51 protein-coding genes and 1 tRNA gene (2 of these 52 only partly in view) are annotated in these 56,688 nt (G+C 67.0%); 26 read left to right on the top strand and 26 right to left on the bottom strand.

Features of this window, described 5'->3' with window-relative positions:
• On the bottom strand, positions 1-909 hold the 5' portion of the coding sequence (locus DFO47_RS03205; RefSeq protein ID WP_018761866.1) for a helix-turn-helix transcriptional regulator. The gene continues 357 nt to the left of window position 1, outside the view; only the first 909 of its 1,266 coding nucleotides appear in the window; its start codon is at positions 907-909; its stop codon lies off the left edge, out of view.
• A 131-nt stretch (positions 910-1,040) separates the two neighbouring features.
• On the opposite strand from DFO47_RS03205, the gene DFO47_RS03200 reads away from it, so the two are divergent.
• Positions 1,041-1,259, top strand: a complete 219-nt coding sequence (locus tag DFO47_RS03200) for a hypothetical protein (protein ID WP_018761865.1) — start codon at positions 1,041-1,043, stop codon at positions 1,257-1,259.
• Positions 1,260-1,420: 161 nt separating this feature from the next.
• Here the strand turns inward: DFO47_RS03200 and DFO47_RS03195 are convergent.
• The 5 genes from DFO47_RS03195 to DFO47_RS03175 form a co-directional block, all read right to left on the bottom strand.
• Positions 1,421-1,497 (bottom strand) — tRNA-Pro (locus DFO47_RS03195).
• 84 nt (positions 1,498-1,581) lie between these two features.
• Entirely contained in the window at positions 1,582-3,408 is a 1,827-nt protein-coding gene (locus DFO47_RS03190; protein ID WP_133830635.1) for an ABC transporter ATP-binding protein, read from the bottom strand.
• Entirely contained in the window at positions 3,405-5,213 is a 1,809-nt protein-coding gene (locus DFO47_RS03185; protein WP_133830634.1) for an ABC transporter ATP-binding protein, read from the bottom strand. The genes DFO47_RS03190 and DFO47_RS03185 overlap by 4 nt, the downstream gene beginning before the upstream one ends.
• Positions 5,214-5,345: 132 nt before the next feature.
• Positions 5,346-6,290 (bottom strand): metallophosphoesterase, encoded by a 945-nt coding sequence (locus DFO47_RS03180; RefSeq protein WP_133830633.1) that lies wholly within the window; start codon positions 6,288-6,290, stop codon positions 5,346-5,348.
• Positions 6,291-6,296: 6 nt separating this feature from the next.
• On the bottom strand, positions 6,297-8,606 hold the full coding sequence (locus tag DFO47_RS03175; RefSeq protein ID WP_133830632.1) for a transglycosylase domain-containing protein: 2,310 nt from the start codon (positions 8,604-8,606) through the stop codon (positions 6,297-6,299).
• 37 nt (positions 8,607-8,643) lie between these two features.
• On the opposite strand from DFO47_RS03175, the gene DFO47_RS03170 reads away from it, so the two are divergent.
• The 3 genes from DFO47_RS03170 to DFO47_RS03160 are packed head-to-tail and all read left to right on the top strand — an operon-like array spanning position 8,644 to position 10,261.
• Positions 8,644-8,799, top strand: a complete 156-nt coding sequence (locus tag DFO47_RS03170) for a DUF4177 domain-containing protein (protein WP_009359196.1) — start codon at positions 8,644-8,646, stop codon at positions 8,797-8,799.
• A 1-nt stretch (position 8,800) separates the two neighbouring features.
• On the top strand, positions 8,801-9,334 hold the full coding sequence (locus DFO47_RS03165) for a RidA family protein (protein WP_133830631.1): 534 nt from the start codon (positions 8,801-8,803) through the stop codon (positions 9,332-9,334).
• A gap of 15 nt (positions 9,335-9,349) precedes the next feature.
• Positions 9,350-10,261, top strand: coding sequence for an NUDIX hydrolase (locus DFO47_RS03160; RefSeq protein WP_133830630.1), 912 nt, complete (start codon positions 9,350-9,352; stop codon positions 10,259-10,261).
• Positions 10,262-10,356: 95 nt separating this feature from the next.
• Here the strand turns inward: DFO47_RS03160 and DFO47_RS03155 are convergent, their stop codons facing one another.
• Positions 10,357-11,034 carry a Crp/Fnr family transcriptional regulator gene (locus DFO47_RS03155; protein ID WP_013602309.1) on the bottom strand — a complete coding sequence of 226 codons (678 nt, stop codon included), beginning with the start codon at positions 11,032-11,034 and terminating at the stop codon, positions 10,357-10,359.
• A gap of 196 nt (positions 11,035-11,230) precedes the next feature.
• Between DFO47_RS03155 and DFO47_RS03150 the strand changes: the two genes are divergently transcribed.
• Positions 11,231-12,415, top strand: coding sequence for a MarP family serine protease (locus DFO47_RS03150; RefSeq protein WP_133830629.1), 1,185 nt, complete (start codon positions 11,231-11,233; stop codon positions 12,413-12,415).
• A 40-nt stretch (positions 12,416-12,455) separates the two neighbouring features.
• Here the strand turns inward: DFO47_RS03150 and aroQ are convergent, their stop codons facing one another.
• From aroQ to DFO47_RS03125, 5 genes are all read right to left on the bottom strand, one after another.
• Positions 12,456-12,920: a type II 3-dehydroquinate dehydratase gene (gene aroQ, locus DFO47_RS03145; RefSeq protein ID WP_018761856.1), complete on the bottom strand. Its 465-nt coding sequence runs from the start codon at positions 12,918-12,920 to the stop codon at positions 12,456-12,458.
• Positions 12,921-13,002: 82 nt separating this feature from the next.
• Positions 13,003-15,192: an alpha-galactosidase gene (locus DFO47_RS03140; protein WP_133830628.1), complete on the bottom strand. Its 2,190-nt coding sequence runs from the start codon at positions 15,190-15,192 to the stop codon at positions 13,003-13,005.
• Positions 15,193-15,343: 151 nt separating this feature from the next.
• Positions 15,344-16,684, bottom strand: coding sequence for a sugar ABC transporter substrate-binding protein (locus DFO47_RS03135; protein WP_133830627.1), 1,341 nt, complete (start codon positions 16,682-16,684; stop codon positions 15,344-15,346).
• An 82-nt stretch (positions 16,685-16,766) separates the two neighbouring features.
• A complete protein-coding gene (locus tag DFO47_RS03130) occupies positions 16,767-17,690 on the bottom strand; it encodes a carbohydrate ABC transporter permease (RefSeq protein WP_133830626.1) in 924 nt (307 codons plus the stop codon).
• 10 nt (positions 17,691-17,700) lie between these two features.
• Entirely contained in the window at positions 17,701-18,633 is a 933-nt protein-coding gene (locus DFO47_RS03125; RefSeq protein ID WP_133830680.1) for a sugar ABC transporter permease, read from the bottom strand.
• A gap of 182 nt (positions 18,634-18,815) precedes the next feature.
• Between DFO47_RS03125 and DFO47_RS03120 the strand changes: the two genes are divergently transcribed.
• Complete coding sequence (locus tag DFO47_RS03120; protein WP_133830679.1) at positions 18,816-20,018, top strand: Gfo/Idh/MocA family oxidoreductase; 1,203 nt, start codon at positions 18,816-18,818, stop codon at positions 20,016-20,018.
• 14 nt (positions 20,019-20,032) lie between these two features.
• Positions 20,033-21,052: a LacI family DNA-binding transcriptional regulator gene (locus tag DFO47_RS03115; RefSeq protein ID WP_109045373.1), complete on the top strand. Its 1,020-nt coding sequence runs from the start codon at positions 20,033-20,035 to the stop codon at positions 21,050-21,052.
• A gap of 3 nt (positions 21,053-21,055) precedes the next feature.
• Here the strand turns inward: DFO47_RS03115 and DFO47_RS03110 are convergent, their stop codons facing one another.
• The 5 genes from DFO47_RS03110 to acs form a co-directional block, all read right to left on the bottom strand.
• Positions 21,056-21,847, bottom strand: coding sequence for a DeoR/GlpR family DNA-binding transcription regulator (locus tag DFO47_RS03110; protein ID WP_018761849.1), 792 nt, complete (start codon positions 21,845-21,847; stop codon positions 21,056-21,058).
• 55 nt (positions 21,848-21,902) lie between these two features.
• Positions 21,903-22,817: a carbohydrate ABC transporter permease gene (locus tag DFO47_RS03105; protein WP_133830625.1), complete on the bottom strand. Its 915-nt coding sequence runs from the start codon at positions 22,815-22,817 to the stop codon at positions 21,903-21,905.
• Positions 22,814-23,788: a sugar ABC transporter permease gene (locus tag DFO47_RS03100; protein ID WP_133830624.1), complete on the bottom strand. Its 975-nt coding sequence runs from the start codon at positions 23,786-23,788 to the stop codon at positions 22,814-22,816. The genes DFO47_RS03105 and DFO47_RS03100 overlap by 4 nt, the downstream gene beginning before the upstream one ends.
• Positions 23,789-23,877: 89 nt before the next feature.
• Positions 23,878-25,188: an ABC transporter substrate-binding protein gene (locus DFO47_RS03095; protein ID WP_133830623.1), complete on the bottom strand. Its 1,311-nt coding sequence runs from the start codon at positions 25,186-25,188 to the stop codon at positions 23,878-23,880.
• Between the two features lie 205 nt (positions 25,189-25,393).
• A complete protein-coding gene (gene acs, locus DFO47_RS03090) occupies positions 25,394-27,415 on the bottom strand; it encodes an acetate--CoA ligase (protein ID WP_018761845.1) in 2,022 nt (673 codons plus the stop codon).
• 394 nt (positions 27,416-27,809) lie between these two features.
• Between acs and DFO47_RS03085 the strand changes: the two genes are divergently transcribed.
• From DFO47_RS03085 to DFO47_RS03075, 3 genes are all read left to right on the top strand, one after another.
• A complete protein-coding gene (locus DFO47_RS03085) occupies positions 27,810-29,186 on the top strand; it encodes a hypothetical protein (protein ID WP_133830622.1) in 1,377 nt (458 codons plus the stop codon).
• A gap of 83 nt (positions 29,187-29,269) precedes the next feature.
• Positions 29,270-30,064: an endonuclease III gene (gene nth, locus DFO47_RS03080; protein WP_133830678.1), complete on the top strand. Its 795-nt coding sequence runs from the start codon at positions 29,270-29,272 to the stop codon at positions 30,062-30,064.
• Positions 30,061-30,738, top strand: coding sequence for a CoA pyrophosphatase (locus DFO47_RS03075; protein WP_109045161.1), 678 nt, complete (start codon positions 30,061-30,063; stop codon positions 30,736-30,738). The genes nth and DFO47_RS03075 overlap by 4 nt, the downstream gene beginning before the upstream one ends.
• A gap of 3 nt (positions 30,739-30,741) precedes the next feature.
• Here DFO47_RS03075 and DFO47_RS03070 read toward each other — a convergent pair whose 3' ends face one another.
• Together DFO47_RS03070 and DFO47_RS03065 are read right to left on the bottom strand one after the other, a co-directional pair.
• The gene (locus DFO47_RS03070; protein ID WP_133830621.1) at positions 30,742-30,930 is read right to left on the bottom strand and encodes a YegP family protein; all 189 of its coding nucleotides are present in this window, start codon (positions 30,928-30,930) and stop codon (positions 30,742-30,744) included.
• Positions 30,931-31,083: 153 nt separating this feature from the next.
• A complete protein-coding gene (locus tag DFO47_RS03065; RefSeq protein ID WP_133830620.1) occupies positions 31,084-32,817 on the bottom strand; it encodes a bifunctional 3'-5' exonuclease/DNA polymerase in 1,734 nt (577 codons plus the stop codon).
• Between the two features lie 260 nt (positions 32,818-33,077).
• On the opposite strand from DFO47_RS03065, the gene ssd reads away from it, so the two are divergent.
• The 7 genes from ssd to DFO47_RS03030 all read left to right on the top strand — a co-directional run bounded on the left by ssd (position 33,078) and on the right by DFO47_RS03030 (position 38,351).
• Complete coding sequence (gene ssd / locus DFO47_RS03060; RefSeq protein WP_109045163.1) at positions 33,078-34,118, top strand: septum site-determining protein Ssd; 1,041 nt, start codon at positions 33,078-33,080, stop codon at positions 34,116-34,118.
• The gene (locus tag DFO47_RS03055) at positions 34,115-35,419 is read left to right on the top strand and encodes a TadA family conjugal transfer-associated ATPase (protein ID WP_243835313.1); all 1,305 of its coding nucleotides are present in this window, start codon (positions 34,115-34,117) and stop codon (positions 35,417-35,419) included. Before ssd ends, DFO47_RS03055 begins: the two co-directional genes overlap by 4 nt.
• On the top strand, positions 35,416-36,213 hold the full coding sequence (locus tag DFO47_RS03050) for a hypothetical protein (RefSeq protein WP_133830619.1): 798 nt from the start codon (positions 35,416-35,418) through the stop codon (positions 36,211-36,213). The genes DFO47_RS03055 and DFO47_RS03050 overlap by 4 nt, the downstream gene beginning before the upstream one ends.
• Positions 36,210-36,818, top strand: coding sequence for a type II secretion system F family protein (locus DFO47_RS03045; protein ID WP_109045165.1), 609 nt, complete (start codon positions 36,210-36,212; stop codon positions 36,816-36,818). The genes DFO47_RS03050 and DFO47_RS03045 overlap by 4 nt, the downstream gene beginning before the upstream one ends.
• A 161-nt stretch (positions 36,819-36,979) precedes the next feature.
• The gene (locus DFO47_RS03040; protein ID WP_018761836.1) at positions 36,980-37,360 is read left to right on the top strand and encodes a DUF4244 domain-containing protein; all 381 of its coding nucleotides are present in this window, start codon (positions 36,980-36,982) and stop codon (positions 37,358-37,360) included.
• 134 nt (positions 37,361-37,494) lie between these two features.
• A complete protein-coding gene (locus tag DFO47_RS03035; protein ID WP_133830618.1) occupies positions 37,495-37,893 on the top strand; it encodes a TadE family type IV pilus minor pilin in 399 nt (132 codons plus the stop codon).
• A 74-nt stretch (positions 37,894-37,967) separates the two neighbouring features.
• Positions 37,968-38,351: an Rv3654c family TadE-like protein gene (locus DFO47_RS03030; protein ID WP_133830676.1), complete on the top strand. Its 384-nt coding sequence runs from the start codon at positions 37,968-37,970 to the stop codon at positions 38,349-38,351.
• Between the two features lie 124 nt (positions 38,352-38,475).
• Here DFO47_RS03030 and DFO47_RS03025 read toward each other — a convergent pair whose 3' ends face one another.
• Together DFO47_RS03025 and DFO47_RS03020 are read right to left on the bottom strand one after the other, a co-directional pair.
• The gene (locus tag DFO47_RS03025) at positions 38,476-40,851 is read right to left on the bottom strand and encodes a DEAD/DEAH box helicase (RefSeq protein ID WP_133830617.1); all 2,376 of its coding nucleotides are present in this window, start codon (positions 40,849-40,851) and stop codon (positions 38,476-38,478) included.
• A 73-nt stretch (positions 40,852-40,924) separates the two neighbouring features.
• Positions 40,925-41,617 carry a GNAT family N-acetyltransferase gene (locus tag DFO47_RS03020; RefSeq protein ID WP_133830616.1) on the bottom strand — a complete coding sequence of 231 codons (693 nt, stop codon included), beginning with the start codon at positions 41,615-41,617 and terminating at the stop codon, positions 40,925-40,927.
• 126 nt (positions 41,618-41,743) lie between these two features.
• Here DFO47_RS03020 and DFO47_RS03015 point away from each other — a divergent pair, with 126 nt between their 5' ends.
• On the top strand, positions 41,744-42,640 hold the full coding sequence (locus DFO47_RS03015; RefSeq protein ID WP_133830615.1) for a rhodanese-related sulfurtransferase: 897 nt from the start codon (positions 41,744-41,746) through the stop codon (positions 42,638-42,640).
• A gap of 9 nt (positions 42,641-42,649) precedes the next feature.
• Here the strand turns inward: DFO47_RS03015 and DFO47_RS03010 are convergent, their stop codons facing one another.
• Together DFO47_RS03010 and DFO47_RS03005 are read right to left on the bottom strand one after the other, a co-directional pair.
• Positions 42,650-43,213: a hypothetical protein gene (locus tag DFO47_RS03010; RefSeq protein ID WP_026264600.1), complete on the bottom strand. Its 564-nt coding sequence runs from the start codon at positions 43,211-43,213 to the stop codon at positions 42,650-42,652.
• Between the two features lie 51 nt (positions 43,214-43,264).
• Positions 43,265-43,735, bottom strand: coding sequence for a hypothetical protein (locus tag DFO47_RS03005; RefSeq protein ID WP_018761829.1), 471 nt, complete (start codon positions 43,733-43,735; stop codon positions 43,265-43,267).
• Positions 43,736-43,778: 43 nt separating this feature from the next.
• Here DFO47_RS03005 and DFO47_RS03000 point away from each other — a divergent pair, with 43 nt between their 5' ends.
• From DFO47_RS03000 to proC, 5 genes are all read left to right on the top strand, one after another.
• A complete protein-coding gene (locus DFO47_RS03000) occupies positions 43,779-45,416 on the top strand; it encodes a class I SAM-dependent methyltransferase (protein WP_133830614.1) in 1,638 nt (545 codons plus the stop codon).
• 123 nt (positions 45,417-45,539) lie between these two features.
• Complete coding sequence (gene topA, locus DFO47_RS02995; protein WP_018761827.1) at positions 45,540-48,266, top strand: type I DNA topoisomerase; 2,727 nt, start codon at positions 45,540-45,542, stop codon at positions 48,264-48,266.
• Between the two features lie 52 nt (positions 48,267-48,318).
• Positions 48,319-48,738 (top strand): SseB family protein, encoded by a 420-nt coding sequence (locus tag DFO47_RS02990; RefSeq protein WP_018761826.1) that lies wholly within the window; start codon positions 48,319-48,321, stop codon positions 48,736-48,738.
• A 7-nt stretch (positions 48,739-48,745) separates the two neighbouring features.
• Positions 48,746-49,735 carry a Ppx/GppA phosphatase family protein gene (locus DFO47_RS02985; protein WP_109045173.1) on the top strand — a complete coding sequence of 330 codons (990 nt, stop codon included), beginning with the start codon at positions 48,746-48,748 and terminating at the stop codon, positions 49,733-49,735.
• Between the two features lie 245 nt (positions 49,736-49,980).
• Positions 49,981-50,814 carry a pyrroline-5-carboxylate reductase gene (gene proC / locus DFO47_RS02980; RefSeq protein WP_133830613.1) on the top strand — a complete coding sequence of 278 codons (834 nt, stop codon included), beginning with the start codon at positions 49,981-49,983 and terminating at the stop codon, positions 50,812-50,814.
• 54 nt (positions 50,815-50,868) lie between these two features.
• On the opposite strand, the gene DFO47_RS02975 is transcribed toward proC, so the two are convergent.
• Both DFO47_RS02975 and DFO47_RS02970 read right to left on the bottom strand, forming a co-directional pair.
• Positions 50,869-51,507 carry a TrkA family potassium uptake protein gene (locus DFO47_RS02975; protein ID WP_018761823.1) on the bottom strand — a complete coding sequence of 213 codons (639 nt, stop codon included), beginning with the start codon at positions 51,505-51,507 and terminating at the stop codon, positions 50,869-50,871.
• A gap of 40 nt (positions 51,508-51,547) precedes the next feature.
• Positions 51,548-52,981 (bottom strand): potassium transporter TrkG, encoded by a 1,434-nt coding sequence (locus DFO47_RS02970; protein ID WP_133830612.1) that lies wholly within the window; start codon positions 52,979-52,981, stop codon positions 51,548-51,550.
• Between the two features lie 105 nt (positions 52,982-53,086).
• Here DFO47_RS02970 and DFO47_RS02965 point away from each other — a divergent pair, with 105 nt between their 5' ends.
• Both DFO47_RS02965 and DFO47_RS02960 read left to right on the top strand, forming a co-directional pair.
• Positions 53,087-54,298, top strand: coding sequence for an acetoin utilization protein AcuC (locus DFO47_RS02965; RefSeq protein WP_133830611.1), 1,212 nt, complete (start codon positions 53,087-53,089; stop codon positions 54,296-54,298).
• A gap of 80 nt (positions 54,299-54,378) precedes the next feature.
• Entirely contained in the window at positions 54,379-55,002 is a 624-nt protein-coding gene (locus tag DFO47_RS02960) for a metalloregulator ArsR/SmtB family transcription factor (RefSeq protein WP_133830610.1), read from the top strand.
• Between the two features lie 66 nt (positions 55,003-55,068).
• Here DFO47_RS02960 and DFO47_RS02955 read toward each other — a convergent pair whose 3' ends face one another.
• Positions 55,069-56,409, bottom strand: coding sequence for an alpha-hydroxy acid oxidase (locus DFO47_RS02955; protein WP_279586687.1), 1,341 nt, complete (start codon positions 56,407-56,409; stop codon positions 55,069-55,071).
• A 68-nt stretch (positions 56,410-56,477) separates the two neighbouring features.
• On the opposite strand from DFO47_RS02955, the gene DFO47_RS02950 reads away from it, so the two are divergent.
• Positions 56,478-56,688, top strand: the 5' portion of a protein-coding gene (locus tag DFO47_RS02950; protein WP_133830609.1) for an FCD domain-containing protein. 494 nt of this gene lie beyond the right edge of the window; only the first 211 of its 705 coding nucleotides appear in the window; it begins with the start codon at positions 56,478-56,480; the stop codon falls past the right edge of the window.

The raw sequence follows: 56,688 nt of genomic DNA, 5'->3' as shown, positions 1-56,688 counted from the left end.
ACGTTCGATCGCAGACAGCGTTTCCGGCTCAACGATGCCGGAGGAGAGGCGGACCGCCGCGGACGCCTTGTTGAACCGGGCCCACAGCCCGATGTCATTGGCGGGGGAGAGCAGGCGCGCCGCACGCTCGTGGTGCTTCACGCCCTCGGCGTAGTCGTGCCGCATGAAGGCGACGTTACCCACCACCCAGGCCACCTCGCCGGCGAGCTGGCTCATGGACAGTTCGTCCACGTGCTCGATCATGGCCTGGCAATACCCCCAGGCTTCATCGAGCCGCCCGCTCTCGGCCAGTGCCCCGATGAGGGCGTGGTGGGCATTGATGATGAGGGTTGATCCCTTGGGGAGCTGCTTGCACAGGTCCACGGCCTGGATTCCCTGGTCCACGGCTAGGCTCAGCTGGCCTTGGCCCTGGTAGATGCCGGCCAGCATCTGGTGTGCCCGGACGGCAAGTCCTGCCGATTCCCTGGCCATGGGATGTTCCAGCAGGTGCTCCATGATCTTTTGGGCTTCGCGCCAGTTGCCCTGCTTGATCAGGCACTCGGCCTGCATGTACGTCATGTTCCACCACGCACTGGTGTTCCGCCCCTCCAGGGCGATCTTTGCGGCCGTGGCCGCGTGGCTTGCCGCCAAGGGATAGTCGCGCAGGTCCCACGCCTGCCGGGCGTAGAGGCCGGCGAGTACATACTCGGCGTCGCTGACGGAAATGGGCTGGCTCCATGCCTCCAGGGCTTTCGGTGCCAGCTCCAGCCGGCGCGCCAGTTCCTCGATGACTTCCGCCGTCGGTTCGCGGCGGCCCGTTTCAAGCAGCGAGATGTAGCTGGGTGAGTACAGGTCCTTGCCCAGTTCGGCCTGCGTCAGTCCACGCTCAAGGCGCTCCGCGCGGAGCTTTTCTCCGAACCCGTTGCCCACGCGTATCCTCCTCTTTTGGACAAGTGGGGCTGACGGATGCTTGACAGCCCCTGTGGAAAATATTTTACAATGTGTGTCAACAAGGACAGTGCTGGCTTTGTAACGAATCCGACTCGTATTGAGGAACTTATATGTTGAAGAAGATCGCAACCGCGGCCGTCCTGGCCGGGGCCCTGGCTTTTTCCGCGGCAGCTCCGGCTGTCCTGGCCTCAGGCTCCGTCGCCGATAATTCGAGTACGTCTGTAGCAGTAGGCAACTGGCCTGACCCCGCCTCCGCAAAGGTGAAGAAGGATAAGGCCACCAGCACTACCTACACCACGTACGTGGGCAACTGGCCTGATCCCGCATAAACAGCTTCCTCACCCAGGAGGCGAGGATGGCCCCGGAGCAACAGCTCCGGGGCCATTCCTTTTAACCGGGTGGGGGCGTTACGGCGGCGGGAGTGTCCGGCGGGGCGTCACCAAATAGAGACGAAAAAAGAGGGCCTCCGGTGGAGACCCTCTTTCCGTTATGGTCGGGATGACAGGATTTGAACCTGCGACCTCTTCGTCCCGAACGAAGCGCGCTACCAAGCTGCGCTACATCCCGATCCGCTGCAAAAGCAACTTTACAAGGATAGCCGATGGCGGGGCCCGATGCGAAATCCGGCCGCCGGTGGGCCTGGGCGGCGGCCTAGACCAAGGAATCCTTCCAAGCCCCGTGCAGGTCCGCGAAGCGGCCGCCGCCGCCGATCAGATCCTCCGGGGTGCCGTCCTCCACGATCCGGCCGTCGTGCACCACCAGTACCCTGTCAGCTGTCTCGACGGTGGACAGCCGGTGCGCGATGATCAGTGCCGTCCTGCGCGCCGCCTCCGTCCCGGCGAGCAGGCGGGCCAGCCCGGCCTGCACAAGCCTTTCAGAGGGGATGTCCAGGGAGGAGGTGGCCTCATCCAGGATCAGTACTGCCGGCCGCGCCAGGAAGGCCCTGGCGAAGCTGATCAACTGCCGCTGCCCGGAGGAGACCCTGCCGCCGCGCTTGTTGACGTCGGTGTCGTAGCCCTCGGGGAGTTCCAGGATGAAGTCGTGCGCCCCAACGGCCTTGGCAGCTTCCTCAATCTCGGCACGTGTCGCTTCCGGCCGGCCCAGTGCGATGTTGTCCGCCACCGAACCGCTGAACAGGAAGGCTTCCTGGGTGACCATGACGATGTTCCGGCGGAGGTCGGTGGTGGCAAGGTCGCGGAGGTCCACGCCGTCCAGGGTCAGGTGTCCCGAGCTGACGTCGTAGAACCGGGCGATGAGTTTGGCCAGGGTGGACTTGCCGGCGCCGGTCTGTCCCACCAGGGCGACCGTTTGCCCGGCCGGGATATGCAGGTTCAGGCGGGGCACCACCACCGGTCCGTCGCCGTAGCGGAACTCGACGTCCTTGAAGTCGATGCGCCCGGTGGCGTCGGGAAGCGGGACAGGGTTCTTCGGCGGCCGGACCGTGGGTACTTCCTCGAGGAGCCCGGACACCTTTTCGAGGGCTGCCTGCGCGCTCTGGAACGAGTTGTAGAACATGGCCATCTGGTCCACGGGCTGGAAGAACCGCTTGGTGCAGAGGATGAGGGCCAGGAGGACGCCGACGGCCAGGTCGCCGCCCAGCACCCGGAAGCCGCCGAACAGCAGCACCACCGCCACGCAGACGTTGCCGATCAGCACAAGCCCGGGCTGGAAGATGCCGTTGAGGTTGATGGACCGGACCGTGACCAGGCGGTAGTCCTCGGCGAGGTTGCCGTAGGTTTCGGAGTTTTCCTTTTCCTTGCGGAAGGCCTTGACCGCGCGGATTCCGGTCATGGTTTCGACGAAGTGCACGATCAGCCGGGCGGAAACCACCCGTGATTCCCGGAAGGCGATTTGGGAATGCTTCTGGTACCAGCGGGCCAGGAAGAACATGGGCACCCCGGCGGCCAGCACCAGCAGGCCGCTGCGCCAGTCCAGGGCGAAGATCGTGGCGGCGGTGAACGCCATGAAGAGCATCCCGGAAGCCAGCGAGCTGACGCCGGAATCGAGGAGTTCGCGTAACGCCTCCAGGTCCGACGTCTGGCGGGCAATGATCCGGCCGGACGTGTACCGTTCATGGAATTCCAGGCTGAGCCGCTGGGTGTGCCGGAAGACCCGGACGCGCAGGTCCAGCAGCATTGCCTGGCTGAGCCGTGCCGTGGAGGTGACGTACAGGGCGGTGAGGCCCGCCGTCGCGATGGCCGCCAGCAGGTAGGCGACGCCGGTGAACACCAGCGGGAGGTTGTCACCTGACCGGAGGGCCGGGAGGGCGTGGTCGATGCCGAAAGCGATCAGTGCCGGGCCGGCCACCCGGGCTGCCTGGGAAAGGACCACCATGGCGATGGTCAGCCAGAAGCGCACCCGCACCGGCCGGATCAGGGACCCGAGCAGGGCGATCGACCGGCGCCGGACCGCCTTGCTGTCGCTCTTGCTGAGGTGGGCGTTGTCCTCGTTGGCGGTGCCGAATGTTGCCGTGCTCATCGGGTCACTTCCTCTGCCTGGTCCTCAAGGGCGGACAGTTCGGAGTCAAGGTCGCGCGGTTCACGCTCCAGGCTGGCGATGACGTACCGGTAATGCTGGTTGCCGGCCAGCAGTTCCGTGTGAGTGCCCACGGCGGTGATACGGCCGTCTTCCAGCAGCGCCACCCGGTCGGCCAGCGCCACGGTGGACGGCCGGTGCGCCACGATCAGGGTGGTGGTGTCCTTGAGCACCTCGCGGAGGCGGGCCTCCACGAGTTCCTCGGTGTGGACGTCCAGGGCCGAGAGGGGATCATCCAGGACCAGGACACGTGGACGGGCGGCGATGGCACGTGCCAGGGCAATGCGCTGGCGCTGGCCGCCGGACAGGCTAAGCCCTTCCTCGCCGATCAGCGTGTCCACGCCCTGCGGCAGGGAATAGGAGAAATGCGCCTGCGCCACGTCCAAGGCCTCCTCCAGGATCTCCTCGGAACGCACCGGCGCGCCAAGGAGGACGTTGTCCCGGACGGAACTGGAGAACAGCGTGGTGTCCTCGAAGGCCACTCCGACAATCCTGCGCAGTTCCTCGACGTCGAAGTCACGGATGTCCACTCCATCGATGCTGATGGTGCCGGCCGTGACGTCGTAGAGGCGGGGGACCAGCTGGATGAGCGCGCTCTTGCCGCTGCCGGTGATGCCCACCAAAGCCATGGTTTCGCCGGGCCGCACCTCGAGGTTGATGTCCTTGAGGATCGGCCGGTCCGGGGCGTCCTCGAAGGCGAACGTTGCGTTGTCGAAGCGCAGTGCGCCCGCGAGTTCGTCCGGGCGGCGCGGCTCGGCGGGGCTGGTGATGGTGTTCTGCGTATCCATCACCTCGTAGTGGCGGTCGACGGCGGTCTTCGCCGTGAGTGCCATGGCCAGCAGCATGCCGGAAAATTCCACCGGCGAGGCGATGACGGCGGCCGTTGCGAAGAACGCCACCAGGGAGCCGATGCTCAGCTGGCCGCCGGCACACAGCATGACGCCCACCACCAGGCCGGTTCCGAGCGCGAGTTCGGGGAGCAGGGTGACCACCATGGTGAAGGTGGCCTGGTGGCGGGCCTTCTCGATTTCGGTCTGGCGCAGTTCCTCGGCTTGTTCGTTGAAGTTCTCGAGGGCTTCCCGGCTGCGGCCAAACGCCTTGAGCACGCGGATGCCGTGGACTGATTCCTCCACCGTGGTGGCGAGGTCGCCGGCCTGGTCCTGGCTGCGCCGGGCCACCTTGCTGAACCGGGTGCGGAACCGGAAGCTGTTGATGGTGATGGGTACGGCAGCGGCGAGGAAGATCAGCGCCAGCTGCCAGCTCATGGCGAACATGGCCACGATCCCGATAATCACCGTGAGGGTGGTGACCACCAGCATGATGGCGCCGAAGGCCATCCACCGGCGCAGGAAATTCAGGTCTGTCATGGCCCTGGACAGCAGCTGGCCGGAACCCCAGCGGTCGTGGAAGGAGACGGTCAGTTCCTGCAGGTGGTCGTAGAGCGAGACCCGCATCCTGGTTTCCACCGTCGTGGCAGGGTTGATGACGAACTGCCGGCGGAGCGCCACCAGGCCGGCTTCGGCGACGCCCAGTACCAGGATGACACCTGCGGAAATCCACACCCCGTCCGCACTGGCCCCCGGCTGCAGCGCCGTGTTGACCAGGACACGCAGCACCTGGGGGATGGTCAGGGCAACGATACTTGCCGCCAGCGCACAGAGAAGCCCCAGCAAAAGCCGGGGAATGATGGGCCGGACGTGCGGATAAAGACGGCTGATTGATCTGAAAAATGGAGTCTGCTTGGCCATGCCCGCTTCTCAAGCTCTAAAACGAATGTAGTTTCCTCTAGCAACTACCCTATGCCATGGGGTGAGACGATTCACAGGGGTTGCCGCCGGGGCGCCCGGCTTGCCCAGTTATTGCAGTCCGTAATGGGAGGGTCAGCCGCGGGAGGTTAGCGTCAGCAGGACTGCCTCAGGCTTGCAGGCGATCCTTACCGGGGCGAAGCGTGAGGTGCCGATGCCACCGGAGACGTTGACCGGCGTCGTACGCCCGTTGCTGGTCCAGTCGTTGAGGCCCTTTGCGCGCCACGTGGGGAGGTCGCAGTTGGCGACGACGGCACCATACCCGGGGATGCAGAGCTGGCCGCCATGCGTATGGCCGGCGAGCAGGAGGTCGGCGCCGCTTTGCGTGAAGTGGTCCAGTACCCGCTGGTACGGGGCATGGATGACCGCCACCTTGAGATGGTCGTTGGCGTCCTGGTTGACCGTGCCGCGCGGCCAGCCGGCGTAGCGCTCGCGGTTCAGGTGCGGGTCATCCACGCCGGAGAAGTCGAAGCGCATGCCGTTCAGGATCAGCGACTGGTGGCGGTTGGTCAGGTCCACCCAGCCACCCATGCCGAACCCGGAACGAAGGCGGGGCCAATCCAGGGGGGTGGGCTTCGGCGCGGCCTTGGAGGGTCCCAACAGGTAGGACGCGGGGTTCTTGAATGTGGGGGCGAAGTAGTCGTTGGAGCCCGGTACGAAGACGCCGGGAAACTGCAGCAAGGGCCGAAGCGCGGCCAGGAGGGGATCCACTGCCTTGACATGGCTGAGGTTGTCGCCCGTATTCACCACCAGGTCGGGCTGCAGGTCCGCCAAGGAGGCGAGCCACTGGGCCTTCTTCTGTTGGCCGGGCACGAAGTGGATGTCGCTCAGGTGCAGGATACGGAACGGGTTGCGTCCGGGCGGGAGGATGGCCAGGGTTTCCTCGCGAAGGACGAACTGGTTCTTCTCCCACAAGCCGTAGCCGAAGGCCGCCATCCCGGCCGCAGTTCCGGCCCCTGCGGCAACGGCAAAGCCGCGCCCGATTGAACGGGCGCGGCTTGCCAGGCTGTCGATGCTCATGCGCGCTTAGCCGTTGCCCTTGCCATTGTTGCCGTTCCCGTTGTTGCTCGGCGCCGGGGCCGGGGCCTGGGTGGCGGGCGCCTGGGTTGCAGGTGCTTGAGTGGCCTGCTGGCCGTTCTGGGCAGGAGCCGAATTGGGCGTGGTCCCGTTGATCATGTTGCTCGGCGGCGCCGGGAACGGGTTGGTCCCGTAGCCCGGAGCGATCTTGGTCATGAAGTTCGAGAACATGGGGCCGGCGATCATGTAACCGTCGATGCCCTGGTAGAACTTTCCGTTGACGGTGATGTTCTGGCCCGAACGGCCCTGGTCACCCAACGGGTCGCCGAACCAGGCGGCAGTGGCCAGGCCGGTGGTGTGTCCAACTACCCAAGTGGAACCCTGGAGGTTGGACGTACCGGTCTTCGCACCGATCGGGAAGCTGGTCTTGGTGGAAAGGCGCGGCTGGATCAGCGAGCCCGAACCCCTGTTCATGACTTCCTGAAGCGCGTAGTTCACGCCGCGGGCAACCTCCGGCTTGATGGCGTCGCGGCAGCTGCTGGACTGTGCCGGGAGCTGCTTGCCGGTGGCATCGGTCACCGAGGTGATGGCAATGGGCTCGCAGTACTTGCCGTCGTTCGCAAACGTCGCGAAGGCGCTGGCCATGGTGAGCGGCGACGTCTGGGTGGAGCCCAGCAGGTTGCCCAGTGTTGACATGTCGATCTTGGGGTGCGGATCGGTGCCATCAGCCGAGGGCAAGCCGCTGTGCAGACCCGTTGCATCCACGATTTTTTGGATGCCGCAGAAGTCCAGCTGCGCCGCGGACGCGAATGTCACGGTGTTAATGGAGTTGTAAAGGCCCTCAAGGACGCTCAGCGGCCGGTACCACTGCGGCTCGGCGTTTTGCAGGTCGTCCGCGGCGCCCAAGGACTTCTGCGCCGTGTTGTAGGCACCCGTGACCTTGCCGCAGGTGTTCTTCCAGGGGAAATTCAGCGGGTAGACGCGCTGGGCTGCGTTGACCACTGTGTTCATGGTCTTGCCCTCGTTGAGCCACTCCGCGAAGGTGAACGGTTTCATGGTGGAACCTGGTTGGAACCCGCCGACGCCGTTGAGGTCGTTCCCGTCCTTGTCCAGCTTGTCCACGTTGAAGTTCAACTGTGAATTGAAGCCGCCCGCGCCGGCCAGGAACGAGGTGTTTTGGGCCATGGAGATGATCTTGCCGGTGCCGGGCTGCACCGAGACCATGGACGCACCCCATTTATCCGGGTTGGCGCCGGCTGCGGCGTCGGCCTGCTCCTGGGCGGTGGCCTGGGCTTTGGGGTCCAGGGTGGTGGTGATGGTCAGGCCGCCGCCGTAGATGAGCCGCTGACGGTCCTTGACCTCGGCACCGTAGGCCGGGTTGTTCTCCAGCAGGTGCAGGACGTAGTCGCAGAAGTACGGAGCGGTGGCCGCGTAGGCACAACCCTGCTTGGGCTGGGTGACCTTCGGTTCAACAGGGGTGGCCACCGCAGCCTGGTATTCGTCCGCGGTGATCTTGCCCTGGTCCTTCATCAGGCCCAGCACCAGGTCCCGGCGCTGCTTGGACTTCTCCGGATTGGTGATGGGGTCGAACATGGACGGGCTGTTCACCAGGCCCGCCAGGAGTGCCGCCTGCGGGAGGGTCAGGTCCTTGGCGGTGGTGCTGAAGAAGTACCGGGAGGCGGCCTCGATGCCGTATGCGTCCCGGTTGAAGAACACGATGTTCAGGTAGCCCTCAAGGATCTGGTCCTTGGTGAACTCCTTCTCCAGGGCGATGGAGAGCTTCATTTCCCGGAGCTTGTCGCCAACGCCCTTGTTGACGCCGTTGAGCTTGATCTGGTCTTCTTCGCCGGCAGCGGCGAGGTTCGCATTGAGCACGTTGTTGACGTACTGCTGCGTGATGGTGGACGCACCCTGCTTGTTGCCGCGGGCGGTGGCGACCAGCGCGCGAAGGATGCCGGTGGTGTCCACGCCGCCATGCTCGTAGAAGCGGCTGTCCTCCACGGCAATGATGGCGTTCTTCATGTTCGGCGAAATTTGGTCCAGCGGAACCTTGGTGCGGTTCTCCGTATAGACGCTGGCGATCTCGCTGCCGTCGGCGGCCAGGATGCGGGTGGTCTGGCTGGGCGGGTCAACCTTCAGTTCCGCAGGGAGGGAGTCGAAGAAGTTGATGGAACCGCTTGCCGCGCTGCCCGAGACGGCAGCGGCGGGAACCAGAAGGCCCGCCACCAGGACACCGCAAATCGCGCTCACACCGAGGAAAAGAAGGATCTTACCCAGTGTGGTGGCAGTGTCGAATAAGGGGTTGTTGCGAGTCGCCATGTTTTCCACTTTACCGGCAAGGGCTACGCTTTCTCTCATGACCAAATGGGAGTACGCGACGATTCCGCTCATTATTCACGCCACCAAGCAGATCCTGGACCAGTGGGGGGAGGACGGCTGGGAGCTTGTCCAAGTGGTTCCCGGACCCGACGGCAACGGGCTTGTCGCCTACCTCAAGAGGGAGAAGCAGTAGCATGAGCACCCCCGCAGAAGCCGGTTCCGGCGCCGCAACGGCGCCGGCATCCGCCGTCGAGCAGCGCCTCGCGGAACTTGGCATCACGCTCCCGGAAGTCGCCGCTCCCGTGGCGTCCTACGTCCCCGCCATCGTCTCCGGCAACCACGTGTACACCTCCGGCCAGCTGCCGTTCATTAACGGCAAGCTCGAAGCTACCGGCAAGGTGTCCGCCGGTACTGAAGGGTTCGCCGACGAGCCCACGGTGTCCCCCGAAGACGCCCAGAAGTTTGCCGCCGTGTGTGCCGTGAACGCCCTGGCCGCGGTCAAGAGCGTCATCGGCGACCTGGACCGCATCACGCGCATCGTCAAGGTGGTCGGATTTGTCTCCTCCGACCCGTCGTTCACGGGCCAGCCCGCCGTTATCAACGGCGCCTCTGAGCTGCTGGGCCGTGTCCTTGGCGACGCCGGGCAGCACGCACGTTCCGCCGTCGGCGTTGCCGTTCTTCCGCTCGACTCTCCCGTTGAAGTCGAACTGATCGCCGAATTCAGCTAGGACCGGTCACTTCCCTTGCCTCACCTCGCACGACGCCTTTTTGCACTTCCCCAGGACCTTGAAGGGGCGGCTCAAAGCTGGCTCGAACACGGCGAACGGACTCCCCGGGCCGCGCGCTACGCCTCTTCCGTGGTCCTCCTGCGTGATTCCCCCACCGGCCTGGAGACCTGGCTGGGTTACCGGCCCGGCTCCTCGCCGCTGGGCGTCTTCGCCTTCCCCGGCGGTTCCCTGGACCCGGCCGACGACGACGCCATGGGCTGGCTTGGCCCCTCGCCGCAGCATTGGGCCGAGCAGATGGGAACGGCCGACGTCGGGCTGGCGCGGCGCCACGTGGTGGGCGCCATCCGGGAACTCTTCGAAGAGACGGGCATCCTGCTGGCCGGTCCGGACATGTCCAACACCGTGGAAGCCACATCCTCGTCCGAGTGGATGCGTGCCCGCATCGCGGTCGCGGACCAGGAAAAGACGCTGGCCCAGGTCCTGGGCAAGCGTGGCCTCTCGCTGCGTACGGACCTGCTCAAATCCCTGGTCAACTGGCGCAGCCCGGATTTTGCGCACCGCCGATTCGATACCCGCTACTTTGCCGCCACCGTCCCGTTGGGCCAGGAACCCTCGCTGCTTGAGGGCAAGGGCGTCTGGGGCAGGTGGGTCAACGCGGCCCAGGTGGTGCAGGAAAGGAATACCACCGCACTCGGCGACGAGGCCGGCCAGGAGAACACCGTGGGCCGGCCCTTGGGCGAGCTGCTGGTCCCCGGCTCGGAGATCATGATCGAAAAGATGGCGGCCGCCAACGGCTGCATCGCCTACCTGAGCTACAAGCGCAAACCCCACGTGTACCAGCCGGTCCTGGTGGAGGAAGACGGCAAGCTGATGCTTGAGGTCGAGGCCGCCAAGACCGTGGCAGGGGACCACCAGCGCGAACGCTGACGCCAGGCGGTTGAGCCTGTCGAAGCCTGGGACTCGGCCGGTATTGTTTCCGGGCACGAAAAGGCCGCCCCTCGGGGCGGCCTTTTCCGTAGGTCCTAGCGGGAGCGCTGGCGGAGGCGCTGCATGTCCAGGATGACCACGGCGCGGGCCTCGAGGCGGAGCCAGCCGCGCTGGACGAACTCGGCGAGGGCCTTGTTGACGGTTTCGCGGGACGCGCCCACCAGCTGGGCCAGTTCCTCCTGGGTCAGCTCGTGTGCCACCAGGACGCCGTCGGTTGCCGGCCGGCCGAAGCGGTCTGCCAGGTCCAGCAGGGCCTTGGCCACGCGGCCCGGGACGTCCGAGAAGACGAGGTCGGACAGGGAGTCGTTGGTGCGGCGGAGGCGGCGGGCCAGGGCCTGCAGCAGCTGGGCGGAAACCTCGGGGCGGGTCCGGAGCAGCGTGTTCAGGCTCTCGTTCTTGAGCCCGGCCAGCCGGGTTTCCGATACCGCGGTGGCGGTGGCGGTGCGGGGGCTCGGGTCGAAGAGGGCCATCTCGCCGAAGAGTTCGCCCGGGCCGAGGATGGCGAGGAGGGATTCCCGGCCGTCCGGGGACGTGCGGCCGAGTTTCACCTTGCCGGAGACGATGAAGTAGAGCTGGTCACCCTGGTCTCCCTCGCGGAACACGGATGCGCCGCGGGAAAGGTCCACCTCGGTGAGCTCGTCCGTCAGCAGACGGAATGCGTCGTCGTCGAGCGTGGCGAAAAGGGGTGCTCGGCGCAGTACCTCGATGTCCATGAAATCTCCTGAGTAAAAGTATCGGCTGTGGCGCTTGAGCCATTGTTTCAGAATTTTCAAGGTTCTGTGACGAACTTGGCAGCCGAAACGCCCGTGAACAACCGGATCCGGGTCAATGGGAGGGCGTTGAAGCCCACAGAAGTTTGTCAGTGTCCGCCACTAGAATGGGGGTTCAACTGTTTAATAAGGAGCCTTTGTGGTCGGCTTGACTGTCCTGGACCTCGTCCTGATCCTGGCGCTGCTGTCATACCTGGTTTACGGCCTCCGCAATGGTTTCCTGGTCACGGTCGGCGGCCTGGCCGGTTTCGCGGCCGGCGCCGTCGCGGCGTTCTTCGCCGTCCCCCTGGTCAGCACCTTCGTTCCGGACTCCGGATGGAGGCTGACCGCCATCATTGCTGCCGCCGTCGTCCTCATGGCCCTGGGCCACGGGCTGGGCACCATGGTGGGCCGGCAAGTCCGCGGCGCCATGCGGATCCGGCCGCTGCGTGCCGTGGACCGGTTGGTGGGCGGGGCCCTGAACCTGGTGGTGTCCGCGCTGGTGATGTCCATGCTGGCCTTCAGCGTCAGCTCCCTGGGCGTGCCGGTCGTGTCGCAGCAATTGGCTGAATCCAAGGTGATCCGGTTCATCGACGGGCTCACGCCCACCCCGGTCAAGGCGACCATGGCGGAGCTGCGGTCCACGGTGATCGGCAACGGGATCCCCACGTTGTTCGAAGGGCTGGACCAGGGCCAGCCGGTCCAGGTGCCCAGCGCGAGCACCAACACTCCGGCTTTGAACCAGGCCGCCCAGTCGGTCCTGAGGATCGCCGGCACGGCGTATGAATGCGGCCAGAACCAGACCGGCACCGGGTTCGTGGTGTCCCAGGGCCGCGTGGTCACCAACGCACACGTTGTGGCGGGCGTGTCGCAGCCCGTCGTGGAGATGCCCGACGGCGGCGCGATGCCGGGGCGCGTGGTCTACTTCGACACCAAGCGGGACCTGGCCGTCCTGGCGGTTGACAACCTGCCGTCCCAGCCGCTGCCGCTGAGCCGCGACCTGCCCGGCGGCAGCCAGGCCGCCTTCGCCGGGTACCCCCACGGCGGCCCGTTCCAGTCCAAGCCGGCCACGGTGCAGGACATCGCCACCGTGCTGGTGCCGGACATTTACGGAAACAACCCGTCACCGGAAGACATCTACCGCCTGGCGGGGGACGTGCAGCCGGGGAACTCGGGCGGCCCGCTGCTGACCACCGACGGCCAGGTGGCCGGGGTGATCTTTGCCAAGGCAACTTCGGACGCGGAAGTGGGATTCGCCATCACCATGAGCGACCTGAACCCGGTAGCCCAGGAGGCGCCCACCCTGTCCGCGCCCGTCTCCTCCGGGCAGTGCATCCAGAAGTAGGGCTGCCGGAAGCCAGGCCGCTCAGAACCAGGGCTGCCGGCTACAGGACCTCGGCCAGGTAGTCGATGGCGAGTTTGTAGCCGAATACGCCGGCGCCCACGATCACCGCGGCGCATACCGGGGACAGGTACGAGTGGTGCCGGAACTCCTCCCGCTGGTGCACGTTGGTGATGTGCACCTCGACGGCGGGCAGCTGCACGGCAGCCAGGGCGTCACGGAGCGCCACGGACGTGTGCGTGAAGGCGCCGGCATTGAGGACAATTCCTGCGGCGGCGCCCCGGGCCGCGTGGATGGCATCCAGCAGGACACCCTCATGGTTGGACTGCACGCACTCCACCGCGAAGCCGTGCTTGGCGGCGGCGGAGGCTGCCAGCTGCTCCACGTCCGCGAGGGTTGAGGTGCCGTACTTCTCCGGCTCCCGGGTGCCCAGCAGGTTCAGGTTGGGGCCGTTGATAACGAGGATGGTGCCGCGGCCGGCTTCGACGGTGGAGGAGGCTTCAGTCATGCCTGCAAATCTATCGGTTGGTGCTGCCCGCCGCGCATTCTTACGTTGGTGAGGGCGGCGGGCAGCGGGCCCATAGCAGCTGCTAGAGGGCCGTGACCTTGAACAGCAACGCGTGCTCCGGGTTCAACATGGGCATGGGCAGCCCCACTTCGGCGAGGAACCGTCCGTTGGCAACCGCGCCGCCTGCAAGCCAGGCCGGGGGCTGGACCTGGGTGAAGGTGTGGGCGTAGTCGGCGTCCACCGGTGTGGGGAAGACGGCCTCCACCCGGTAGCTGCGCTCCCCGTCCAAACCGGGAACGCCCATCCTGCCGGGGGTCTCGGACGCCGAGGTGCGCATGCCCACGACGGCGAACAGCGCCGCCGTCGCGCCTTCAACGGGTGCGGGAGCCACCACGCCGTACAACTGGAACGCGTCATCGGCGAGGTCTGCGTGGACCGGCAGCCCGCTGTGGATCAGGTCCCGGTGTTCCTTGTACAGCCCCACCAGGCGCCGCAACTCTTCCCGCTCCTTGCCCTGGACACCCCGGACATCCCATTCCATCCCAAAGTGGCCGAACAAGGCAGTAATGGCCCGGAACGAGAGATCGTGGGTCCGGGCGGTGGTGTGCGAGGTGGTGGGCCCGATGTGGCTGCCCACCAGCTCGGGCGGGACCACCAGGCCGGTCCAGCGCTGGATGGTCTGCCGCTCCAGCGCGTCATTGCAGTCCGAGGCCCAGATACGGTCGGTCCGCCCCAGGATGCCCAGGTCCACGCGGGCGCCACCGGACGAGCAACTCTCGATTTCGACGCCGGGGTGGGCCTTGCGGAGTTCATCGAACAGCCGGTACGCAGCAAGGGTCTGCTCGTGGACGGAGGGCCGGCCCGCATGGCCGTGTTCCACGAGGTCGCGGTTCTGGTCCCATTTCAGGTAGCTGATGTTGTTGCCGGACAGGAGCGCGGAGATCCGGTCGAACACGTAGTGCCAGGCCTCCGGGTTCACCAGGTCGATGACGTGCTGGTTGCGCCACTCCAGGGGCAGCCGACCGCCGTCCTTGTGCGCCGCGGCGGAAGGACCCACGATCCAGTCCGGATGTGCACGGGCAACGTCCGAATCCAAGTTGACCATCTCCGGCTCCACCCACAGGCCGAACTCCATGCCACGGGAGGTGACGGCGTCGATCAGCGGGGCCAGGCCGTCCGGCCACACCGTCTCGTCGACGTACCAGTCGCCCAGCCCGGCGTGGTCGTCGCGGCGCCCGCGGAACCAGCCGTCGTCGAGCACGAAGCGCTCCACGCCAAGGTCCGCCGCGGAATCAGCCAGCTCGACCAGCGTGTCCAGGTTGTGGTCGAAATACACTGCCTCCCAGGTGTTCAGCACCACCGGGCGCGGCTTTCCGGCCGGCAGCCCTGTGGAGGCGGCCGGCAGCACATGGTGCGGCCGGGAACGGAACCAGCCGTAGAACGCCTCGCTGATGCCGTCCAGGCCGTGGGCGGAGTAGGCGGCGAACAGGGCCGGCGTGGTGTACCCGGCACCCGGTTCGAGGATGACCTCGGCCGGCCCCAGCAGCTCCGAGCCGCCGATCACGGTCCGGCCATCGCCGATGGTGTCCGCGAACTGTTCGTGGTTGCCGCTCCAGGCCAGATGGGTCGCCCACACCTTGCCGTGCCGGTTGCCGAAGCCCTCGGTGCCTGCGGCGAAGATCAGTGACGAGTCGTGCCCGGTGCGGCCGTGCCGGCCGGTCCGGACCCAGGTGCCCTGCTGGATGCGCTGCCGTTGCGGGTGGCGTTCCCGGCACCAGCGGCCGGTGAGGTCCAGGAGTTCGACGGCGTCGGGGGCCACCGGGAGGACGGTTGCCAGCTCGTCCACCTGGAACGGGGTGGTGCCGTCATTGGTGACGGTATGGCGCAGTTCCAGCAGGCCGCCGTCGTGCAGCGTGAGGGAGGTGGAGACGCTGATGCCGGCGTCGGCGTCGGCCTGGCCGATCGTGGCGGTGCGGCCCTCGGCATTGGCGGACGTGACGCGGAGGCGGGTGGAAAAGTCGAAGCCGGAGCCGTCGCCGGTGATGCGGTGCCCGCGCAGGGCGGGGCGGCCGCGCCACGAGGAGGACGCCTGGGGGAGCAGGGCGGACGGTACGCGCGCGTCGACCGAAGAGGGACCGATGGGTCCGGCCAGGAAGCCCAGGTCCGGCAGCTCCGCGCCCAGGTCCGCGCCCCAATGGATGACCTCGGCCTCCCCGCTGTCGAAGCTGATCAGCAGGCTGGTGCCGGCGGAACGGAGGTACAGGGGATCCATAGGAGGTCTCTTTCAGTGTTCAGCGTTGCGTCTTAAGTTACGCACAGGAGGGAAATCCGGAAAGGGGTGGCCGGGCGCCGCCGCCGCGAGGAGGAGGACGGCGGCGCCCGGGCCGGTGGCTGCGACCACATACGCAGCCACGTTGGAGGGGTTACTTGAACAGGGCGTTGACCTGGTCGTTGGCCTGGGTGAGGGAGCTGGCCTTGGCCTTGCCGGATACCACGGCGTCCATGGCCGGCTTCATGATGCCGTCAACCTTGGCGGCGTTGTCCGCGATCGGGTAGAGGAACGTGGTGCCGTCCTTGACCTGCTGGCTGAACGGGGTCACGTCAACGCCCTTGGCCTTGAACGCTTCCACTGCCTTGTCGGCGGAGGTCTTGATGGCGGGGAAGACAACGGCCTTGGCAGCCACCACGTCCTGGCAGGCTGCGGAGCCCAGGTATTCCACCCACTTGATGGCGGCCTCCGGCTTCTTGGTGCCGGCGTAGATGGAGTCCGCCAGGCCGTTGTACATGCTGGCGCGCTTGCCGTCGACACCCTTGGGCGTCGGGGCGATGCCCACCTTGACGTCCTTGTAGCCGGTGTACTGGCCGATCATCCACGAACCGTTGGCATTGATGACGGACTTGCCGGCGGCAAAGGTGTCCGCCATGCTGGCGCCCACCGTGGTTTCAAGTTTCGGCATGTAGCCCTTGTCCACCAGCCCGGCGAACCAGTCGATGCTTTCCTGGAACTTGGGGTCGTCGTAGTTGAAGTGCTTGCCCCACGGGTTCTTGTCCGTGTGCGTCCAGCCGGTGGTTCCGGTCAGGTAGCTCCACTCGGTCTGGCCCTGGCCCGAGCCGGAGCCGTTGAGCCCGAGCCCGTAGACGGCCACGTTGTTCTTGTCGAAGCCGGCTTCGTCGCCGCGCTTGCCGTTCTTGTCCACGGTCAGGTGGGCGATCGTCTTTTCGTACGTGCCGCCGTCCTGGGGGTTCCAGCTCAGGTTGGCCATCTGTTCGGGGGTGACGCCGGCGTCGGCCGCGAGCTTGGTGTTGTAGAACAGGGCGATGGTGTCCCAGTCCTTGGGCAGACCGTACCGCTTGCCGTCCTGGCCAACCCAGAGGTCCGCGAGCCCGGAGTTGTAGATGCCGGTATCGATGTTGTCCTTCTTGACGGCGTCATCAAGGGCGAGCAGTTGCTTGTTCTTGATGAATTCCGGGTACTTGCCCAGGTGGTCGGTGAAGACGTCCGGGGCGGTGCCCGCCACGAAGCCGTTGGTGAGGGTGCCCCAGTAGTCGTCCCAGCCGCGCTGGGTGACCTTGACGGTGATGTCCGGGTTGGCCTTATGGAAGTCGTCGGCGCACTGCTTGTACGCCGGGAGCTGGTTGGCATCCCACAGCCAGTAGTTGATTTCGCCCTTGCCGGCCTCGGCGGATCCGCCGCCTCCGCAGGCTGACAGCGCCAGGACAGCGGCCGCTGCTGCGGCGAGGGAGGTGAGTGCTTTCTTTTTCATGGGTGTTCCTTTCACAGTGCTTCCGGGCAGGCCGCCATGGCCCGGCGCCGGGATGGGACGGGTGGGTTACGCGGAAAGGCGGTTACTTGATGCCGGAGAAGCCGATGGAGTTGACGATTTTCTTGCCGAACGCGGCGAACAGGATCAGGACCGGAAGGGCGGAGACCAGGGTGGCTGCCATCAGCCCGGACCAGTCGGGCGCGCCCTGCGGCGACTGGGATTTGAAGACGCCCAGGCCCACCGTGAGGACGCGGACGGATTCGTCCTGGCCCACCAGCAGCGGCCAGAAGTACTCGTTCCACTGGCCGATGAAGGTGAGCAGGGCAAGCGTGGCGATGGGGGCTGCGGCGTTGGGCAGGATGATCTGGAAGAAGATCCGAAGGTGCTTGGCGCCGTCGAGCATGGCCGCTTCCTCCACCTCGCGGGACATGTTCAGGAAGAACTGCCGCAGGAAGAAGATGGCGAACGGGGTCATGAAGATGTAGGGGAGTACCAGGCCCGCCAGGGTGTTGAGCAGGCCCAGGTTCTTGATGAGCAGGAAGTTGGGCAGTGCAGTGAAGATGGGCGGCACCATCATGGTGGCCAGGAAGAGGCTGAACACCAGGTTCCGTCCCCGCCACCGCAGCCGGGCGAACGCGTAGGCGGCCATGGCGCTGAAGAACACGGCCCCGGTAGTAGTGATGGAGGCGAAGAGCACGGAGTTGCGGAGGTAGCTCCAGAAGTCGATCTGGGCGCCGGATCCGCCTTCGGCGACAGCTTCCTCGGGCGATTGCAGGCCGAAGACCCGTTTGAAGGCGCCCAGGTTGAAGTCGGCCGGGAGCAGGTTGGTGGCGTTGCCGGCAAGGGATCCGTTGGTGGACAGCGCCGTCCGCAGGATCCAGTAGAACGGGAGGATTGAGACGGCGACTGCGAGGGCAACGAGGGCCCAGGCGGCGGCGCGGCGCCAGTTGAACGGACGACGGCGGGCGGCGGGCCGGGCAGGGGCGGAAACTTTTGCGGTGGTCATGGAAGTGTCCTTAGTCCAGGTCTGATTCGTTGCCCTTGAGGAACTTCATCTGGATGAAGGCCACCAGGGCGAGGATGACGAAGAGGATGACTGCCAGGGCGGAGCCGTATCCGAAGTCCGATTCCGTGAAGGCCTTTTGGTAGATGTAGAACTGCAGCACCCGGCTGGCGTTGACCGGGCCGCCCATGGTGGTCACGGCCACGGTGTCGAAGACCTGGAAGGAGCCGATGACGGTGACGATCAGGACCAGGACCAGGACGGGACGCAGCAGCGGCACCGTGATTTTGCGGAACGTCTGCCACGGGGAGGCGCCATCCAGGTTGGCCACCTCGTAGACATGGTGGGGGATGGACTGCAGGCCGGCGAAGAGCAGCAGCGCTGTGTAGCCCATGTGCCGCCATGTGTTGATGAGCGCCTGGGTGGGGATGGCCCATTCCTCGCTGCCGAAAAACGCCACTTTGGGCAGGCCGATGGATTCGATGAGGTAGTTGACGATGCCGATCTGGTAGTCCAGGAGCCAGAACCACAGGAGGGCGGCGATCACGTTGGCCATCAGGTACGGCAGCAGGAGTGCGCCGCGGATCCAGGTTGACTTGGCCACCCGGTGCATCAGCAGGGCCAGTCCCAGGGCCAGTGCGGTCTGCAGGACGATGTTGATCAGGACGTACTGCGAGGTGACCGCCAGGGCGTTCCAGAACAGGGGATCTTTGGCGATTGCCTCGTAGTTGGCGGTGCCGATCCACGTGGGGTCCCCGAGGATGCTGTATTCGGTGAAGCTGAGGTAGATGCCGCGAAGCGTCGGCACCAGGTAAAAGACGAGAAATCCGATCATGGCGGGAGCGATGAAGAACAGCGCGATCTTCAGGTCACTTTGTCCCCGGCGCTTCAGCGGCCGGTGCACTGCGTGCTCTGCCGGGCTGGCGTTCCTGGTAAGGGTGGTCATCATCGACCCTTTCCTGATTGTGATGGAAGTAACAGGCTGCGAGACAATCTACACGAGTAGATATGAGGGTGGCAAGAGGTCAATTTCCGCCTAACTTCATGGAGTTTTGTCCGATTTACGGATATTGACTCGAGTAGAAAGTGATGTAAGACTCAGGTACCTCCCTGATGAAAGGCATGACAATGACGTTCTCGATCGGCATCGTGGGCGCGGGCCAGTTCGGCTCCCAGTTCGCGCACCTGTTCAACCTGCACCCCGGTGTCCACGCCGTCTACGTGGCCGATGAGCGCCCGGAACGTGCGGCCGAGGCCGTCGAACGGTACAACCTGGCGGGGCAGGAAGCGGACTTCGACGCCGTGCTGGCCTCCGACGTCGACGCCGTTGCCATCTTCACCCAGCGCTGGACCCACGGCCCCCTGGTGGAACGGGCGCTCCGCGCCGGCAAGCACGTCTACTCAGCCGTTCCCATGGCAGTCTCGGAAGCGGAAATCGCCCGCATCATCGACGCCGTCCGGGAAACCGGAAACGTCTACATGATGGGTGAAACCAGCTACTACAACCCCGCCACTGTCTATGCCCGCGAGCAGCACGCTGCCGGCAAATTCGGCAGGGTCTTCTACTCCGAGGGCGACTACGTCCACGACATGGACCTGGGGTTCTACGACGCCTACCAGTACAGCGGCGGCGAGCGGTGGAAAGAAACCGCCAGCTACCCGCCCATGCTTTACCCCACGCACGCGATCGGCGGCGTACTCGGGGCCCTTCCGGCACATGCCGTCAGCGTCAGCTGCGTCGGGGTCAGGGACCAGCGGAACGACGGCGTCTTCGACAAGGACGTCAGCATGTTCGGCAACGACCTTTCCAACGCCACCGCGCTCTTCGAACTGAACGACGGCGGCGCCATGCGCACCAACGAAATGCGCCGGGTGGGCTACCCCTCCCACATCCGCGAATCCAGGTTCCGGTTCTTCGGCACCGAGGCCAGCTTCGAACAGCTCGCCAAGGTCACCGTGTGGCAGGACAAACAAGACGTCCACGACATCTCCGAACAGATGGAAACCCGGCCCAGCATTCCGCTGGACGATCCGTCGCTGGCCAACGTCGCCCCCGAACTCCGGGACGCCTTCGTGTCGGGACTCGCCCCGGTGCACGACGCAGCACGGCTGCCCGCGGAGTTCCACGGCGCACCCAACGGGCATGAGGGCAGCCACCATTTCCTGGTGGACGACTTCGTCACCGCGGTGAACAACCGCTCGCTGCCGCCCGTTAATGCCTGGGTTGCCGCCCGGTTCACGCTTCCCGGGATCGTGGCCCACGAATCGGCACGGCAAAACGGCGCGCGGCTGCCCATCCGTGACTTCGGCGACGCGCCCGCCACCTGGTAGCTAGCATGTACTCCATGACCACTTCGGCTGTGCCGTCCCCGCGCGGGCCGGTGACGCGCAAGGATGTTGCCCGGTTCGCGGGCGTCAGCACCGCCGTCGTCAGCTACGTGGTCAACGGAGGTCCCAAGAAGGTGGCCCCCGCCACCGAAGCCAAAGTCCAGGACGCCATCCGCGTCCTCGGCTACCGGCCCAATGCCGCTGCCAGGGCGCTCAAGCTGGGGTCCAGCGAGACGCTGGGGCTCATTGTCCCGGATATCGCCAACCCCTTCTTCTCGTTGTTCTCCCACGCGGTGGAGGACGCGGCCGCCGCCCTTGGCTATGCCCTGGTCCTGAGCAACTCGGACGGGAACCTGGCCAAGGAGCGGCGGAACGTCCGCAACCTCGCCGCCCGGCAGGTGGACGGGGTGCTGCTCGCCAGCGTCCTCTTCGAACCGGACCTTGAAGTCCTGGAGACCGCGGACATCCCGGCGGTGCTGTTGAACCAGGAGCGCGATGCGCCCGGGTTCAACAGCGTCGGCGTGGATCTGGCAACAGGAGCCAGGATCGCGGTGGAACACCTAATCGGCCATGGGCACACCAATATCGGGCTGGCGATGGGCACCAACGTCTCCGGCTCCACCGACGGCCGCGAACTGGGCTGGCGCGAGGCGCTCCAGGAGGCAGGCCTGCCGGAAGGCCCCATCGCCTACAGCGCCTTCACCAGGCCGGGCGGGTATACCGCCGGGCAGCGGCTGCTGGCATCGGTGAACCGGCCCACCGCCATCTTTGCCACGTCCGACATGCAGGGCATCGGACTCCTCCGCGCCATCCACGAGGCGGGCCTCTCGGTTCCGGGCGACATCGCCATCGCGTCCTTTGACGGATCGGCGGACTCGGAATACTCCTGGCCGCCGCTGACCACCGTGGAGCAGCCGGTGGTGGCCATGGCCGAAGCCGCCGTCGGGGCGCTGCTGGAAGCCGGCCGCGGCGGGAAACCGCGGCACCGGATCTTCCCCACTACGCTGCGCATCCGCCAGTCCTGCGGCTGCCCGTAGGAGCTAGGCCGGCGCAGCGATCCGCAGCCGGCTGACGCTCTCCTGCAGGATCCGGCGGGCGTCCGCGCTGAGGCCGGCATCACTGATGACCTCGTCCGCTTCCTCCAGCGCGGCGATGGTGCTCATGCCCTGCGTACCCCACTTGGTGTGGTCCGCCACCACCACCAGCTTCCGGGACGCCGCCACGAAGGCCCGGTCGGTCTCCGCCTCCAGGAGGTTGGGAGTGGTGAATCCTGCTTCCGGATCCATGCCGTGCACGCCCAAAAACAGCAAGTCCAGATGCAGCTGTTTCAGTGCCGCGGTGGCAATCGGCCCCACCAGGGCGTCCGACGGCGTGCGCTCGCCCCCGATCAGGATCACGGTTGAACCGTAGCGGGCAGCCCCGGAAGCGGCCCCGTGGTGGAACAGGTCCGCAATGCGCACGGAGTTGGTCACCACCGTGATCCGTGGCCCCTTGGCCAGTTCCTGGGCCAGCGCCCAGGTGGTGGTGCCGGCGCTGAGGCCCACCGCCATGCCCTCATGCACCATCCGCGCGGCCTCGGCCGCAATGGCGCGCTTCTCGGCCGGCAGCTGGGTCGACTTCAGTTCAAAGCCGGGCTCATGGGTGGTTGCACCGCCGGGGAGCTTGGCCCCGCCGTGGATCCGCTCCACCCGGCCGCCCTCCTCCAGCAGCTCGATGTCCCGCCGGACCGTCATGAGCGAGACACCCAGCTGGTGGGCGAGGTCTGACACACGGACCACCCGCTCCCGCTGGACGGCGTCCACGATGGCCTGGTGACGTGCTGCGGGAAGCATGGAGTTCCTTTCGGGCGGCTAAGGGAGCGGTGTCCCGTTCACGTTCCATCTTTGCCTACCCCTTGCTGGAACCAAGAGTCAGCCCCGCCACAAACTGCCGCTGCAGGAGCAGGTAGATGATCAGGGTGGGGATGACGGTGATGACCGCACCAGCCGCCAGGAGGTTGTAGTTGTTCAGGAACTGGCCCTGGAGGTTGTTGATGGCGGTGGTGATGGGGAGGCGGTTGCCGCTTTGGATGAAGAGCAGGGGCCAGAAGTAGTCGTTGTAGATGAAGATGACTTCCAGCGTGCCCAGGGCGGCGAACGCCGGCCGGCACAGGGGCAGGATGATTTCCCTGTACTGCCGCCAGATGCCCGCCCCGTCCACCAGCGCCGCTTCGGTCAGGTCTGCGGACAGCGCCTTCATGTAGTTGGACAGCACGAACGTGCAGAACCCCATCTGGAAGGCCGTGTCCACGGCGATCACGATGATGTAGGTGTTGAGCATGTTCCCCGAATCGCTGAACGAGTAGGGCACCGTAAGGTGCTTGGCCATCTCGAACAGGGGCGCGGCGAGGACCTGCGGGGGAAGGAGGTTGCCTGCGGTGAACATGATCAGCAGGGTGATGTTGAACTTCCAGCTGACCCGGCTCACGGCGAAGGCCATAAGCGAGGCGAGGAACAGGGTGAGCAGCACGGCCGGGACCGTGATGATCACCGAATTCCAGAAGTAGGTGGAAAACCCGCCCTGCGTCCAGGCCTGGATGAAATTGTCGAAGTTGAACGCGCCGGCCAGGCTGAAGTACCCATACTGGTTGGTGGAGGCCACCGGCCTGAGCGCGGTGAAGACGGACCAGCCAAGCGGGACCAGCCACATGATGGCCATGATGGTCAGGAAGATGTGGGTCCCGTAGTGCCGCTTGGGGCGGCTCCCTGACCGGGTTCCGGCGCCTGCGGGAACCGGCCGGGGCCGGGCTGCAACATTGCTCATGCTCTGTTCTCCTTGCCAAAGGTGCGGCTGAGGTAGAAAACGATGGGGACAAGGGAAATCACCAGCAGGACCACGGCCAGCGCGGAGCCCACGCCGATCACCTGGCCTTCGCCCACGAGGTTCTGGATGACCAGCGCGCTGAGCATTTCCAGGCCGTTGGTGCCGCGGTTGATCACGTACACCACGTCGAAGGCGCGGAGGGACTCGATGATGGTGATGACCACGATGACGATGTTGATCGGCCGCATGGCCGGGAAGACCACGCGGAAGAAGGTTTGCGTGGCGGAGGCGCCGTCGATGGCTGCGGCTTCCTTCAGGCTGGGGTCCACGCCCTTGAGGCCGGCCAGGTAGAGCAGCATGACGTAGCCGGCATGGCGCCAGGTTGCGGCGATCATGGCGGCCCAGATGTTGACGGACGAATCGCCGAACCAGTCCACAGCCTGCGGCGTCCCCGCCGTTCCCAGGATGAAGTTCAGCAGGCCGTTGTCACGCTGGTAGAACAGTTGCCAGATGATACCGATCAGGGCGAGGGACAGCATGACCGGGGCGAAGAAGATGCTCTGGTAGATCTTGCTGCCGCGGATGTTCTGGTCCAGGAGTACGGCCAGCAGCAGGCCCAGCGGGGTGGCGATGAGGGCCAGGAACAGCAACCACAGCATGTTGTGCTGCACCGCGGGCCAGAACGGCGGGTAGTCCTGTGTGATGAACTGGTAGTTGTCGGTGCCGGCCGGGCGGAGGTCGGCCAGGTCCAGGCCGTTCCAGCGGGTGAAGCTCAGCCCGACGGACATCAGCATGGGCAGCCAGACCAGCATCAGTTCAATCAGGGTGGGAATCCCCACCATCAGGGCCAGGACCAGCTTGTCCCGGCTGGACAGGCGGCGTACCCGGCCGCGCCCGGGCCGCCGCTTCGTGGGCGCTCCGATCGGGTCCCTGGACTCCGGCGGAATCAATTCTTGTGCGGTGCTGCTCATGGGATTCTTCCCCTTGCTTGGTCCGGATGCAGGAGGGGGAACGACGACGGCGCACGCCAAGCGCCGCCGTCGCCGTTCCGTGGGCGGAACTACTGCGCTGCGTACAGCGTCTTGGCCTGGGCCTCAAGGTTTTTGACGTCCATGGTGCCGTCCTTGATGAACGTCTGCAGGGCCGGAATCATCACGTTGTTGGCCATGGCCGGCAGCGCATCGCGGTCAAAGAACTGGCTGATGTTCTTCGCACCCGCAATGGTGTCGGCACATTTCTTGTTCAGGGGCGTGAACGATGAAGTGTCTGCGCCCTTGGCGGTGGCGATGTTTGACGAGTCCACCTTGGCGTACGCATTCTGCGCCTCCGGTGTGCCGAGGAACGCAAGGAAGTCGCGGGCTGCCTTGTTGTCCCCGCCCTTCTTGGACAACAGCAGTCCGTCGATGGGGGCTTCGACAGAGTCCCTGCCTTCCATGGCGATCTCGGGGAAAGCGAAGAAATCGATGTCGGCCAGGACCGTGGGGTCGGTGAACTGCTGGGTGACGAAGGAACCAAGCAGGTACATCCCGGTTTTCTTCTCCCCCAGAGCCTTTGCGGCGTCCTGCCAGGTCTGGCCCAGGGCTCCCGGGTCCTGGAACGGCAGGAGTGCCTTCCAGGTGTCAAAGACGTCACTGACTTTCTTCTGGTCCCAGGACTCCTTGTGGGCGCAGAGGTCCACGTGGAACTGGTACCCGTTGAGCCGCATGTTGATGTAGTCGAACGTGCCCATGGCCGGCCAGCCGTCCTTGTCGGCAAAGCCGATGGGAATCAACCCGTCAGCCTTCATTTTCGTGGCCAGCGCCTTGAGGTCATCGAACGTTGCCGGTACCTGGTAGCCCTTTTCGGTCCAGAGGCTCTTCCGGTAGAAGAACCCCCACGGGTAGTTGTAATTCGGAACGAAGTACATCTTCCCGTCAGGGCCGGTGGACGCCTTTTTCAAGGCGTCCGAATAGTTGGCGCCGACGGTCTGCCAGACATCGTCGATAGGTGCCAGCAGTCCCTTGCCCGCGTAGTACTGCATCCGGTAACCGGCGAACCAGGTGAATGCATCGTCGGGGGAGCCCTGCAGGTAGGAGTTGATCTTGTTCTGGAAATCGTTGTGGGGAACCACGTTGGTGGTGACCGTCTTGCCGGTCTTGGCGGTGAAAGCGTCCGTCACGGCCTGGTAGGCGCGCTTGGGCACGTCGTCCGAGGACCCGGAGCCGAAAGTGAGGCCGGAGGATTCCGACCCCGTTGCCGACGGTGCGCTCCCGCCGGTGCAGGCGGCGAGGAACGGGATGCCGGCCAGGCCAACCGCTCCTACGCCGACCGTCTTGAGGATGGTCCGCCTGCTCGGAAATGCGGTGGCGGACGCATCAAACTGTGAAGCCATGTTCTCTCCCTTGAAAAATAGCCGCGTGTGAGGCACCTCACATACGCTGACTATAACCTCGCAAAAGCGAACATGGAAGAACGGTAAATAACATTTTGCGCATCGATTTTTTTGAATCGTCACAAATGCGGACGGCCCCGTCTTCCCCGTGATGGCGGGGGAAACGGGGCCGTCCGATGGTTCCCGGCTCGATGCTAAGCCAGTGTTACTTTCTGAGCGACTGCGCGATCTGCTGCATGATCGTGGGGTCGGAAAGCGTGGTGGCGTCACCCGGGTCGCGGCCTTCCGCAACGTCCTTGAGGAGGCGCCGCATAATCTTCCCGGATCGGGTCTTGGGCAGCTCGGGGACCACCAGGATGTTCTTTGGTTTGGCGATCGGGCCGATTTCCTTGCCCACATGGTTGCGCAGTTCCTGGACGGTGGCATCGCCGTTGTTCACGGCATCGCCGCGGAGGATGACGAACGCGACGACGGCCTGGCCGGTGGTCTCGTCCGAGGCGCCCACGACGGCGGCCTCCGCCACGGCGGGATGGGACACCAGGGCGGACTCGATCTCCGTGGTGGAGAGCCGGTGCCCGGAGACGTTCATGACGTCGTCCACCCGGCCCAGGAGCCAGATGTCCCCGTCCTCATCCTTCTTGGCCCCGTCCCCGGCGAAGTACATGTTTTCAAACCGGGACCAGTACGTGTCCTTGAACCGCTCGGGGTCCCCCCAGATGCCACGCAGCATGGATGGCCAGGGTTCGCGGATTACCAGGAAGCCGCCGTGGCCGTCGGGAACGGACTGGCCCATCTCGTCCACCACGTCCACGGCAATGCCGGGCAGCGGGACCTGGGCCGAGCCGGGCTTGGTGGCGGTGACACCCGGCAGCGGAGCGATCATCTGGGCGCCGGTCTCTGTCTGCCACCAAGTGTCCACAATCGGCGCCTTGTCCCCACCGATCACCTTGCGGTACCACATCCAGGCCTCGGGGTTGATCGACTCGCCCACCGAGCCCAGGACGCGGATCGAGGACAGATCGTACTTGCCCGGGATCTCGGCGCCCCACTTCATGAAGGTGCGGATGGCGGTAGGGGCGGTGTAGAGGATGGAGACCTTGTACTTTTCCACGATCTCCCACCATCGGCCCTGGTGCGGGGAGTCCGGGGTGCCCTCGTAGATGACCTGGGTGGCGCCGTTGATGAGCGGGGCGTAGGCAACATACGAGTGGCCGGTGATCCAGCCGACGTCGGCCGTGCACCAGTAGACGTCCGTTTCGGGGTGCAGGTCGAACACGGCCTTGTGCGTGTATGCGCCCTGGGTGAGGTACCCGCCGGTGGTGTGCAGGATCCCCTTGGGCTTCCCTGTGGTCCCTGAGGTGTACAGGATGAACAGCGGGTGCTCGGAATCGTGGCCCACCGCGGTGTGTTCCGCGGACGCGGCGCCCACCGTATCCGCCCACCAGTGGTCCCGTCCCTCGTGCCAGTCCACGTCCTGGCCGTTGCGCTTGACCACCACCACGTTCTGCACGGTGTGGCCGTCGTGGGCCAGGGCATCGTCGACGGCCGGCTTCAGCGGGCTGGGCTTGCCGCGCCGGTAGGTGCCGTCAGCGGTCACCACCAGCTTGGCCTCGGCGTCGTCGATCCGGGAGCGGAGCGCCTCGGCCGAGAAACCGCCGAACACCACCGAATGCACCGCGCCGATCCGGGCACATGCCAGCAGCGTGATCACGGCCTCCGGGATCATCGGCAGGTACACCGCCACCCGGTCACCCTTGGCAACGCCCAAGGACTCGAAAGCGTTGGCCGCCTTCTTCACCTCTTCGGTCAGCTCCGCATAGGTGTACGCGCGGGTGTCGCCGGGTTCACCCTCGAAATGGATGGCCACCCGGTCACCGTTGCCGGCCTCCACGTGCCGGTCCAACGCGTTGTACGCGGCGTTGATTTCGCCGCCAACGAACCATTTCGCGAACGGCGGATCAGACCAGTCCAGCGCCTGCGTGAAGTCCTTGGACCAGGTCAGCAGCTCCCGGGCCTTCTTCGCCCAAAACGCCGGCCGGTCCGCGTTGGCATCGTCGTACTCGGCTGCCGTGGCGACGGCACCGGCTGCAAACTCGGCGCTGGGAGGGAAGGCCCGGGTCTCGTGCAGCAGGTTCGCGAAAGCGTCACCCTGCTGGCCGGACTGGGCTGCGGCCGGGGCGGAATCCGACGGAACCGTGGCCGTGGAGCTGGGGGTGTCCTGGGACATATGAACCTCATCATTCATCGATCGTCGCCGCGGGATGCCATCACCGCAGGGCCCGCCGTTGGCGCGGCACTGGGCTCCAGCCGGGACGGACATACCGCAAAGAGCTGTTCCGCAACCAAGCCTAATGCTTGCCGCGGACCCAATGTGCCCGCCGTCACAGATGCGCCAGCGAACGGCATTTGTTAAGCGGTGAATGGTGTGCAGGCCACTCCGGCGGCCCTGTGCCAGCTAGTGATCAGCTTGGCTGTTGACTAGGCTGAGATGGAATTGTGACTTCACTTCGGACCGCTCCGGCCAGGCATGGACCGTGCCGGGCCGGAGCCGGACCGCATGTCAAGACGGCACAGTTTTCGGGTCCGCACGGGCCCGGTGCCGCCACGCTAAGGAGAGCAGAATGAACCAGCAGAGCTTCGGCCAGCGAACGGCCCCGCACACCCAAGCGGGACCCGGCGGCTCCGGGTCAGCCGGGGGACCAGGCAACCAAAACCCTGCCGGCAGCACCGCTGCAGCTCAGAAGGCGGCCGCGGGGAAGATTGACCCGAACGCCAACCAGGCAGTGCTCGGTCCGTTCACGGTACGCGACCTTGCAGTTTTCGCCGGCACCCTGATCCTTTTCGTCGCATCCCTGCTGCCACTGTTCGGCGCCCGCTACAACCTGTGGAACCTCAACAACCTGTTCTTCCTGGGGCTGGGCATCATCCTGCCGCTGATCGCCAGCGCGCTGTTCGCTGCACGCCGCCTGGTGCCGGGCACTAAAATCCGGGTGGGGTCGCTGTCTATCGACCAGTTCGCCTCGGTAGTGGCCTCCTTCGCCGTCGCCTTTTTCTTCCTGTCGGTTGCCGGCGCCTATGCCACCAGCCTGCTGGTGGGCCTGATCGGCTCCCTCGTCCTGTTCGCCGCCACGGTCCTCGGCCGCTTCATCCCCTACCTCGCCGGTGATTTCAAAGGCCGGGCCGATGAACCGGCCCATATCGTGGCGCGCGAAGCCGCTGTGCCGGTGCGGAAGCCCCGCGCCCCCAAGCCAGCAAAGCCGGAGTCCGGCTCCGCCCAGTCCAAGACCGGGTTCGGACTCAAGGGTGCAGGCGTCTTTGGCAGCGGAGGCGCCGGGTCATCCGCGATCCAGCCGGGAGGCGCCAGCCACGAACCTGCCGGCAGCGGGCAGCCGCCCGCCACGGCCGCCGTGCCCGCCTCGGCTGCTGCAGCGCCTGCCCCTGCTCCTTCCGGCTCGGCACCTGCTCCTTCCGCGCCGGCATCCTCCACTCCGGTGTCCACCGCACCGGAGGTCTTGGACCGTACCCGCGAGGTGGATGCCGGGCCGCCCACCCAGGCAGCCGACGTCGTCCGTCCTGCTGCGACGCCCGCGGCGGAGGAAACCCAGGCAGCCGACGTCGTCCGTCCCGCAGCGACGCCCGCGGCGGAGGAAACGCGCGCAGCCGCTGCTCCGGCGGCGGGTGCCCCGCAGCCGGCCTGGGAGCCACCGGCCGCCACCGCGGTGCACCAGCAGGTCCGGCCCGAAGAGCCCATCGGCGCAACCGTGGACCCCACTGCCCGCCACGACGAGGCGGACGCACAGCCTGCCCACGAGGCCTTCTGGTTTGCCGTGGCGCAGCACCGCACCGCCTTTGATCCCCGGACCGGGGCGCCTGCCTTCGTCATCGAACCCGGCGGGTGGGTGCTGGCACTGGAAGACCGGGGACACGAGTTCCTGGTCCAGCACACTGACGGCCGGCTGGGCATCCTGCGCGACCTCAGCAACATCGAGCGCGGCTGACGCCCATGGCCGGGCTCCGTGCGGCCATGCCCGGCGGGAACGACCCCGCCGGGCAAACCGCGAACAAAGACCAGGTTCCCGGCATGCCCGTGGTCCCGGCAGAATCCTTGCTGGCACTGAAACGGCGGGCGCGGCGCATCCACAAGGCGCTGGCGGAAAAATACCCCTACGCCCACGCGGAGCTCGATTTCCGCAACCCCTTCGAACTGCTCGTGGCAACCGTGCTGTCCGCCCAGACCACGGACGTCACCGTCAACCAGGTCACCAAAGTGCTGTTCGCGCGCTGGCCTGACGCCCGTTCCCTGGCGGAAGCGGATCCGGTGGAGCTGGAAACCATCCTTAAGCCCACCGGATTCTTCCGTGCCAAAGCCAAGAACGTCCTTGCGCTGTGCACGCGCCTTGTGGACGACTTCGACGGCGAGGTTCCGGGCCGGATGAAGGACCTGGTCACGTTGCCCGGCGTCGGACGCAAGACGGCCAACGTAGTCCTGGGCAACGCCTTCGGCGTCCCGGGCATCTCTGTGGACACCCACTTCGCCCGCCTCACCAAAAGGTTCGGCTGGACGCAGTCCGAGGATCCCGTACAGATCGAACAGGACGTGGCCAGGCTCTTGGAGCGCAAGGACTGGACCATGCTGTCCCACCGGGTCATCTTCCACGGCCGGCGCGTATGCCACGCCCGCAAGCCGGCCTGCGGTGCCTGCCCCGTGGCCAACTGGTGCCCCTCCTATGGCATGGGAGAGACGGACCCGGCCAAGGCAGCCAAGCTCCTGAAATATGAGTTGGCGCCCGGCAGCGAAGCCCTGCTGGAGCAGTACCTGTCAGAGCAGCACCGGGCCGCCGAGATCCGGATGGCGTCCCAGGTGAGGACCCCGTGAGCGCGCGCGAAGACCTCGCCAGGCTGGTCCGGCAGGCCGAATCGGGAACCGCCGGCCCCCCTGACCCGCGCTGGGCGGCGCTGACCGTGGATGTAGAGCGCGCCCGCAGGGCAGCCGTCCTCATGCTTTTCGGCGTGCTCGACGACGTCCCCGCGGCGTCCGGCAAGCCGTTGGCCGCGGCCGACCTGGACGTCCTTCTCCTGGAACGGGCCCATACCCTGGGGTCCCACCCGGGGCAGGTGGCGTTCCCCGGCGGCAGCATCGACCGGGACGAGACACCCGTGGCGGCTGCGCTGAGGGAGGCCGAGGAGGAAACCGGGCTGGACTCGGCCGGCGTGGAGGTCCTGGGCACCCTCCAGGAGTTGGGCCTGGCGCACAGCAACTTCCTGGTGACGCCGGTCCTCGCCTGGTGGCATGCTCCGTCGCCGGTCCGGGTGGTGGACTACGGTGAATCAGCCCAAGTGTTCCGCGTCCCGGTCCGGGACCTGCTGGACCCCGACAACCGGGTGATGGCCACCGTCCACCGGGCAGGCCGCACGTTCGACAGCCCGGCCTTCACCGTCAACGGCGTGCTGGTATGGGGGTTCACCGGCATTGTGCTCAGCGGGCTGTTCGACCAGCTCGGCTGGTCCGTCCCGTGGGACCGGAACCGGCTGCACCCGGTAGCGGTTTAGGCCTCAGGCCTGCCGGCGCAAGTCCACGACAATGCCCGTGGCGGCATTCTCCCGCATTGCCTTGATGCCGTCCCGCAGCGTCGTCAGGGATGGAAAAGTCGGAGAAACCGCGACGACATTCCCTTCGGCGTCTGTAAGCCGCAGCCGGTAGGACTCGTCCCCAACACGGTGTATTTCAAATCTTCCCGCCATGGACGGGGACCTCCCTGGTATGCGTCGTTGCATCAGTGACCGGATCTGCTTCAGCCATTTTGACTGTAACCGCCGTCACCGCACCCGTCGAGCTACCGCCCGGTAGGTTACTTTGCGTCTCAAAGGCGTGTTTTTTGCCGAACCTCAGGCGACCTATTTGGCACGGTCGTAGGAATCCACCACGGCAAGGCTCACCGGAAACTCCACCGGTATTGGGCCAAACAACAGTTCCCTGGCGGCGCTGGCCGCTTCCTCGATGGCGGCGATGCACGCCTCCACCCGCCCTGCCGGCGCGTGCACCATCACTTCGTCGTGGAGGAAGAACACCAGCTCGGGCCGGCCGGCCCCGCTCCCCACCGCGCCGTCAGCCCGCAAGGTGCGCAACCGTCGTCGTAATTCCGCCAGCCAGCACGCCGCCCAGTCCGCCGCCGAGCCCTGGACCACGAAGTTCCGCGTGAAACGGCCCCGTGACCGGGCGATCGACTCAGCCCGCCGTTGCTCCTCCGCTGTCGACGAACGCTGGCTTTGGTACCAGCGCTCGGACGGGGGAGGGCTGCTCCGGCCCAGCCTGGTAGTGACCGTTCCACCGGCTTCGCCCGCACGTGCAGCCCGCTCCACGAAGTCGACGGCGCGGGGATAGATGCGCGCCAGCTGCGGCATCAGCCGGCCTGCTTCACCGGACGTGGCACCATACATTGCGCCCAGCAGCGCCATCTTCGCCTTGGCCCGGTCCCCGCCGAATCCCTTGGCGGCAATGCCGGCATAGAGGTCCTGGTCCCGGGCCGCTTCCGCCATGGACGAGTCCTGTGCGAGGGCCGCCAGAACCCGGGGTTCGAGCTGCGAGGCGTCCGCAACGATGAGCTTGTGGCCGGGATCGGCGTGCACGGCACCGCGGACCTGGCGTGGAATCTGCAGGGCGCCGCCGCCGCGGGAAGCCCAGCGGCCCGAGACCACGCCACCCACGACGTATTCCGGCCGGAACCGGCCGCCGTCCACCCAGGCATCCAACCAGGACCAACCGTTGGCCGTGTGCAGCCGCGACAGGCTCTTGTACTCCAGCAGCGGCTCAATGACCGGGTGGCTGGACTCCCTCAGCTCCCATTTCCGGGTGCTCTTCACCTCGATTCCGTTGCGGTGCAGGGCCCGCATCAAGTCCTGCGGCGAATCCGGATTGAGTCCGGGAGCGTTGAGCAGGCCACGCAGTTCCGCCGCCAACGCTTCGAGCCTGGGCGGACGCTGTCCGGCGGCGGGCCGGGGCCCCAGGTGGCCTGACAGGATGTGTTCGTGCAGGTCTTCGCGCCAGGGGACGCCAGTATGCTGCATCTCCGCAGCCACCATGGCGCCCGCTGACTCCGCCGCCAGCAGCAGCTGGAGCCGGTTCCGGCGGTTTTCCGCCGTGTCCACCGCAGCCATGGCGGCCTGCTGGGCCGAGTATTCGGCTCGTAGCTCGTCCAGGGACACGCCGGGCGCGGCACCGGCGTTGGGGTCTTCGAACAATGCGCCCTGGTCCGCCGGGGGACGCGGCGGCAGCAGTGCCTTCGGGGGCAGCATCGGATCCTCCACGGGGACCCGGTCCGTGTTCCGGGCATACTCCGTGTGCGCGCTGAACTGCGAAAAGGCCAGGATGTTGCCGCAGAGGCTGACGTCATAGCAACGCTCCACCTCCACCCCGGATTTGAGCAGTGCCGGATACCAGTCCTGCGTCCGGTGCCAAATCCAGCGGGGCGGCTGGCCGCCGGGGCGCCGGGCTTCCAGGTCGCGGACGACGGCGGCAAGGTCCGTCAGTGCCACGGACCGGGGTTCCGGGTTGGCCGGTTCGGGATGTCCCGCCTGCGTCAGTTGCTGGAGTACCGCGCCGCGGGAATGGGCGGCGAGCAGCAGGTACATGCTCCAATTCTGCCCTGTCCGCGGAGCTGCCCCGACGCACGTTGTCCACATACAGGATTTCCTGCCTACTCCACGGGTCGGGATGTGGACAGAGTGGCTCCATGAGCAGGCACCAGCTGAACGCACCCCGGTCCGGCCCGGGACATTCCGGGGCACCTTCGCGGCGGCCGCCGGACGGGGAAGCAGGCCCGACTGTTGGTTCAGCCGATGGGAGGGACGTACGAGGCGCGGCCTGGCTGCCGGATGGGTCCGGTGAAGTATTGCTGGTCACCGCCTCCGGGGTATTGCGTTCCGAGGTGGAGCGCATCGTGGCGGCCGCGGGGGCGCACTTGCGTGTTGTCCCCGATGCCGTCGAAGCCGGGCGGCACTGGGATACCGCGGCAGCAGTCCTTGTGGGCAGCGATGTGCGGGAACTGCCGCCGCGCAGACGCACGCCGGCGGTCATGGTTGGCCTGGACGGTGAAGGGGACAGCCTCTGGCACCTCGCCGCCGCCCTGGGGGCGGAACGCGTTGCCGTACTGCCGGACGCCGCGGCCTGGCTGGCAGACCACCTTAGCCGGTCCCGCTCACCGGGTCCGGGTGGAGTGGTCCTGGGCATCACGGGCGGGTGCGGCGGGGCAGGGGCCACCACGGCTGCCATCTGGATTGCGCAGGCAGCCGCCCGGCTCGGTGTGCGCGTCCTGATGGTTGACGGCGATCCCTGGGGCGGGGGACTTGAACTTGCGCTCGCCGCGGAGGACAATCCTGGCCTCCGCTGGCCGGACCTCGCCGAGGCCAGGGGCAGCATCGACCCCGTGCAGCTGGTGGATTCCCTGCCTGCGGCGGGAGGGTTGTCCTTCCTCTCGTGGCCTGCCACCCGGGAGCAACCCCTGCCGGTCCCCGCCGCTGCCATGGCCGGGGTCCTCGACGCCGCCCGCCGTGGCTACGAACTGGTGGTGGTCGATGTGGGGCGGGGTGCAGGGCCGCTGACCACGGTGGCGTGGGACTGCGACCGGATCATGGTGGTGGTCCCGGCCCAACTCAAGGCTGCGGTGGCAACCGTGCGACTGCTCCAGGAGCTTCCCCCGGTCGAGGCGGCACTGCTGGTCCGCGGGCGTTCGGGCGCCGCGTTGGACAGTTCGCTGATCGCCGACGCCGTCGGGCTGCCGGTGCATGGCAGGATCCCTGAACTGCGCGCCGTACCAGGTGCCACGGAAGCGGGCCGCCTGCTGGACTTGGGGAAGCGGCGCAACATCCGGCGCTTCGCCGCCGCCGCCCTCGATTGGCTGGGCGATGACCTGTACGCGGGGGACGTGGCATGAGGCACCCGCAGGGAACTCCCGGAATCATTGGGCGGGATCCGGGCAGCGGGGCGGCGCAAGGAAACGCCGGCGCCCGGCGGAGTGCCCGGATCCTGGAAACCAACCAGGCAGGCCGCTCCTGGCGGTCGCGGGATGCAGCAGGGACCGGAAGGGCAGTGGACGCCGGCCTGCTGGAGTCGGTCCGCGAGTCGATGATGGCCGAGGCAGGGGCCGTGACGCCCTCACGGGTTGCCGCGGCGGTCCAGGCCACCGGCAAGCTGCTGGGTACCGCCGGTTCGCTGGCAGCAGTAGAGCGGATCAGCGCCGAACTCAACGGCCTGGGCCCGCTTCAGGAACTCACCCGGGATCCGGCCGTCACGGACATTTTCGTGAACGAGCCGGGTTCTGTCTGGGTGGACCGGGGACATGGCATCGAGCGGGTTTCCGTCCGGTTCGCCGATGAAGCCCAGGTGCGGGCACTGGCCGGCAGGCTTGTGGCTGCAGGTGGCCGTCGCCTGGATGACGGCTCGCCGTGCGTCGATGTAAGGCTTGCCGGCGGCTACCGTGTCCACGCCGTGTTGCCGCCGGTTTCCACGTCCGGGACGCTCCTGAGCATCCGGATCCGCCGGGAGCAGGTGTTCAACATGGCGGAGCTTCGGGCCGCCGGAATGTTCGGCGCGCGGGTGCAGGCAGTGCTGGAGGCCGTGGTGGCCAGGAGGTTAAGCTTCCTGGTCAGCGGGGCCACCGGTTCCGGCAAGACCACGCTGCTGTCCACGTTGTTGGGATTGTGTGCGCCGGACGAACGCCTCGTCCTGATCGAGGATGCGTCCGAGCTCAACCCGGTCCACCCGCACGTGGTGGCCCTTGAATCGCGTCATGGAAACCTTGAAGGCGGGGGAGCCGTGGACCTGGGGGAACTCGTCAGGCAGGCCCTGCGCATGCGCCCGGACCGCCTGGTGGTGGGCGAGTGCCGGGGGCCCGAAGTGCGCGAGCTCCTCACCGCGATGAACACCGGCCACAGCGGTGGCGGCGGAACCATCCATGCCAACACCGCAACGGCGGTCCCGGCCAGGCTCACAGCACTCGGGGCCCTCGCCGGATTGGGACCGGAGGCCGTGCGGCTCCAGGCGGCCAGCGCGCTGGACGTGGTCATCCACCTCGGCCGGACGCCCCGGGGCAGGGAAGTCCTCTGTGTGGGACTCCTCGCAGACGGTCCCGAGGGCCTTGGCGTGGTGCCGGCCGTCGAGGAATCCGGAAAGCCGGGCCCGGCGTGGCCTGCGCTGGCAGCCCGGTTGGGGCTGGATTCCGGGGAAGCCCTGTGACACTCTTCCTGGTGGCGCTCCTTTGCGCCGCCGCGCTGCTCCTCAAACCGCCGCTGCGTGCGCCGGCGAGGTTGCGTTCCGTGGCGCGGAATTCCACGGGTGCGCAACGAACCCCCAGGCGCACGATGGTGCCGTGGTCCCGGCGCGCCGGCCGCGGCTCTGTCGGTAAACGCGGAATGGGCCTGACCCTGGTGGTGCAGCAGCTGGCGGCGCTGCTCAGGGGCGGAAGGACGCCCGCCCGGCTGTGGGATGAACTGTGGACCGTGTACGGCGTCCCCGGCGGCCAGGCGAAGCGGCTCCAGGATGCCGCATGCCCCGACCGGCCCGTACTGTCGAGGGGGTCAACCACAGTCCTCGCATCAGCGCGTGCAGCCGCGGCTACCGGAGCTCCCGTGTCCGAGGCCATCCGTCGGGTGCTTCCCACGGCGTTCACGGGCCGGGACCGTGAAGCCGCAACATGGTCCGAGCTGGCGGCCTGCCTCGATATCGCTGAAGCCAGCGGATGCCCGCTCGCTGACGTGCTGACCAGGTTCGCGGCCCAGCTGGAGGCCGCTGAGGACGCCGACGCCGCCAGGCAGACGGCCCTCGCCGGGCCTAAGGCCACGGTCCGCCTGCTGACCTGGCTTCCGTTGATGGGACTCGGCCTGGGCGCAGCCTTGGGGGTCGATCCGGTGGCCACGCTGCTGGGCACTCCGCTGGGACTGGCAGCGCTGGCAGGCGGCGTAGTCCTCACCCTGGCCGGCCGGGTATGGTCCGCCCGGCTCGTTTCGGCCGCCGCGGAGTCAGGGCCATGATGCCGGAATGGGGCCACGGGCCGGCCCTGTTCCTGCTCCTCGCCATGGCTGCCTGGTTGTCGTGCTCGGGCCGCAGCCGGTCACGCCAACGCCTGCGGCAGCTTAACCTGGACACCCCGCGGGAGAACCACCCCCAGGCGGCTGCGCGGACCGAAAACCGCTGTGCCCGCGGCCTTAAGGACACGGCCATGATGCTCGAACTCGTGGCGGCGATGCTGGATGCCGGCGCCGGAATCGGGCGATCGCTGGAACTGGTGGCCGCTTCCGCAGCCCCCCACTACCGGGACTCGCTGCGTCCTGTGGTCTCCGCGTTGGCCATCGGCGCCGACTGGGAGACGGCGTGGCGCAGCTCTGCGGTACGGCTCCCGGAGGTCCTGGAGCTTCGGGATGCCCTGGGGTTTGCCGCGCTGACCGGCGCACCCTCGTCCGCGATCCTGTATGCGCAGGCTGCAAGGCTTCGGCGGGAGAGATTCCGTGCCGCAGAAAAACGCGCCGCGTCGCTCGGCGTGAAGCTGGTGGTCCCGCTGGGCCTTTGCTCGCTGCCGGCCTTCATCTGCCTGGGCGTCGTCCCGGTGCTGCTTGCCCTGGTTCCATCCGGTTCCTAGGCCTCCGCCCGGGTACCCCGGCGCCTCTGTCCTTTCCTCCACAAGCTGGCGGCGGCCCGGCTTTTCCACTTAGCCCACCCCACCCCTTACCGGCCGCAGCGCCGGCGGGAAGAGTCGAGACAGCCGGGAAACACCCCGGCAGACCCGCGAAAGGAAAACACATGTCCATCCACCACCACCGCTGCTCCGCCGGAACCCCTGCGCTCGCCGACTCCGCCACGGCCGGCACCTCACCCGGCGGTCAAGGGTTCGCCACCGGCGGTACCGGGCACGCTTCCGCGCCCATCGCTTCTGCCAGGCATGGCGCAGCGGCCGCAGACGGCAATGTCGTTGAGCTTTACCCGGGATCGGATCCATTCCGGCATGGGAACCGGCGCAGGGCCGGGCTGCTGGGCTCTGAGGCAGGTATGGCCACGGCGGAATATGCCATCGCCACCCTGGCCGCTGTCGGCTTCGCCGGGCTGCTCGTGTTCATCCTTCGCAGTGATGAAGTCCGCGGCTTCCTGCTGAACCTGATCCGGACCGCGCTGGCGTTGCCGTGACCGGCCCCCATGCGCCGGGCAGGACCCGTTCGCCGGACAAACGCCAGGCCGCGGGCAACACCAGTTCGCAGGACCCGCCCCATGCGCCGCACAAACACAATGTACCGGGCACTGCCGATGTGTCGCCAAGGGGGATGGCCAGGGGCGCGGTCACAGCAGAGTTCGCCGTGGCGCTGCCGGCGGTACTGGCGCTGCTTGCCATGCTGCTGGCCGGAGTTGCCGCAGGTATGACGCAACTGCGGATCGAAGAAGGAGCCCGCGCCGGGGCGCGGGCCCTGGCCCGGGGCGAAGACCCCGGCGCCGTGCAACATACAGTCAGGACCCTTGCCGGCGACTCGGCGGCCGCGTCCATTGCGGCCGACGGCGAATGGTTCAGCATCACCGTCACCGACCATGTGTCCGGACCCCTGGGAGCGTCCATTCCGTGGACCCTCACCGCACGCGCGTCGACGCGGAGTGAGTCGCCGGGAACCGGTGGCGCAGACGGGACCCGCAACTGCATCGGCCTGACCGATGGAAAGGGCAACCGGTGACGGGGATGGAAACGCGCCTCCCAGCAAAGGCCCGCGCGTGCCGCCCAGCCTCAAGGGAGTGCCCAGCCGACAGGCTGGGTCGCCTTGGCGGTTCGTCCAGCTGGACGGCTGCGCACGATGGCCGGGAGCGCGGCTCCGGAACGGTCATGGCGGCAGGGCTGGCGCTGGTGGTCATGACAGCCATGGCCGTCATGCTCTTGCTCGCCCAGTCGGCCGTGCTGGCCAGCCGGGCGGCTGCAGCCGCGGACTTGGCAGCCCTCGCAGCGGCCGACGCCCTCCGCGGCATCACCACCGGGGAACCCTGCCTGGTTGCCTCAGAGGTATCGGGCCGCCATGCCGCCACAATGATCAGTTGCGTGGAAGGGGCCGGGCAGACGATTGACGTGCGGACCGAGCTTAACGAACGGTCGCTCCTGGGCGCCGCCACGGGACATGCACGGGCCGGGCCACCTCCGTGAGGAGATGCCATGGGGGGCGGCGCACGGGACTGTCGACGCCGCGCCGCACATCCTTCAGCCCTGCACGTCCTTCAGTCCTGCAGGTCCTTCAGCCCGGCACGTCCTTCCGCCCGGCACGTTCCGCTCAGCTCCTGGCGTCCAGCACCTCCCGGCTGGCTTCCGAGCCGTCCTTGAGCAGGACATCCAGCAGGGTTACCGCCGCGGCCTTGTCCAACGGGTTGTTCTTATTACCGCACTTGGGCGACTGGACACAGGACGGGCAGCCGGTGTCACACTCGCAGGCCTTGATGGCGTCCCGCGTGGCCGCCAGCCACACCATGGCCTTGTCGAACCCCCGTTCGGCGAACCCGGCGCCCCCGGGGTGCCCGTCATACACAAAGATGGTGGGCACCCCGGTATCGGCGTGCAGTGCGGTTGAGACCCCGCCGATATCCCACCGGTCGCTGGAAGCCACCAGGGGAAGAAGCCCTATTGCCGCGTGTTCGGCAGCGTGCAAGGCACCCGGGAACTGTGCCTCGATCAGTCCCGCCGCCGTCAGGGAACGGTTCTCCACCACGAACCACACCGCTTTGGTGAAAAGGTCGCGTGCGCCCAGCTCCAACGGTTCCTCGCCCAGCACCTCATTGGAAATCAGTGCCTTGCGCTGGAAGGAAACCACCTGGGTGGTGACCTTTACGTCGCCGAAGTGGACCGTCACGTCACCCCACTGCATGGTTCGCTGGGTCTCCAGCACCTCGATCTGGGTCACGTCCCGCGCGGTCGTGTAATAGTCCGGGTTGGCGCGCCGCACCATGACGCAGTGGTCGTCTTCGTTGAGGTCCTCCACCACATAGGTGTCGCCCTGGTGGACGTACACCGCCCCGGTGTGCGCCTGGTAGTGGGTCTGCGGCGAGTCCATGGTTCCCAGGAGCGAACCGGTCTCGGCGTCCACGATGCTGACGGGTCCCCCTCCGTCCGCCCGGAGGTTGACCATGGCGGCGGCACTCTGCGAATGGGTCCAGAACCAGCCGGCCGGCCGGCGCCGGAGGTAGCCCTGTGCCACCAGCCGGTCCAGGAGCAACTCTGCGGTTTCGCCGAAGAGATCGAGCTCCGCCGGTCCCAGCGGAAGTTCAGCGGCAGCGGCGCACAGATGCGGCCCCAGGACGTAGGGATTGGACGGGTCAAAGACTGTTGCTTCCACCGAAACGTCGAAGATGGCTTCGGGATGGTTCACCAGGTAGGTATCCAGGGGGTCATCGCTTGCCACGAAAGCCGCAATCGCATCCTGGCCGGCGCGGCCCGCCCTGCCTATCTGCTGGAACAGCGAGGCCCGCGTCCCGGGCCACCCGGCCACCAGGACCGCATCAAGGCCGGAAATGTCGATCCCCAGTTCCAGGGCCGACGTACTGGAAACACCCAGCAACTGGCCGGAACGCAACGCCTTCTCCACCGCCCGGCGTTCCTCCGGCAGGTAGCCCGAGCGGTACGCGGCCACGCGTTGCGGCAGGCTCGGATCCACCTCGTCAAGGAGCCGTTTGGTAATGGCGGAGATGGTTTCCGCGCCACGTCGTGACTTGATGAACGCGATGGTGCGGATCTGCGCGGACACCAGGTTGGCCAGCAGGTCAGAGGTCTCCGCCACGGCCGTCCGTCGTTCCTTGGCACCGTTCTCGCCGCGGACGTCCGTCAGCGCCGGTTCCCAGAGTGCCACCGTGGTGGCACCGTGGGGCGAGCAATCGCGGGACACCGCAGTGACGGGGGCGCCAATTAGGCGCGCGAAGGAGACGTCAGGCTCCGACGCCGTGGCCGATGCCGCAATGAACACCGGCTCCGGGTACGACGATCCTGCCCCGTAGTAGGCGCAGATCCGGCGCAGCCGCCGCATCAGGTTAGCCACATGGGAGCCGAACACGCCACGGTAACTGTGCGCCTCATCGACGATGACATAGCGCAACCGGCGGAAGAACGACGCCCACCACGCGTGGTTGGGGAGGATGCCGAAGTGCAGCATGTCGGGGTTGGCCAGGATGAAGTTCGCGTGGTCCCGGATCCAGCGGCGGGCAGCGGGATCAGTATCCCCGTCGTAGGTCTCCGCCCGGACCGTAGGCAGTTTCAAAGCCCGGATGGCGTTCAACTGGTCCGCCGCCAGTGCCTTGGTGGGGGAGAGGTACAGCGTCACGGCGCCGTCGTCGTGGATCTTCCCCGGGTCGGCCAGCACACGCAACTCCGACCGGTGGATCGCGTCCAGCGCCGGCAACTGGTACGCCAGCGATTTCCCCGACGCGGTTCCAGTGGCCACCACCACGTGCTTCCCCTCATGGGCGGCGTTGGCTGCCTCCACCTGGTGGCGGTACGGCTCCCGGATGCCGAGCGAGCCGTATGCCTCAACGAGGTCCGGGTGCATCCATTCAGGCCAAGGCTCGTGGACCGCCTCCCGCGCAGGGATGGTGCGGACATGACGGAGCTGTTCCGGTTCCGGGCCGCGGCCCAGGAGGGGAATCAGGGAGTCATGGGGGGTCACCCCACTATTCTTCCACCCGGCACCAAGCCGGAGGGCAGCGGTTCGCCAAACGCACAACCGGGCCGTGGCACCCTCAGCTGAGCGAAAGATCCGCTCCCTCGTGGGACGCCGAGAGCATCAGGACGCGGGCCACCGTGGTCCAGCCCAGGTGTGAGTACAGCTTCTGTCCGTCAGTGGACGCCAGCAGGAGTCCTGTGCGCACGTCGTGGCCGAAGGCCTGTGCCGCCAAGGCCCGCATGATGAGGCTGCCCAGGCCCCTGCGCTGGAATGCGGGCTCGGTGATGATCTTGTCGAACACCGCGGTATCGCCCACGACGAATACCCTTCCGCTGGCCGCGATCTCGTCCCCGGAGCGGACCTCTGCGTAGTGCACGCCATCCCGCTCGAACGTGGACAGGCTCAGGTCGTCGTCGGAAAGCCATGGATCCTCGGCGTCCTGGGTCTCCATGTCCACGATCATCATCGTCTGCGAATCCGAGGTGACGTTCAACCCGTGCTTGGCCGCCAGGCCGGTGAACCGGGCGGGATCGTGCGTAAGGATGGTCAGCACGCGGGCGGGCGCTTCGGCCGTCGTGGCGGCCAGGGCCGCGAATTCGTCGGGGCTGGGTTCGGACGCAAAAACTTCCCAGTCACCGCTGGTATCAGCCCGGAGCACGGCCGGGAACCGGCCCTGCGTCGAGGTCCGGTAGCCGCGACATCCGGCCCAGCCCGCAACCCACACCTGAAAAAGGCCAGTGATGTCTTCAACCAGGGTTTCCTGACTCATGGCATGAAGACTATTCCAGCAGGATCGCAAGCAACAGGGGGTGGCCCAGTGCTTATGGAATTGTGATGCGCCCCCGCTCCCGGGCCGGCGGTAACCCTGCTCCGGGCCGGCGGTACCCTTAAATACGTGGCTTTGAACCGAATTGTGCTCTTTTACGGCTTTACCCCTATCGCGGATCCGGACGCCGTGCGGCTTTGGCAGCGCGCCCTCTGCGAGAAGCTCGGCCTGACCGGCCGCATCCTTATCTCCAAGGACGGAATCAACGCCACGGTGGGCGGGGAAATCGGCGCGGTCAAACAGTACGTCAAGACCACCCGCGAGTACCCGGGGTTCCGGGGCATCGACGTGAAGTGGTCCGACGGCGGCGCAGAGGACTTTCCCAGGCTCAGCGTCAAGGTGCGGGACGAGATCGTCTCCTTCGGTGCGCCCGGAGAATTGACCGTCGACGCCCATGGAGTGGTGGGCGGAGGCAAGCACCTCAAGCCCGAGGAACTGCACGAACTGGTGGACGCCAAGAAGCAGGGCGGCGAGGACGTGGTGTTCTTCGACGGCAGGAATGCCTTTGAGGCCCAAATCGGGCGGTTCAAGGACGCCGTGGTCCCCGACGTCGCCACCACGCACGACTTCATCAAGGAACTCGACTCGGGCAAGTACGACGACCTCAAGGACAAGCCCGTGGTCACCTACTGCACCGGCGGCATCCGCTGCGAGGTCCTCTCCAGCCTGATGGTGAACCGCGGCTTCAAGGAGGTCTACCAGCTCGACGGCGGTATTGTCCGCTATGGCGAGGCCTTCAAGGACCAGGGGCTCTGGGAGGGCTCACTCTACGTCTTCGACAAGCGCATGCACCTCGAGTTCAGCGAGGACGCCAAGACGATCGGCCAGTGTGCCCGCTGCTCGGCACCCACCAGCAAATTCGAGAACTGCTCCAACCCCAGCTGCCGGACCCTGACGCTGTACTGCGCCGGGTGCGCCTCCAGCCCGGAGACGCTCCGCTGCCCGGAAGGCTGCGCCGCTGCCTGAGCCCGCACGTCAAAGCCTGCGGAGCCGGAACGCATAGTTCGCCGCGCTGCCCGCTTCCAGCCGCACCGTCAGGACGCTCCGGGTGGAGAGATAGAAGACGTTCTCCCGGTTGATGCCGCAGCGAAGGCCAAGATCCACCAGCGTCACGTCCTCGGTGCTCACCGTGAACGCTACCCGGCGTTGGCTTCGGCAGGCCAAGGCCAGCGAGTATGTGCCGGTCTCCAGTGCCGGTGATGCCACGGTCCGCACTTCGCCGGACCCCAACAACCCGGCATCGGCCTGGACCTCGGGTGCCGTACCCTCCGGCAGGGCACGGGACACCCAATCATCGAGGTCGGCGCCGCTGACCGGGTCCTGTTGCAAAGGATCGCGGGTGAACGCTGGAACCGGGGCGATGGTAGTGCCGCCCTGGACGGCACCGGCCCGGCCGTCGTCGTACGTATATTCGCAGCCCGCCAGGGCACCTGCCGCAAGCACCAGTCCAAGGGCGACGGCGGCCGCGGGCTTCGGTGCCCGCGGCGCCCGTGCTGTCCTTCGGGGAAGGGGCGCGGAGAACCTCCGCACACTGGGCATAGTCCGACTGTATGCCCGCGACGGGCGCCGGGCCAGAGCCGGAAACCGGTGTTATTGCGCCGGGGCCAGCCGGTACGCGTAGAGCAGCGGGGCGTCCACGCTGGAGCTGCTGATTTGGACCCGGCCGCCGGCAGGCAGGTTGATCCTGGTGGTCTCGGCACGGCCGTTGCAGGCCGCACCCGCTTCGGTGACGGCCTTGCCGTCCAGTGACACCGCGAAGAACGCCTTGCCGGTGCCGGCACACACCGCCGTGAGCGTGTAGCTGCCGGCAGGAACGGAAGGTGCTTCCTGCACGAGGTGGTCCCGGTTGAGGATCTTGCCCGAATCCTGAAGCACCACGTCCGCCGGGGACGTGGGCAGCGCCGTGGCCCGCCACTGCGGAACATCTGCGGCCTCCACCGAGCCCGCAGGCGAACACCCTGCGACGGTGAGCCCAAGGGCTGCGGCCACCAGTACCGCCGGCAGCGTACGGCGTACCGCGGCGGTGCGGGCGCGCGGAAGGAAGGTCAGGCGGGAAGGCATGCTTCCACCGTACCCCGCTGCCGGGCCGGACTAAACTTGAGCGGTGCCTAAATCCCCGTACGAGTTCACCGCCGGCAACACTCCCGACGCACCCCGCAGCGACCTTCCCGGGCTGCTGGCGGCGCTCGCCGCAGACCTCCGCAGGATCGACTACACGCTCGACGGCGTCGCCCGGCTGCTGGGGCCCACGGCCTCCGCGGCGCTGAACCGGGACCAGGTCATTCCCGCCATGCTGGCAACCGCGCAGGCAGTGCAGCGCACCGCAGCGGCGGCGCCCCTTGCCGCCGTCGTCCGGCTGTGGCTCCTGGCCGAGCCGCAGGAACGGGAAACGCTCGACGCCGCGCTGCCGGGCATCGGCGTGGAAGGGCTCCTGGAGCTGGGGCTGGTCCAGCCCGTCCCCGGCACGCCCCGCATCACGGCCAAAGCCGACCTGCGCCCGTACGGCTGGGATGCCAACCCCGACGGCAGCGGCGGCGCTGAACTGTGGGTGGCCAGCGACCTCGCGGCCCACCAGCAGGCAGGAGTCCTGCGGCACGACCATGTCCTGGGCATCGGGCAGGCATCCACCACGCTGGTGCAGACCACCGTCCGGCAGCACACCGAACGCGCCCTGGACCTGGGCACGGGATGCGGCATCCAGGCCTTCCACCTGCTGCACCACTGCCAGCACGTGACCGCCACCGACATCTCCGAACGCGCCCTGGCCTATGCCCGCTTCAACATCCTGCTCAACGCCGAGGCACTCTCCGTGGACCCGGACCGGCTCGAGGACCGGGTGAGCCTGCGCCTGGGTTCGCTGCTGGAGCCGGTGGCCGGGGAGGAATTCGGCCTGGTGGTGTCCAACCCGCCGTTCGTGATCACGCCGCGCAGTGCCGGAGAGGACGCGGCCGGCCAATTCACCTACCGCGACGGCGGCCTGCCGGGCGATGAGATCGTCGCGTCCCTGGTGGCGGACCTGCCCGGCGTCCTGGCGCCGGGCGGCGTGGCCCAGCTGCTGGGAAACTGGGAAGCCCCCGCCGGCGCCAACTGGGACGAGCGGCCGAGGTCCTGGGTGCGGGCAGGCACCGACGCCTGGTTCATCCAGCGGGAGCAGGTCAGCCCGGAACAATACGCGGAAACCTGGCTGCAGGACGCCTCCGAATCCCGGGACCGGGCACACTACCGGGACGCCTACGCCGCGTACCTCGCGGATTTCGGGTCCCGGAACGTCGCCGGGATCGGCTTTGGCATGGTGTGGCTGCGGCGCCCCGCTGCGGCCGGGCAGGAAACCATCAGCCGCTTTGAGGAAATCACATACCCCATCGAGCAGCCCATCGGACCCCACCTGGGCGCCGCCGTCGAACGCAGCGACTGGCTGGCAGGGCACGATCTCGCCGGAACGCACCTGCTCGTGGCCGACGACGTCACCGAGGAGCGCCACCAGCGCCCCGGCGCCGAGCACCCTGGCGTGATCCTGCTCCGGCAGGGCGCCGGGCTGCGCCGCACCAACCTGATGAGCACCGAGCTGGCCGGGTTCGTCTCAGCGTGCGACGGCGACCTGGCCGCCGGGCAGATCGCCGCGGCCCTGGAGGCCCTCCTGGGCGGCGAGGCCGGGTCGTTCCAGCGCTTGCTGCTTGCCGACGTGGCCAACCTGGTGCGGGACGGCTTCCTCATTCCGGCCGTGTTTCCGGCCGAACAGTAAGCCCCCTTATGCTCCAGGCCGCGCCCCGTCTTTTCCACATGAATGCGCACGATTCCCCAAAATATGGTGAACTAGGCGAACATGGGCTCATCTGCCCCAGCAACCTTTTTCTGTAGGAGCACCGTGCCAAGCAAGGCCAAAACCGGCAAGAAACTCGTGATTGTGGAGTCTCCGGCCAAGAGCAAGACCATCGCCAAGTACCTCGGCGAGGGCTTCATCGTAGAGGCCTCCATTGGTCACATCCGCGACCTGCCGCAACCGTCCGAACTCCCCGCCGAGCTGAAGAAAACGTCGGTGGGCAAGTTCGCCGTCGACATCGACCACGACTTCAAGCCCTACTACGTGGTGTCTCCGGACAAGAAGAAAAAGGTGACCGAGCTCAAGGCAGCGCTCAAGGACGCCGACGAACTTTACCTCGCAACCGATGGGGACCGCGAAGGCGAAGCCATCGCGTGGCACCTGCTCGAAGTGCTCAAGCCCAAGGTTCCGGTCTACCGGATGACGTTCGGCGAAATCACCAAGGAAGCCATCCAGCGCGCCATGGGCAACCTGCGCGATGTCGACCAGGACCTGGTGGATGCGCAGGAAACCCGCCGCGTGCTGGACCGCCTGTACGGCTACGAGATCTCCCCGGTGCTGTGGCGCAAGGTGGCCCGCGGCCTGTCCGCCGGCCGCGTGCAGTCCGTGGTCACGCGCATGGTGGTGGACCGCGAACGCGAACGCATGGCCTTCAAAGCCGCCTCCTACTGGGACCTGACCGGCCAGTTCGGCGCGGACTCGGGCTCGTTCAAGGCCAAGCTCGCCGCCGTTGACGGCGCCAAGGTGGCCAGCGGCCGCGACTTCAACGACAACGGCGAGCTCACCGCCAAGAACGTGGCCCACCTCAACGAGGAGCTTGCGACGTCCCTCGCCGCCGGGCTCCAGGATGCGGACTTCCGCGTCCGCTCGGTGGACACCAAGCCGTACACCCGCCGCCCGGCCGCGCCGTTCACCACCTCCACCCTCCAGCAGGAGGCCGGCCGCAAGCTGCGCTTCTCCTCAAAGAGCACCATGCAGGTGGCCCAGCGGCTCTACGAAAACGGCTACATCACCTATATGCGTACGGACTCGTCGGCGCTGAGTGACGAAGCCATCACCGCGGCGCGCCGGCAGGCCTCGGAGCTCTACGGGCCGGAATACATTCCGCAGTCCCCGCGCGTCTACTCCAACAAGGCCGCCAACGCGCAGGAAGCGCACGAGGCCATCCGCCCGGCAGGAGACTCCTTCCGCACGCCGGCCCAGGTTGCCAAGCAGCTCTCCGGGGACGAGTTCCGCCTGTACGAGCTCATCTGGAAGCGCACCGTGGCGTCCCAGATGGGCGACGCCAAGGGCTCGACGGCGACCATCCGCCTGGGTGCCATTGCCGCCGACGGGCGGGACGCCGAGTTCTCCGCCTCCGGCACCGTCATCACCTTCCCCGGCTTCCTGGCCGCCTACGAAGAAGGCAAGGACGAGACCCGCGGCGATGACGAGTCCGACGAAGCACGCCGGCTCCCGAACGTGGCCAAGGACGACTCCCTCACCGCCGCGGACATCCAGGCGGTAGGCCACGAAACCTCGCCGCCGCCGCGCTACACGGAAGCGTCCCTGACCGCCGAACTGGAAAAGAAGGGCATCGGCCGCCCGTCGACGTACGCGTCCACGATTTCCACCATCCAGGACCGCGGCTACGTCCGGAAGCAGGGCTCCGCGCTGGTGCCCAGCTGGATCGCGTTCTCGGTGATCCGGTTGCTGGAGCAGCACTTCAGCGACTACGTGGACTACGAATTCACCGCCGACATGGAAGGCGACCTGGACAAGATCGCCAACGGCCAGGAGGCAGGAGCTTCGTGGCTCCGGCACTTCTACTTCGGCGAAGACTCCGACCCCGGACTGTTGAGCATCGTCAACAACCTGGGCGAGATCGATGCCCGTGAGATCAACTCCATCCCGATCACCGACGACATCACCTTGCGGGTGGGCAAGTTCGGCCCGTACCTGGAAAGTTCGGCAGCCGTCGTCGATCCCAAGACGGGCGAGATCGTGGAGTCGGCCCGGGCCAACGTGCCCGAGGACCTGGCCCCGGACGAACTGACCGCAGCCAAAGCCATTGAGCTGATGGAGACTGCGGCGCCGGAGGAGCGCGTGCTCGGTGCAGACCCGCACACGGGACACACTGTCGTGGCCAAGAACGGCCGCTACGGCGCCTACGTCACCGAGATCATCCCGGAAATGACCGACGAAGACCTGGCCAAGCAGCCGGTGGAGTACTACAAGAACGGCAAGCCCAAGCCGCCCAAGAAGCCGGTCAAGGCCAAGCCGCGCACGGGTTCGCTGTTCAAGTCCATGACCGTGGAGTCCGTGACGCTGGACGAAGCCCTGCAGCTCATGAGCCTGCCCCGCGCGCTGGGCGAGGACGCCGAAGGCAACCTCATTACCGTGCAGAACGGCCGGTTCGGTCCGTACCTGAAAAAGGGCACGGATTCGCGCTCGATCGGATCCGAAGAGGAAATCTTCACCATTACCCTGGAGCAGGCGCTGGAGATCTATTCACAGCCCAAGCAGCGCGGCGCCCGTGCCGCCGTGCCGCCGCTGGCCGAGTTCGGTCCGGACCCAGTGTCGGAGAAGAACATCGTGGTGAAGGAAGGCCGGTTCGGTCCGTACATCACCGACGGCATCACCAACATCACGGTTCCGCGTGCCACCTCCCTGGAGGAACTCACCCGGGAACAGGCCGTGGAACTGTTGGCCGAGAAGCGCGCCAAGGGCCCGGTCAAGCGGACGGCCACCCGCAAGGCACCCGCAAAGAAGAAGGCAACGGCCAAGAAGTAGTGCCTGGCCGGCGCGTTTGCGCCGGCCACCGGATCGTGATCGGGTAGACGGTATGACTGAACAGCCCGCGCACACGGATCTCCAGCCGCTCAACGACCTTGAGGAGAAGCTCGCCACCGGCGGGCAGGAAGACGCCAATCCCGTTGACGTCATCCTGTCCTTCCTGAACAGCGAGGTCTACATCATCAGCTCGGACACGGTGGAAGGCGTGGACTCCCAGGTTGAGCCGCTGGTCCTTGCCAACGCCGACGGCCGCCCCGTCCTCGCCGTGTTCTCGCACCCCACCCGGGTGGACCAGCAGTACCTGGAAGCCGCACCCAACGTGCTGGGCACGCAGGGTGCAGCCATCATCGCCAACCTTGGCGACGAACTGGGCATGGTGATCAACCCCGGCGCCGCCTACGGCTTCGAGATCGATCCTGAAGGCGTGGCTAACATCCGGCGCGACTTCAAGCGCGCCGACGAGCAATAATGTCCCCATGCGTCTAGGCGTCCTCGACATCGGGTCCAACACCGTCCACCTGCTCCTGGTGGACGCCCACCCCGGTGCGCAGCCTGTCCCATTTGCGTCCCACAAGCGGCCGTTGTCCCTGGTCCAGTACCTTGAACCGGACGGCAGCATCAGCGACGAAGGACAGCATGAGCTGACCGAGTTCGTCCTGGAGGCCTGGGAATTCGCGGCCCGGCACAAGGCCGAAGACCTGCTGGCATTCTGTACCTCGGCCATCCGCGAGGCCACCAACGGCCCCGCCGTCCTGGCCCGGGTCAAGCACGAGACCACGGTGACCCTCCAGGAACTCACCGGGAGCGAAGAGGCGTCCATGACGTTCTTCGCGGTGCGGCGCTGGCACGGGTGGGGCGCCGGCCCCATCCTGAACCTGGACATCGGTGGCGGCTCCTTTGAAATGGCCTTCGGCCAGGACGAGCTTCCTGAGGTGGCCACCTCCGTGCCGCTCGGCGCCAGCAGGCTCACCCGCGACTGGTTCCCCGAGGACCCGCCGTCGGCCAAAAGCGTCAAGGAACTGCGGCGCTACATCAGGGCAACCCTCAAACCTGCTGTCCGGGAATTCGACGGCCTCGGCCGGGCCAACGTGGTGGCAGGCACCTCAAAAACGTTCCGCTCCCTGGCCCGGATCGCCGGGGCCGCGCCCAGCGCCGAAGGCCCCTACGTCAAGCGCGAACTGCACGCCTCGGACCTGGGGATCTGGACCCAGCGGATCTCGGCCATGAGCTCCGAGGACAGGCTGCATCTCCCCGGTGTATCCGAAGCACGGGCGCACCAGCTCCTTGCCGGTGCACTGGTGGCCGAAGCCGCCCTTGAGATGTTCAAGTTCAAGAAGCTGCGCATCTGCCCCTGGGCTTTGCGCGAAGGGCTCATCCTGCGCCGCCTGGACCAGCTGGTCTTCGCCGGGCCGCTGGAACCGGCGCCCCATGTGGCCGCGTCCCGCCCGGTGGAACCTGCCCTCTAGCAACCAAGCGTTCGGCCGGGCAGCGACACCAGCCGCGCTTAAATGCGGAAGCACCGGGGCCGGCAACAGGAAAATGGGGGAAAACCTGTTGCCGAGCCACCGGTGCCCTGGCAGGCATCCCCATGCCTGCCGCATCACTCGCACCCTCAATGAGGTAATAACTACGTTAGGACCCCAAGTTGTGCGCTGCCTGCGCTGAACATGGGAGTTGCCTGTGAATGCATGTGTACTGCAATGATGGAGGCATGAGCAACCGAATTGCATTCCTTGGCTGTGGATCCATGAACGAGGCCATTCTTGCCGGCCTGCTGGAGGCCGGGACGGACCCCGGGGATGTGGTGGCCACCGTCCGCCGCGCGGAGCGCGCCTCGGAACTCGCCGAACGGTACCCGGGCATTACCGCGATCGCCGGCGAGGAAGAACCAGACAACAACAAACAGGCCACCAAGGGATCCGCCGTCGTCATCCTTGGCGTCAAACCGGTGGGAATTGCTGACCTGGCCCGGGAGATCGGCCCGGCCCTTTCGCCGGATGCCGTGGTGGTCAGCGTTGCCGCGGCAGTATCCATCGCCCAGCTTGAAGCCGCGCTCCCCGCCGGCCAGCCGGTCATCCGGACCATGCCCAACACGCCGGCAAAGCTGGGCCGCGGCGTGGTGTCCGTCTCGCCGGGAACCCACTGCACTCCCGAGCAGCTCCGGAAGGTCAAGGACATCCTGCAGGGCGCCGGGACGGTGGTCGAAGTGCCCGAAGAGCAGGTGGATGCGCTGTCAGCGATCAGCGGCTCGGGCCCGGCGTACGCCTTCTACCTGGCCGAGGCCATGGCGTCGGCGGGGGAGGAGTTGGGCCTGGACCGCGAGCTGTCCCTGCTCCTTGCCCGCGAAACGGTGGCCGGCGCAGGCTTCATGCTCGCCGAACCGGGGGCGGATCCCTCCGCGCTGCGCAAAGCGGTCACCAGCCCCAACGGCACCACGGAACGGGCCATCGCCACGTTCGACGAACAGGGCATCCCGGCCATCATCGCCGCCGGCGCCAAGGCGGCAGCGGAGCGGGCGGCGGAAATCACCAAGCAGCTTGGGTAACGGAGGTTGGGCTTGTCGAAATCCGGTTTCGACAAGCCCAACCACCGGGGGACCTTATGGCCGGGCGGCGAACCGTTCCAGCAGGTCGACGTGCCCGGAGACAATGAGCATGTCCCGCGAGGACACCTTGGTCTCGGGCCGGGCGTAGGTGAAATCCTCGCCCGGGGACTTCACGCCCACAATGGTCACACCGTACTTGGAGCGGACCTTCGACTCGTCCAGCGTGAACCCCACGGTCTCGCGCGGCGGGTACATCTTCACAATGGCGAAGTCGTCGTCGAACTCGATGAAGTCCAGCATCCTGCCCGAGACCAGGTGCGCTGCCCGGACTCCGGCGTCGGCCTCCGGGTAGATCACGTGGTTGGCCCCGATCCGCGTCAGGATCTTGCCGTGCGAGGGGGTGATTGCCTTGACCCAGAGGTGTTCGATTCCCAGGTCCACCAGGTTGACGGTGATCAGCACGGAGGACTCGATGGACGTCCCCACCCCCACCACCGCGGAGCTGAACTCCTGCGCGCCCAGCTGGCGCAACGCGTCGATGTTGGTGGCGTCAGCCTCCACCACGTGGGTCAGGAGCGGGGCCCATTTCTGCACCAGGTTCCGGTCGCGTTCGATCGCGAGTACTTCCCGGCCCTGTTTGACCAGCTGCTCTGCCGTGGATGATCCGAAGCGGCCCAGCCCGATCACCAGCACCGGGGCGTTGTGGGCGGGGCGCCGCGGGGCGTCTGTGGAACTAGCCAATGATGGGCCTCTCTTCGGGGTAGTGGTACAACTGGCTGCGCTGGCGCAGGGCCAGGGCGGCTGCGAGGGTCACGGTTCCCACGCGGCCCGCGAACATCAGGGCCGCGAGGACGTAGACGCCGGCAGGGGGCACCTCGGCGCTGAGGTTGGTGCTCAGGCCCACCGTGGCGAACGCGGAAATGGTTTCGAACAGCACCCGGTCAAGCGACTGGCCGCTGATGGCCAGGAGCAGGAAAGCGGACACTGACACCAGGGTGGCGCCGGCCACGATCACCGAGATGGCCACCCGCATGCTTCCTTGCGGGATGGTCCTGCCGTAGACCTTGACGTCCGCGTCACCGCGGGCCTCCGCGACGATGGCCAGGAACATCACGGCGATGGTGGTGACCTTGATGCCGCCCGCCGTCGACGCGGAACCGCCGCCGGCGAACATCAGGGCGTCCGTCAGCAGCATGGTGGTGGAATCCATCTGGTTCTGGTCCACCAGGTTGAAGCCGCCGGAACGCGTCATGACGGAGGCGAACAGCGCGTGGGTGATCTTGTCGCCCACATCCATGGTGCCGATGGTCCGGACGTTGTCCCACTCCATCAGCGCCCAGAGGAACGCCCCGGCCACCAGCAGGATCAGCGATACCTGGATGGTGAGCTTGGTGTGCAGGTTCCACTTTTTCCAGTTCAAGCCGTTCTGTTGGAGGACCATCACCACGGGGAAGCCCAGGCTGCCCAGGAAGACGCCCACCATCAGCGGGATAAGGATCCACAGGTCCGTCTCGTAGGGCACGATGCCGTCCGAGTGCGGGGTGAAGCCGGCGTTGTTGAACGACGAAATGGCATAGAAGATGCCATGCCACACCGACTGCCAGAAGGGCTCGCCCAGGGTCAGGAACCGGGGAACGAGCGCCAGGGCCAGGACGCCCTCGATGACCACGGAGGTGGTGATGACGATCCGGAGCAGGGTGCCCACCTCACCGAGGCGGCCGGCGTTGTTCATGGATTCGGCGGCGATGATCTTCCCGCGCACCCCCAACCGCTTGCTCACCATCAGCGCCAGCAGCGAGGCCAGCGTCAAGGTACCCAACCCGCCGATGAAGATGCCCACCAGGATCACCAGCTGGCCGAAGAAGGACCAGTGCACCGCCGTCGACACCACCGTTAGTCCCGTCACGCAGACGGCCGAGACGGCGGTGAACAGGGCCTCGTGGATGGGGGTGGCGGTTCCGTTGGCCGAAGCCATGGGCAGGGACAGCAGGAACGTGAACACCATGCAGACCGCGGCGAACGCCGTCAGGGCAAGCCTGGCAGGGGAGGTGTTGGCGATGTCGTCGATGAAGTCGCGAAGCCGCGTGAAGATCCAGAGGCCCTCCCGCTCCTGCGCTGGGGGGTGCCAGCTGGCCGGGGTCCGGGGCCTTGACTGGCTCTGCGTCATGTGTGGCTTTTCCTCGGTCGAAACTGCTTCCCCCAGTAGTAAACCACTAAAGCCCGGCTTCATGGCCCGGCTGGGAGACCGGCGGGCTCGGGTAGCCTGTGATTGATGACATATCTGCCCGGTCTAAGCCAGCCCGCGCCGCCGACGATGGTGGCGTGGAGCCCTGACATGACTGCCTACAACTTTGGTCCGGGCCACCCCATGGCACCGGAACGGATGGACCTGACGGCCCGCCTGGCGCGCAGCCTGGGGCTCTTCGACCTGGACCATGTGGATGTGCAGGCGCCGGAGACCGCCTCCGACGCGGAACTGGAAGCGGTTCACTCGGTGGATTATGTCGCGGCGGTGCGCAGGGTCAGCGCCGACCCCTTCCGGCCGGACGAGTCCCGGGGGCTGGGGACCGAGGATGACCCGGCTTTCGCGGGAATGCATGAGGCCGCGGCGCGGCTTGCCGGCGGATCCCTGATGGCCGCCCAGGGCGTGCTGGAGGGCTGGGCCGTGCATGCGGTCAACTTCGGCGGCGGCATGCACCACGCCGCCCGGGACCGTGCCAGTGGATTCTGCATCTACAACGACGCCGCCCTTGCCGTCCAGCGGCTCCTCGACGGCGGCGTGGGAAAAGTGGCCTACATCGATGTCGATGCCCACCACGGCGACGGAACGCAGAACATCTTCTGGGACGATCCCCGGGTCCTGACGCTCTCGCTGCACGAAACAGGACTGACCCTCTTTCCCGGAACAGGGTTCGCCAACGAGATCGGCGGCCCCGCAGCGGAGGGAACAGCCGTCAACGTTGCCCTGCCCGCCGGCACCGGGGACGCCGGCTGGCTCCGGGCGTTCTACGCCATCGTGCCGCAACTGGTGGGCGCGTTCGAACCGGAGGTCATCGTGAGCCAGCACGGCTGCGATTCACACCGCAGCGACCCCCTCACCCACCTCAACCTCAGTGTCGACGGGCAGCGCGAGGCCGCGAACGCCGTCGCAAACCTGGCCGAACGGTTCTGCGGGGGCCGGTGGATCGCCACGGGCGGCGGCGGCTACAACGTCCTGGATGTGGTGCCGCGGTCCTGGAGCCACCTGGTGGCGATCGCCGCCGGACGGCCAGTGCCGCTGCGCACCGCCGTCCCGGAAGACTGGCGGCACTATGTGGCGGAGAAATTCGGGACCGTGGCCCCCGCGCTGATGGGGGATGACGTGGAGCTGTGGTGGCGGTCCTGGGAAGTGGGCTTCGACCCCAACGACGCCGTGGACCGTACCGTCATGGCGACCCGCAAGGCGGTGTTCCCCCTGCACGGGCTGGACCCCTGGTTCGACTAGCGGCTCCGGTGGTGCACCGGAGCACTGGGGTACCGAAATAGTTGATGCCTTTCGGCGTATATGTCGCTAGGGTGGGAGGCATGGTGACAGACGACGTATTTGCCGTCATAGCGGAATCCACCCGGCGGGAGATCCTGGTGGCCCTCCGGGCGGGGGACAAAGCAGTGGGGGAGCTGGTGGAGGAACTGGACGCCAGCCAGCCCACCATTTCCAAGCACCTGAAGGTCCTGCGGGAAGCGCAGCTGGTCAGCATGCGCGCGCAGGGCCAGAAGCGGTACTACGCCTTGAACCGGGGTCCGCTGGAGGGCATCGCAAGCTGGCTGGAGACGTTCGACGTCGGCACGGCCGCCAAAGCTGCCTCCTCGCCAACCAGCGCCTCACCAAAGAACGGCGCCGCAGGGAACACCGCATCAGCGGCGAAGGGCCGGCCAGCGGCGGCCGCCGCGGCGGGCCCGGCGGAGGCACCCGCCGCCGTCGTGCCGGGGCATGTGGCGCCTCGCCAGGAGGACGCCGCGGCGGGCGTCCTGGCGCGCGAGGGAGCAGAACTGAGCCCCGCCGTCGTCATTCCCGGCGGAACAGCAGCCCCGTTGAGCGATGACAGCGTTCCGCAGCAGATCGGACGCAGTGTTGGCCGCGCGGCCACCAAAGCCGCGGACCTGCTGGCAAACCTCCCCAACCTGCCCAAGTTCGGCCGCAAGAAATAGGGTGGACGCCGGCGGCTGGGTGCCTCGAAACCCGGGTTTCGGCACGCCCAGCCACCGGCCCCCTGCTCAGTGCTTGCCCAGCAGCCGCACGTGGTCCGGCGTGAGCCCCGAAACGGAACTGACGCCCAGCAGCGCCATGGTGCGTGCCATGTCCTTTTCCAGGATCTTCAGGGCGCGGTCCACGCCGGCCCGTCCGCCGGCCATCAGGCCGTAGAGGTAGGCGCGCCCAATCAGGGTGAAGTCCGCGCCAAGGGCAAGGGCGGCCACGATGTCGGCGCCGCTCATGATGCCGGTGTCCAGCATGATGGCCGCGTCCGTGTGGTCCTTGGTGAAGGCCTCCTTCACCTCGGGGAGCAGGTGGAACGGGATGGGGGCCCGGTCCAGCTGGCGGCCGCCGTGGTTGGAGAGCACCACGCCGTCTGCGCCATGGTCCACGACGCGGCGGGCGTCCTCCACCGTCTGGATGCCCTTGACCACCAGGTTGCCTTTCCAGGTGTCGCGCAGCCAGTCCAGGTCCTCGAAGGTGAGCGTGGGATCGAACATGGAGTTGATCAGGTCCGCCACGGTGCCGGTGTAGCGCGAGAGCGAGGCGAAGGTCAGCGGCTCGTGGGTGAGGAAGTTGAACCACCAGGCCGGCCGGTAGGAGGCATCCAGGACAGTCTTCAGGGTCAGTGCCGGCGGGATGGTCATGCCGTTGCGGACGTCGCGGAGGCGGGCACCGGCCACGGCTGTGTCCACGGTGACCATGAGGGTGTCGTTGCCGGCCTTGGCTGCGCGCTCGATCAGTTCCAGCGAACGGTCGCGGTCCGTCCACAGGTACAGCTGGAACCAGTTCCGGCCGTTGGGTGCGGCTGCTGCCACGTCCTCAATGGACGCGGTGCCCATGGTGGAGAGCGTGTAGGGGATGCCCGCTGACTCGGCGGCCCGGGACCCGGCGTATTCGCCCTCGGACTGCATCATCCGGGTGAATCCGGTGGGGGCGATGCCGACGGGAAGCCGGGACGGTTTGCCCAGGATGGTGGTGCTGAGGTCGATGGCAGAGACGTTCCGCAGGATCCCGGGCCGGAATTCGATGTCCAGGAAGGCCTGGCGGGCCCGGCGGAGGGTAATTTCCTCCTCGGCTGCTCCGTCCGTGTAGTCGAAGGGAGCTTGCGGAGTACGCCGCTTGGCGATGTCCCGGAGTTCCCAGATGGTGCTGGCCCGCTTGAGCCGGGCATCCTTGCTGAACTCCGGCTTCTTGAACTGCATCAGCGGAGCGAGGTCCGAGTACTTGGGCACGCGGCGCTTCAGGGCGGGGGGCACGGCGGACGACGCCGGCGCCTTGGCAGGTGCGTGCGCTGCCGGGATGTCCGTGGTGTCCGGGGCCGGGGCGGCCTCCGGGTTGCCGGGCTGGATGATGTGGGTCATGGCGTCCTCCTGTGGTCCAACCACACTGTAGGCCATGTGGTCCAACCACATCAACTACCATTGGCCGTATGCGAACCCATCAGCTGGTCCTGGCGTGGATCGAGGACCAACTCTCTGCCGGCCGGCTGGCCGTCGGCGGCAGGCTGCCTGCCGAACGGACCCTGGCCGAGCACCTCACGGTCTCCCGGACGTCCGTGCGGGAAGCCATCCGGATCCTCGAGGCGATGGGCGTGGTCCGCGCGGGTGTTGGGTCCGGACCCGATGCCGGGACGGTGGTCA

The organism is Arthrobacter sp. AG258, from assembly GCF_004364695.1.
GTDB lineage: Bacteria > Actinomycetota > Actinomycetes > Actinomycetales > Micrococcaceae > Arthrobacter.
Note: the sequence above shows the minus strand (reverse complement) of the source record. Positions and strands in the feature narration are given on the sequence as shown.

Excerpts from the sequence above, each read along its gene's own strand:
- DFO47_RS03115 (WP_109045373.1), top strand. The coding sequence starts at position 20,033 with ATGACCACTTCGGCTGTGCCGTCCCCGCGCGGGCCGGTGACGCGCAAG.
- aroQ (WP_018761856.1), bottom strand. The coding sequence starts at position 12,920 with ATGACTGAAGCCTCCTCCACCGTCGAAGCCGGCCGCGGCACCATCCTC.
- acs (WP_018761845.1), bottom strand. The coding sequence starts at position 27,415 with ATGTCCCAGGACACCCCCAGCTCCACGGCCACGGTTCCGTCGGATTCC.
- DFO47_RS03110 (WP_018761849.1), bottom strand. The coding sequence starts at position 21,847 with ATGCTTCCCGCAGCACGTCACCAGGCCATCGTGGACGCCGTCCAGCGG.
- DFO47_RS03135 (WP_133830627.1), bottom strand. The coding sequence starts at position 16,684 with ATGAAAAAGAAAGCACTCACCTCCCTCGCCGCAGCAGCGGCCGCTGTC.
- DFO47_RS03120 (WP_133830679.1), top strand. The coding sequence starts at position 18,816 with ATGACGTTCTCGATCGGCATCGTGGGCGCGGGCCAGTTCGGCTCCCAG.
- DFO47_RS03130 (WP_133830626.1), bottom strand. The coding sequence starts at position 17,690 with ATGACCACCGCAAAAGTTTCCGCCCCTGCCCGGCCCGCCGCCCGCCGT.
- DFO47_RS03165 (WP_133830631.1), top strand. The coding sequence starts at position 8,801 with ATGAGCACCCCCGCAGAAGCCGGTTCCGGCGCCGCAACGGCGCCGGCA.
- DFO47_RS03175 (WP_133830632.1), bottom strand. The coding sequence starts at position 8,606 with ATGGCGACTCGCAACAACCCCTTATTCGACACTGCCACCACACTGGGT.
- DFO47_RS03105 (WP_133830625.1), bottom strand. The coding sequence starts at position 22,817 with ATGAGCAATGTTGCAGCCCGGCCCCGGCCGGTTCCCGCAGGCGCCGGA.
- DFO47_RS02960 (WP_133830610.1), top strand. The coding sequence starts at position 54,379 with ATGGTGACAGACGACGTATTTGCCGTCATAGCGGAATCCACCCGGCGG.
- DFO47_RS03125 (WP_133830680.1), bottom strand. The coding sequence starts at position 18,633 with ATGACCACCCTTACCAGGAACGCCAGCCCGGCAGAGCACGCAGTGCAC.
- DFO47_RS02955 (WP_279586687.1), bottom strand. The coding sequence starts at position 56,409 with ATGACCCACATCATCCAGCCCGGCAACCCGGAGGCCGCCCCGGCCCCG.
- DFO47_RS03035 (WP_133830618.1), top strand. The coding sequence starts at position 37,495 with ATGGCCAGGGGCGCGGTCACAGCAGAGTTCGCCGTGGCGCTGCCGGCG.
- DFO47_RS03020 (WP_133830616.1), bottom strand. The coding sequence starts at position 41,617 with ATGAGTCAGGAAACCCTGGTTGAAGACATCACTGGCCTTTTTCAGGTG.
- DFO47_RS02970 (WP_133830612.1), bottom strand. The coding sequence starts at position 52,981 with ATGACGCAGAGCCAGTCAAGGCCCCGGACCCCGGCCAGCTGGCACCCC.
- DFO47_RS03045 (WP_109045165.1), top strand. The coding sequence starts at position 36,210 with ATGATGCCGGAATGGGGCCACGGGCCGGCCCTGTTCCTGCTCCTCGCC.
- DFO47_RS03100 (WP_133830624.1), bottom strand. The coding sequence starts at position 23,788 with ATGAGCAGCACCGCACAAGAATTGATTCCGCCGGAGTCCAGGGACCCG.
- DFO47_RS03005 (WP_018761829.1), bottom strand. The coding sequence starts at position 43,735 with ATGCCTTCCCGCCTGACCTTCCTTCCGCGCGCCCGCACCGCCGCGGTA.
- proC (WP_133830613.1), top strand. The coding sequence starts at position 49,981 with ATGAGCAACCGAATTGCATTCCTTGGCTGTGGATCCATGAACGAGGCC.
- DFO47_RS03180 (WP_133830633.1), bottom strand. The coding sequence starts at position 6,290 with ATGAGCATCGACAGCCTGGCAAGCCGCGCCCGTTCAATCGGGCGCGGC.
- DFO47_RS03170 (WP_009359196.1), top strand. The coding sequence starts at position 8,644 with ATGACCAAATGGGAGTACGCGACGATTCCGCTCATTATTCACGCCACC.
- DFO47_RS03040 (WP_018761836.1), top strand. The coding sequence starts at position 36,980 with ATGTCCATCCACCACCACCGCTGCTCCGCCGGAACCCCTGCGCTCGCC.
- DFO47_RS03065 (WP_133830620.1), bottom strand. The coding sequence starts at position 32,817 with ATGTACCTGCTGCTCGCCGCCCATTCCCGCGGCGCGGTACTCCAGCAA.
- DFO47_RS02965 (WP_133830611.1), top strand. The coding sequence starts at position 53,087 with ATGACATATCTGCCCGGTCTAAGCCAGCCCGCGCCGCCGACGATGGTG.
- DFO47_RS02990 (WP_018761826.1), top strand. The coding sequence starts at position 48,319 with ATGACTGAACAGCCCGCGCACACGGATCTCCAGCCGCTCAACGACCTT.
- DFO47_RS03010 (WP_026264600.1), bottom strand. The coding sequence starts at position 43,213 with ATGCCCAGTGTGCGGAGGTTCTCCGCGCCCCTTCCCCGAAGGACAGCA.
- DFO47_RS03140 (WP_133830628.1), bottom strand. The coding sequence starts at position 15,192 with ATGGATCCCCTGTACCTCCGTTCCGCCGGCACCAGCCTGCTGATCAGC.
- DFO47_RS03190 (WP_133830635.1), bottom strand. The coding sequence starts at position 3,408 with ATGAGCACGGCAACATTCGGCACCGCCAACGAGGACAACGCCCACCTC.
- DFO47_RS03070 (WP_133830621.1), bottom strand. The coding sequence starts at position 30,930 with ATGGCGGGAAGATTTGAAATACACCGTGTTGGGGACGAGTCCTACCGG.
- DFO47_RS03095 (WP_133830623.1), bottom strand. The coding sequence starts at position 25,188 with ATGGCTTCACAGTTTGATGCGTCCGCCACCGCATTTCCGAGCAGGCGG.
- DFO47_RS03085 (WP_133830622.1), top strand. The coding sequence starts at position 27,810 with ATGAACCAGCAGAGCTTCGGCCAGCGAACGGCCCCGCACACCCAAGCG.
- DFO47_RS03200 (WP_018761865.1), top strand. The coding sequence starts at position 1,041 with ATGTTGAAGAAGATCGCAACCGCGGCCGTCCTGGCCGGGGCCCTGGCT.
- DFO47_RS03155 (WP_013602309.1), bottom strand. The coding sequence starts at position 11,034 with ATGGACATCGAGGTACTGCGCCGAGCACCCCTTTTCGCCACGCTCGAC.
- DFO47_RS02985 (WP_109045173.1), top strand. The coding sequence starts at position 48,746 with ATGCGTCTAGGCGTCCTCGACATCGGGTCCAACACCGTCCACCTGCTC.
- DFO47_RS03055 (WP_243835313.1), top strand. The coding sequence starts at position 34,115 with ATGAGGCACCCGCAGGGAACTCCCGGAATCATTGGGCGGGATCCGGGC.
- nth (WP_133830678.1), top strand. The coding sequence starts at position 29,270 with ATGCCCGTGGTCCCGGCAGAATCCTTGCTGGCACTGAAACGGCGGGCG.
- DFO47_RS03185 (WP_133830634.1), bottom strand. The coding sequence starts at position 5,213 with ATGGCCAAGCAGACTCCATTTTTCAGATCAATCAGCCGTCTTTATCCG.